Raw genomic sequence first — 57671 nt, 5'->3', positions numbered from 1 at the left:
ACCGGTAAAAGTAGATTCATTAAAGTCCAGCCAAGTGAATTTAGGATTCTTACCTTTTACGTTGCTGGTAATAGAGCTACGATTTTTGCTGGATTCTTTTAATGTAATCACGTCTCCTGGTTTCAGCAAATAGCTAGGGATATTAACCACCTCGCCATTTACCTCAATGTGTTTATGGCTTACTAACTGACGTGCAGCCGGACGGCTGGGAGCAAGACCTAAACGGAAAACAGTGTTGTCCAAACGAGATTCAAGTAACTTGATAAGGTTTTCACCGGTAACACCTTTACGACGGTTAGCTTCTTCGTAAGTTTTGCGGAATTGCTTTTCCAATACACCGTATGTGTATTTTGCTTTTTGCTTTTCACGCAATTGCAAAGCGTATTCACCTAAAGTCTTGCGTTTACGCTTTTCACCATGTTGACCGGGAGGGTTGCTGTTTTTACCCAACCACTTACCATTACCTAAAATAGGCTCTCCGAAAATGCGGGAGATTTTGGTCTTAGGACCTGTGTAACGTGCCATAATTATACTTTCATTTAGGCTTTTTTAGAAACCGGTACAGCAATCATTAAAAAGCCTTGGAAAAAATTAATTGTGTACCCTTTTTTAAAATGAAATGCAATTGGCTTAAAAATATAAACAATGGTTGCTGACACAAAGGCGTACAATAACCATTGTCTGCTATAGTTTAAACTCTTCTTTTCTTGGGAGGACGACATCCGTTGTGTGGCAGCGGAGTTACGTCTTTAATCATCACAATTTCCAGTCCGGCCTGAGCTAAAGAACGAATCGCACTTTCTCTACCCGAACCAGGACCTTTCACATATACATCCACTCTTTTCAGTCCTGCATCTACTGCTACTTTAGCCGCATCGGCAGCTGCAGTTTGAGCAGCATATGGAGTATTTTTCTTAGAACCACGGAAACCCATTTTACCGGCACTACTCCATGAAATTACCTGACCGCTTTTATTGGTAAGGCTGATAATAATGTTGTTGAAAGTTGCAGCAATGTGGGCATCACCGTAGGCGTCCACTTTAACGACTCTTTTCTTTGCTGCTGCTTTTGCGCTTAATTGTGCTTTTGCCATTTTCTTAATTAGGTAATCTTTAAAAAATAAATAATTCCGCTCTTAGCGGAACCCAAATCAACCCTAGTCCTGCACCTAGCTTCCGTAATTGATTTGGTGATTATATGGTGCAATAGAAAAAGCCTTGAAGTAAGGACACTCCAGGCTTTCGCTAAATTATTTCTTAGCAGCTTTCTTCTTACCGGCAACTGTTTTACGTTTACCCTTACGTGTGCGGCTGTTGGTTTTAGTACGCTGCCCACGAACCGGCAAACCTTTTCTGTGACGAAGACCACGATAGCAAGCGATATCCAGCAAACGCTTGATATTCATTTGCACCTCGCTACGCAACTGACCTTCCACTTTCAGTTCTTCAGTGATAGTAGTACGAATGGCGTTCAGATCGTCATCGTCCCACTCACTTACTTTCTTGTTACGGTCTATGTTATTCTTGTCCAGAATATACCTCGCCGTAGAAAGGCCGATTCCATAAATATAGGTCAGGCCTATTTCACCTCTTTTGTTTTTTGGTAAGTCTACACCGGCAATACGCGCCATATTGATTTTTAATTTAGAATTTTTATGTTCTTAATTATCCCTGTCTTTGTTTGAAACGGGGATTCTTTTTGTTAATCACGTACAGTTTCCCTTTACGGCGTACAATTTTGCAGTCCGCGCTACGTTTCTTTATGGATGCTCTTACTCTCATCTTTTTTGTTTTAAGATTTGAAGCTTTTAATTTTTATACCTAAAATTGATGCGCCCGCGGGTTAAATCGTATGGCGACATCTCTAATCCAACTTTATCGCCAGGTAATATGCGGATGTAGTGCATCCTCATTTTACCGGAAATTGTGGCGAGTATTTCATGCCCATTTTCCAGTTTTACCCTGAACATAGCGTTGGACAAGGCCTCTAAAATAACACCGTCTTGTTTTATTAAGGGTTGTTTAGCCATAAATTTAGGGCTGCAAAGATAGGGATAAAATGTTAAAAACAAAAAACCCGCCCTAAAATTATCAGAGCAGGTATTATAAGCACAAAAATAATTAGACTAAAATTATCCTTGAAATATTATTGATTGAAAAATTATTTAATTCATATCATCAATCCTTTCAATATCTTATACTTAATTTGCCTGCAATTGTACCTTGGTCATATCTAGGTAAATATTTTGTAGATGATGTACCATAATGGGATGATCAAAATATCTTTTATCCTCCCGATACCATGCCTCAACCTTAGAGAAATCATCAGGTGCCGGCACTACCACTCTAAAAGGCCCTTTTCCATACTTGGCACCGCCCTCATAGGGCATTCTTTCAAAACCCAATTTTAGAAGTTGCTCCTCGGACAACGGTACAGGACTGATGTTTTCAATTTCATACCAAAATTCCTGTATACCGTTGTGTACCAACACTTTATTGTCTTCTTTGCTAACTTCTATAACAGTACCTTCTCTTTCTACGCCTTCGTCATTCAATAATACCCAGTCTCCGGGCTTTAATTCAGATAGTTTCATAACTCAAGGTTTTAGGTTATTTCAAATGGCTTAACAAGGTTATCAGTATTAAATTTAAACTAAAGAACTGGATTGGGCAAATTTAAAAGACAGATAAAGCCTATGAGATCTTACTCCAGATGGTTTTTCCTTTCTGCGACTGCAAATAAAGTTTTAGAGGCTCATTTTCGGGCTTCATAAGGTCGGGATCATCGGTTAATAAGTCCTCGCAGACTTTTTTTGCTGCATCTACCATGCTTCTGTCATTGACGATATTCGCCAGTTTAAAGTTTAGCATACCACTTTGGCGGGTACCTTCGATATCGCCGGGCCCTCGTAGTTCTAGGTCTTTTTCGGCAATCTCAAAACCGTTGGTAGTAGCTGTCATAATCTTCATGCGCTCACGGGCATCATTGCTCAATTTGCGACTTGTCAGCAAGATACAATAGCTTTTTTCAGAGCCGCGCCCCACTCTCCCCCGCAGCTGATGCAACTGGGATAAACCGAATTTTTCAGCACTTTCTATAACCATTACGGTGGCATTAGGCACATTTACACCTACTTCTATCACCGTAGTAGATACCATGATTTGTGTGTCATGCACTACAAACCGTCGCATGTTTTCTTCTTTCTGAGCTGCAGGTTGCTTGCCATGCACCACACTTATCCAGTATTGCGGTTCGGGAAAATAAGTTTTGATTTCTTCATAACCACGCATCAAGTTTTCGTAATCCAGCTTGGAGCTTTCCTCAATGAGCGGGAAAATAATGTACACCTGACGGCCTTTGGCTATCTCCGCTTTTAAGAAATCCATCACCAAGCTACGTTCATGATCGTACCGATGTATGGTATGCACCGGCTGTCGCCCCGGAGGCAGCTCATCGATGACGCTATAATCTAAATCGCCGTAAGCTGTCATAGCTAACGTTCGCGGTATTGGGGTAGCCGTCATTACCAATACATGAGGTGGAATTTCGTTTTTCTCCCACAAACGCGCCCGTTGAGCCACCCCAAAGCGATGTTGCTCATCAATAATCACCAAACCTAGGTTTTTAAACTGTACAGCATCTTCAATCACTGCATGGGTACCGATAAGTAGTTGAATACTCCCATCCGAAACACCTTGCAGGATGCTCTTACGTTCCTTACCTTTTACCGAACCCGTAAGCAACGCTACCCTAATATCCATATCTTTCAGCAGATCTGCAATTCCTTGAAAGTGTTGTCGGGCGAGAATTTCAGTAGGTGCCATCATTACCGACTGATAGTTATTGTCGGCAGCCAAAAGCATACTCAACAAGGCTACAATGGTTTTACCACTACCCACATCGCCCTGCAACAAACGGTTCATCTGTCGCCCGCGAGCTGTATCGTTTCGAATCTCTCTCAATACACGTTTCTGGGCTCCGGTAAGTTCAAAAGGCAGATGATTTTTGTAAAAAGTATTGAAATAATGTCCTACGATTTCAAACACCACCCCCTTTGAAAAACGATGACGTTGCGAGCGCAATAAATTCAGCCGCATCTGAGCCATAAAAATTTCTTCAAACTTGAGGCGCCGTAGGGCAGCCAAATAGTGCTGCTGAGAAGGAGGAAAATGAATATACTGATAGGCCTCGAATCGAGAAATGAGTTTCAGGTTGTTGATGACATTCGCAGGAAGATTTTCGGGAAGATCATTGGGAGTAAGCTGAGGCAAGAGTGCCTGTATAAGATTTCCAATTTGCTTGCCTCCCAGATTTTTGGCTTTTAGTTTTTCGGTAGATGGATAAATAGGCTCCAAATAACTTTTACCGGCCAGTTTTTCTGGTGCCCATAACTCCATTTCGGGATGTACGATCTGTACTTTATTTTGAAATGAACTTAACCTCCCATAGGCAATATAAGGTGTACCAGGACGCAAAATCTTCTGAATAAGATGAATGGCACTAAACCATACAAGCTCTATGGTTCCCGTCTTATCTTTAAGGTAAGATACCAGTCTACGCGCTCTTTTCTCTCCTATCACTTCAAAAGGCCCCAATACACCTACAAATTGAGCATAGGCATCTTGCTTGCCTCCGGAATGTAGCATAAACTCCGCTTCGGCGACAGTAGTAATCTTGGTCTTATCCACATGCCTATACGGAAAATGATGCAATAAGTCATTAAAAGTAAAGATATTGAGCTCTTTTTGCAAAAGCTCGGCACGCTGAGGCCCTACCCCCTTGAGGTAGACAATGGGACTGGATAATATGTTATTACTCGGCGCGATGATGAATACCCTATTAAGAACTGCGAATTTAATTGGTATACATCATAAAAAGGCTCTGAGCATTGCCTTTCCGCACACAAATTTGTTGTAGCAATTAATAAAAAATCCCGCACAGGGGCGGGATAGAATATCTTAATATCGATTGATTTGTTCTTTCAGTAGCTTACGGGCAAAGTGAATGCGACTTTTAATCGTACCCAGAGGTTCATCCAAATACTCCGCAATTTCCTGATACTTATAACCTTCATAATACAAACGAAAAGGTACCTTAAAGGTTTCCGGCAGATTCTCGATGGCAGCTTCAATCTCCTTTAACCTTAACGTGCTTTCTGCAGAGTTGGAGACAGATACCTGACGCATGTTAATGAGATAATCTTCCGGAGTATTATCAAATACGGTTTTACGCTTTGCATTACGTCGGTAGTCATTGATAAAGATATTTCGCATGATTGTAAATAACCATGCTTTAATATTGGTACCAGAATTGTATTTTTCCTTGTTTGCCAGGGCTTTGTAGAGGGTTTCCTGGTACAGATCGTTGGCTGTTTCGTTATTCTTCGTAAGATTAATAGCGAAAGGTTTTAAAAAACCGGCATTGTCAACCAACAACTCACTGAATTCCTTTTCTTTTTCCATGCTGCCTGTTTAAGGGGTGAAGAATGAGGGCCAAAATTACTGTTTAAATACCAAGTAAATCTCGACCGCGAAAAATATTACAAAAACTTTACCGATTGGGGAGATATGCCATTACTGCATAAAACAGGCGAAACCGCCTCTCAACTATGCCAAAATAAACCCTCATACATGACAATAAGTACACACTGCCACCAATCAGGAATTACATGTGATCTGGAAAAGATGTCAACCGGCCTCTTTTCTTTACTCCTGACGAGATTGAAATTCTTTTGGTTGCTTATACCATTCTTCGGGAGGAAGGGATTTAAAATATTCGTAGGTTTTTCGTAGTCCTTCGGCTCGGCTTACCGTGGGTTCCCAGTTTAAGATGGTTCTGGCCTTAGTAATATCCGGCTTTCTTTGCTTGGGATCTTCGGGAGGTAAGGGTTTAAATACAATTTTTACGGTGTTGCCTGTAAGTTTCAGAATTTCTTCGGCAAAATCCTTCAATGTAATTTCATCGGGATTACCAATATTGATAGGATACACATAATCGCTTAGGAGCAGCCGGTAAATGCCTTCAACCAAATCGCTGACATAACAAAAACTTCTAGTTTGGGAACCATCGCCGAATACCGTAATGTTCTCTCCACGGAGCGCCTGTCCAATAAAGGTGGGCAGCGCCCTGCCATCATTGAGCCGCATACGTGGGCCATATGTATTAAATATGCGCACGATACGCGTATCCACCTTGTGAAAAGAATGATACGCCATGGTGATGGACTCCAGATATCGTTTAGCCTCGTCGTACACACCCCTTGGACCAACCGGATTGACATTCCCCCAGTACTCTTCGGACTGCGGATGCACCAGCGGATCGCCATACACTTCGCTGGTGGAAGCAACGAGAATGCGGGCCCCTTTTGCTTTTGCCAGTCCCAAACAATTGTGCGTGCCCATCGCCCCTACTTTGAGGGTTTGAATAGGAATGCGCATATAATCAATAGGACTAGCCGGTGAAGCAAAATGTAGGATATAATCCAGTCTACCAGATATATGAATATACTTGGTTACATCGTGATGATAAAACTCAAAGTCGGGATGCGGAAACAAGTGCTCTAGATTTTTAAGATCCCCCGTAATAAGATTATCCATCCCTATGACAGAATACCCCTCCTGGATGAATCTGTCACACAAATGTGATCCCAAAAAACCGGCGGCTCCGGTAATTAACACCCGCTTTTTCATGCTCATTGTTTACCGTGGATAGTTCTTCTACCAATGCTGTTATAATAAAATCCCAGCTCCTCCATCTTCTCTAGGCTATAAACATTTCTGCCATCGAATATAACTTTCGATTTCAAATATTTTACCATACGCTCATAATCAGGATTTCTGAATTCGCTCCATTCCGTAACAATCACCAATGCATCGGCATTTTTTAATCCCTCATATTGATTTTTTTGGTATTTAACTTTACTACCGAAAACTTTTTTGACATTCCCCATCGCCACAGGATCATAAACAGATACTTTAGCCTCGGCATCCAACAAGTCCTGTATCAGTTCTAGAGAGGGGGCTTCTCGGATATCATCTGTCTCAGGCTTAAAAGACAGCCCCCAAATGGCAAACTGCTTGCCTTTCAAGTCATTTTTATAGTATTTTTTTATTTTCTGAAAAAGAATTTTCTTCTGCTGGGCATTAACCTGCATAACAGTGTCCAGCAATTTGAAGTTATACTTATTGGCTTTAGCGGTATAATGCAACGCCTTTACATCTTTGGGGAAACAACTACCGCCATATCCGATTCCTGGAAAAAGAAAACGCTTACCAATTCTGCTGTCGCTGCCAATGCCAATTCTTACAAGATCCACATTAGCACCCGTACGTTCACAAAGATTAGCCACTTCGTTCATAAATGAAATACGCATAGCCAGATAAGAGTTGGCAACGTATTTAGTCATCTCGGCGCTACGTTCATCCATGAAGTATATAGGATTGCCTTGCCTCACGAACGGCTGATACAGCTCATGCATGATAGTTTTTGCCCTTTCGGAAGTAGTACCAATAACTACACGGTCAGGCTTTAAGAAATCATCCACTGCAATTCCTTCCCGTAAAAACTCAGGATTGGATACTACATCAAACAGTTCCCGCGGCAACTTCTCTGCCAGTATCGCAGTTACTTTGTCAGCAGTTCCTACTGGGACCGTGCTTTTATTAACAATTATCTTATACTTGGTAATTATCGTAGCTAGTTTTTGTGCTACTTCTAAAATGTATTTTAGATCGGCGGAGCCATCCTCGCCTGGGGGTGTAGGAAGTGCGAGAAAGATGATATCGGATTTATCAACTGCCAGCTTTAAATCCGTGGTAAAAACAATACGATTTTCTTTAATGTTTCTATGTAATAATACATCTAATCCCGGCTCATAAATAGGACAAATACCTTTTTTTAGCTTACTAACTTTCTCCTTATCAACATCGACACAATGAACAATGTTTCCTGTTTCTGCAAAACACGTTCCGGTGACCAAACCTACATATCCGGTTCCTACTACAGCTATTTTCATAATTAAATTGAATATTGTTTAATGAAACTAAATGAATATAAAAACAGTTATTTATTCAGATTCTTTAAATAGGCACCATATCCACTTTTAATAAGTTCGTCACCCAAAGCATTGAGTTGTTCTTTAGTGATAAACCCATTACGCCAGGCAATTTCTTCTATACATCCTATCTTATAACCCTGACGTTTCTCAATAACGCGCACAAACTCCGACGCATCGGTGAGTGAATCGAAAGTTCCGGTGTCCAGCCAGGCAGTACCTCTATCTAATACAGCCACGTGTAATTTCCCTTGTTCTAAGTAAATTTTATTGACATCGGTAATTTCATATTCCCCCCTCGCAGACGGCCTTAGTTGACGAGCAATATCCACTACGGAATTATCATAAAAATATAAGCCCGGTACCGCATAATTAGATTTGGGGTACTGCGGTTTTTCCTCAATAGACACTGCCACCATATTCTCATCAAACTCTACCACGCCATAGCGTTGAGGATCACTTACGGGATAAGCAAATACATATCCCCCGTCAATATCAGTAAGCTTTTTTAGTTGTGTGCCTAAGCCAGTACCATAAAAAATATTATCACCTAGTATGAGGGCAACCTTATCATTGCCTATAAAATCGGCGCCAATTACAAACGCCTGAGCTAGACCATTGGGGACTTCCTGCACAGCATAACTAAAGCTACATCCCACTCTCGACCCATCACCCAGTAGCCGCTGAAACCCTGCCTGATCCTCTGGTGTAGTAATAATTAGTATTTCACGAATTCCGGCCATCATCAACACCGATAATGGGTAATAAATCATAGGCTTGTCGTATATCGGCATTAACTGCTTGCTGATTGCTTTTGTAATAGGATAAAGTCTAGTGCCAGAGCCTCCGGCGAGTATAATTCCTTTCATTTCGATATACTTTAAATTTTAAAAGCCTGTTATTAGATATTACCACTACAGGCTAAAATTATACCACAATATCCTGCAAACCCACACATTTTTTATACTACCATACTACAGTAGACATTATTTTGGTGCATCCAAATTGTACTGTTTCTTATAGTACTGCTGATATTCTCCACTAGTTACATGATTCAACCACTCCTGATTATTAAGAAACCAATCTATAGTCTGTGACAATCCTTCCTCAAAAGTTACCGAGGGAGACCAGCCCAGTTCTTTGTGAATTTTTGTAGCATCAATAGCATAACGCAAATCGTGCCCCGGGCGATCTTTAACAAAAGTAATCAACTGCTCACTGGTACCGGCGGGGCGGCCCAGTTTCTCATCCATTAGTTTGCACAACAGCTTTACTAGATCTATATTTTTCCACTCATTAAAACCTCCTACATTATATTTCTCCCCATTACGTCCTTTATGAAACACAAGATCGATAGCTCTTGCATGATCAATTACGTATAACCAGTCGCGCGTATTTTTCCCATCACCATATACGGGGAGCGGTTTATTATGAATGATATTATGAATCATTAACGGAATAAGCTTTTCCGGAAAATGATTAGGTCCATAATTATTAGAGCAGTTAGTAATCACTATTGGCAAGCCATAAGTATCGGCATAAGCTTTTACAAAATGGTCCGAAGCCGCTTTGGATGCTGAATAGGGTGAATGGGGGTCATAAGGTGTTGCTTCAGTAAAGAAACCCGTTTCGCCTAATGAGCCATACACCTCATCCGTGGATACATGATGAAACCGTGCTTGCTCCCAAGTTCCTCCCGAAGGGTGCGTTGTACCCAACCACAAATCCTTTGCTGCATTGAGCAGATTTACGGTTCCGATGACGTTGGTGTATACAAAATCCAGAGGAGAATGGATGGAGCGGTCCACATGACTTTCTGCAGCCAGATGAATTACTCCGTCCGGCTGATACTTTTTAAATAATTCATTAACGGCAACCGCATCCACAATATCTATCTTCTCAAACACATAATTCGGCTTATCTTCAACATCCTTCAAATTCTCCAGATTACCTGCATAGGTCAAAGCATCCAAATTGACAATTTTATAATTCGGATACTTATTCACAAATAACCTCACTACATGAGAGCCTATAAAGCCCGCACCTCCTGTAATAAATACGGTTCTTTGATACATTTAGTTCACACTTTAAATGACAAAGATAGTTGTATGTTATTGTTCGGGGAAATTAATAGTCCTATAGCAATTTTTACTATGGCTCAATAAAGTTATGTAATTTTAAAACCGACATCCCTTAATTTATAATAGCTGAAGCCTTCGTTTCATGAAAGTACGTTATCAATCTCTTGATATCTTCAGAGGAGCCACAGTATGCTTAATGATATTAGTAAATAATCCCGGCAGTTGGTCCCATATTTATCCTCCATTAAAGCACGCCGCATGGCATGGCCTCACTCCTACTGATCTAGTATTTCCGTTCTTTTTATTTGCAGTGGGTAATGCCATGGCTTTTGTAATGCCGAGGTTACAAGAGGGTGGTGATGCGGCCTTTTGGAGAAAGGTGATCAAAAGAACATTAATGATTTTCGGTATTGGGCTATTTCTAAATTGGTATCCTTTTGTAAGATGGCACGAAGGCGTATTGGAGCCCATTGGCTGGGTCAGTCAGAGCAACCCTGAACGTGGTGTGCGCATTTTAGGCGTACTGCAACGCATCGCACTTTGTTATTTTTTTGCTTCGGTTATCGTTTATTATCTAAAACCCAAAGCCGCCTTCCTTACCGGACTTTTATTATTGCTGGGTTATTGGTGCATTTGTTTGATAGCGAACCCTGCCGACCCCTACAGTCTGGAAGGGTGGTGGGGCACACAGGTTGATAAAGCTATTCTACACGTACCCCACATGTACAAAGGCGAAGGTGTACCTTTCGACCCGGAGGGTATTTTAAGTACATTATCGGCAATTGTAGAGGTAATTCTCGGCTATTTTACGGGTATCTATATCAGAAATAATGCTTCCAGTACCGAACCGAATGCCATTTATAAAACACTTACCGGTTTATTCATCGCCGGCGTGGCGCTCTTAGTAACCGGTTTTTGCTGGGACATGCTTTTCCCCATCAACAAAAAAATATGGACCAGCTCTTTTACCGTGTACACTTCAGGGCTGGCGATGATTACACTGGCCACTATGATTTACTTCGTAGAAGTAAAGCAGTACAAAGGTTTCCCTACGCGTTTTTTTGAAGTATTTGGCAAAAATCCTTTATTCATTTTTGCGCTGAGCGCCTTCTTACCCAAAACTGCATCGCTTTTTAAAGCGCAAGACGGTACCACTTTCTGGAATTTTCTTTACAAGAAAGTTTGGATGCATCTTCCCGGTGATCCACGCCTAGGCTCGCTAATGTATGCCGTGTGCATCATCATCTTTATGTGGTTTATTTGCTGGTGGCTAGACAAAAAGAAGATCTATATCAAGGTTTGACACTTCTTTCTAATATTTTCACATTCATGGCTGTGGTAAAATCCTCCATTTCCGCAGCACGGGGCTAATTTTGCATACGTTAAAAAAACTCTAAAACTAGCCTATCCGTTCCACTACACTTATTTTTGCAGAACACATGAATGATATGAACACATTTAATAATGACCCCAGCTTTAGTAATTCTATGAAACGTAATTGCGACGCTCCGTTCAGCAACAGTACTACTATTAAACACAAAAAGCACTCGTCTTTGATCATTTGTATGCTTGCAGTAATTGCAGTAGTGAGTTTGCTATCTTCCTGCAAGCTCAACAATGTGAAAGAAGATGAAGGATTGAAGAAATATTTTGATGAACACAACCTTTATGGATGTTTCGCTCTTTATAATAACGGCACTGGACAATTCACTGTTTACAATCTGAAACGTTATCGCGATAGTACCTATCTGCCTGCATCTACCTTTAAAATTATTAATTCACTCATCGGCTTGCAAACCGGCGTCATCTCCAGTGATAGTATGGTGATTCCCTGGGATGGTGTACAAAGGTCTATTGACGAGTGGAACAAAGACCTCCCTATGTACGAGGCCTTCCGCGTATCATCTGTTCCTTACTATCAAGAAGTAGCACGCCGTATTGGGAAAGATACAATGCAGTTTTGGCTGGATAGTTTACAGTATGGAGCAGACAAAAACAAAAAGCTTTATAAGATTACACAAATTGATACTTTTTGGTTGGATAATTCACTCAAAATTACACCCGACCAAAATTTGGGTGTTGTCAAAAAACTCTACTTCAACGAATTGCCTTTCTTCAAAATCAACCAAGAAAAGGTTAAAAATGCGATGTTATTTGAAAACAACGCAAACTACCGATTGGCCTACAAAACCGGATGGGCGCGTACCAATGAAAATCACGCACTCGGCTGGATTGTTGGATGGATTGAAGAAAATAAACACCCATATTTCTTCGTTCTGAATGTGGAATCGCCCGACCCGAATTATGATATGAGCACCGTACGATTGAAAATACTAAAAGACATCTTGAAGGAATACGGCTTTTTCGAGGGTAAAATGTAATAACCCTTAAACAATGTAAAAAAATCATGAGCGAACTGCAATTTCAATATCCTTATTTTGTATGGGCTGCTACAGCCCTGGTGATCTTGCTGTTGCTGTTTGCCTATGTTTTAAAATGGAAAAAGCGCGTTACCAAAAGAATCGGTCAGCCACAATTGGTACGTGCCATGATGCGGCATTATAGTCCCCGACGTTTTGTGTTTAAGTTTATAATATTATGCTTAGCCTTTCTTGCAGGCGTAATAGCAGTAATGAATCTGCGTAAACCCGGTGGCAATGATGGTATTCAGCGAGAGGGGATTGATTTGGTATTTGCATTGGATGTGAGTAAAAGTATGTTGGCGCAAGATATTCAACCCTCCCGATTAGAAAGAGCTAAGCAGTTTATCGGCCGCATGATGGATGCTATGCCCGATAGTCGTATAGGGTTGATATGGTTTGCCGGAAAAGCTTATGTACAAATGCCGTTAAGTACCGATCATGGCGCTGCTCAAATGTTTGTGCAGGAAGCTTCGCCCGATGCCGTACCTATGAAAGGTACCGTGATCAGTGATGCATTAAAGGAAAGCCTAAATGCCTTTGGGGAAAGAGATACAAAATATCGGGCCGTAATACTGATATCGGACGGAGAAGACCATGATGAAGAAGCGCTGGACATATCCAAAGAACTAGCTTCTCGCGGATTAATGGTGAATACAGTAGGTATTGGTTCACCTATGGGAAGTTTTATTCCAGACGACAGTGTAAGCGGCGGCCGAAAGATCGATGTGGAAACAGGCATGGAAATTATATCGCGGCTGAACGAACAAGAACTGCAGCAGATAGCAAAAAACACAAAGGGCGTATATGTACGTCTGGAAAATATTGACCATGCTGTTGAAACAATTCGTGATAACTTATCGCAAATCGCCACACGTGTAACCGGTGATACCAAACTCATGAGCTTTACTTATTATTTCTGGATATTCGTGGGGCTTATGTTGGTACTACTTATTGTGGAACAATTATTGCCGGACGGGAAAATACGGCGAAGTTCATAACATCCATCATATAAAGATGCTTCCAGATTAAATGAAGCCAATAATTATCATATTATCTTTTGGGATGCTCCCCCTCATCTCCCTTGCTCAGAAACAGGAAACTCATATCAAAGAAGGAAATGAGTTTTTCAAAAAAGGTATGCTGTTGGAAGCAATAGCCGAATATGATAAGGTAACGGATGAACGTCTCCGTTACACAGCTTTACTCAATAAAGGCACTGCATTGTATAAATTAAGAAAATATGATGAGGCCTTAAAAGTATATCAGCAGGTGAGCACCGCACCTGATGCTGCTCCTGAACTTCGTTCCGGCGCTTATTACAATACGGGGGTAGTATACAGTAATCAGGAAAAAATTGAAGAAAGCATCGAAGCTTATAAAAATGCCTTACGTCTTAATGCGCAAGACCATAATGCCCGGGAGAACCTGCAGAAAGCACTATCGCAACGAAACAAAAGCGGTGGTGGCAGTAACAACGACAGACCTCAGCCTTCTTCCTCCAAGCTCAATAAGAACCAGGCTCAACAACAGTTAGAAAGACTGGAACAAAAAGAAAAAAACACACAGAGTAAGCTCTCTTCTCAAAAAAGGCAAAATATGGGTAGTGCAGGAAAGGACTGGTAACTTAATGAGCTGGTTTTACCGCTTGCCTAGCCAATAACACCCAGCCGGCGTCTTGCTTTTGCCATACCGTCATTACTTTTAAAGTTACGTGCCCGGGTTTATTGTTATCGTTGGTATCTGCATCCAAAAGATGACGCACAATAGCGGTAGTTCCTGATACATCAATAGTTTGATCAGTAATATTGATTTTTACAAAATCCGTAGCTCCAGATTTAAAAGTTTGCAAAAACTCCTGTTTAGTTTCCACTTTGCCGCTCGAATGTCCGTAGGTAAGTTTAGGTGATGTCATCCTGCTCAGTGTTTTGATATCACTGTCTTCCATCGCTTTGGTAAATCTAGCTACAGCTTTCTCCACCTGCTCCACATAACTACGTTGTGCATATATCAAAGAAGAACTGATCAGCATAGTGAGCAAAAACAGGTATTTCATGTATATAATTTTTTTAAGGTTCATTAAATAAGGTAAACTTCGTATTAGGCAAGAAAGTAATTACCAGTGGGCCAGTACAGTCACACCTCCTTTAGTAATATCACCAATTTTCACCTGCACTTTGGCATCCAAAGGCAATAATACATCTACACGTGAACCAAACTTAATAAAGCCCATTTCGTCAGCCTGTTGTACATTGGCACCTACCGGTAGATAATTTACAATACGCTTAGCCAGTGCTCCGGCAATCTGTTTTGTCAATACCTCTTTACCGTTTTTAGTGCGATATACGTTGGTGTGACGTTCGTTTTCGGTAGAAGACTTAGGATGCCAGGCTACCAAATATTTTCCTTTATGATACTGACTGTACACCACTTCTCCACTCACCGGATTACGATTCACGTGTACGTTCAGCGGGCTCATAAATATAGATATCTGTAGCCTTCTGTCGGAAAAATATTCATCTGGTTGCACCTCTTCAATTACTACCACTTTTCCATCGCAGGGAGCAATCACCGCATTTTCATTAATCGTATAATTTCTGGCAGGCACACGAAAAAAAGAAACCACCAATACCAGCAACGCGAAAGTTATTGCTAACAACAAATAAAAAATAAATGTATGATTAGGCAGTAGAAATTTACAAGCAATACTGTTAATCAATAGAAATAAAATTACGGCTATAATAATGGAGCCTTTCCCTTCGCGATGTAATGTCATGTGCTAATACTTTGTTTGTGCAGCGAAATTAAAGCTTCTTGGGCATCGGTGCAATAGTTGGATAATTATGTTATTACACGGATAAACCTACTGCTTGTATATCCTTCCAATACCTGCTATAAAGGCTATCAGATGATATTAGTTCGTTATGATGGCCAGATGATGTTACCCATCTTCAAGCAAATATATCCTATCACAAAATAATTTTAAAACGTGCAGACGGTGAGTAATGAAAATTATAGCCATTTGCTTTTTTAAACTATTCCATAGTTGTAAAACAAACTGTTCACTATTTCTATCCATGCCTGAGGTAGCTTCATCTAAAATTAACAATTAGGGTTTTCTATACAATGCCCTCCGGATCAATTAAGAAGATAGGGTATGCAAAAACGTTGAAAAGCCACCGATTTAGAAACACCAAACTGCAAAGCATACTAGGTCGTACCCTCCCAGCAAAACAACAACTCCCATATATTTAATGTTTGCAAAAAATATACCGCCCATTTGGGCAACTCGCTCAGGCTGTACAAATTGGCCAGCGACCCCGGCAAAAAGCCTAAATCTTCCAGTGTATTTACCTCCTTAAAAAGCCTAACACCAAAAACTTTACAAACAGCATAACAATAAAAACATACTCGGCTTTAAGGCTTACATTAAAATTGCTTTTGAAACAGACTTTTGACTCGCTTAACAAAGAACCCGTGACAACAACGCAGGTATTGTACAGTACTTTTATATAAAACAGAAGTGGTAAGAACAAATAACCGAGCCAATTATATTTTTTGCTGGCTGGCAAAAATTTCCTGCATTTTCTCAAAAGCTAACTGGCTGGAATAGGTATTGTAAAAAACTGTTTCGTTATAAAAAGCGTAATTGGTAAAGTAGGGTAATACAATAATAAACCCAATTATTACCGAAAAAATACCAGCTTGCGAATGTAGAGTAATTCTGTATTAAGAGGTTTCATTTAGCTGTATAAAATAGAGATTAGAACACAACCACGCATTAGTATCAAAACCACTTATTGCTCTGTTTAATTTGTAGTAGCAGCAGGTAAGCTCCGCCACCAATAATCATTAACGAATCCTCACTAACGTTTATGAAATTCCTATGGCTCACAATACCCATTTAATTTCTATATCTATACAAACCACCTAAACCTTTAAGGTGCTACGAGATTGTATCGCTTAATCCTACCGCACACGTGTAGCTTGCAAGTGCTATTGTAGCAATAAAATCTATAAAGAAATGGAAAGAATCTTTAAAGAAAAGCACACCGGCTTATCGCCCAATAAAACCATTGAAATACTTAAATCAATCTATACGGTTCAAACAAAACTACCCATATCCAACCCAAATGCAGCAATTATTATCGTCAACAACGAACAACAAGAAGCCGTTTTAAAAACCTTTAATACCCCTTACTCATTTTGGAATATCCATTGCAGAAAACAGGACGTAATCGGCAGATATTCCAAATTCTCCATTGGTGTCATATCAATTCTGATTGAAAATTTTTTACGCGTTATTGCAAAACCTCTTTGGTGGCGGCTCACAGCCTGCGCATTATCCATCTGTGCCATCTTGTTGTATTTACTTATTAGAAACCCACATGAAAAAATTCCATAAAAAAATCCCCACAAAAATTTGCGGGGATAATATCACGATAATCGTAATTTTTATTTTTTCAGCCAGCTATTGTTGGAACGATCCCAATCCGGAAGTGTTTTATCCGGATCCAGCGTTACTTCTGTAATCTCGCTGGTAGTACCCACAGGGAAAGTATATATACTACCCCGCTGCCAGATTTCAACCGGTAATTTCAGATTGTGCGTTTTTCCGTTCGATTCTTTTATCAGTACAGTTACAGGCATGGGCATTTTTTCAAGATTTTCGATAGTAATCAAGCCTCCATTGGCAGGAACATTGTCTCTATACTTTACATCTTTAACAGCTTGATCTATTTTCCAATTATTAAATACCCATCCTCTCCAGAACCAAGCCAGATCCTCACCTGCTACATTTTCTATAGTACGGAAGAAGTCCCACGGAGATGGATGTTTGTATGCCCAACGCTGAATATACTCTTTCAGTGCTCTGTCAAATCTTTCAGCTCCTAACACATTATTTCTTAAAGCATGCAACATTTGTGAGGGTTTAAAATAAGCGGATACTCCCAAGCTGCGTTGCTGTATCACATCGGGCGTATTGAATAACTCATCTATATTATCTCCAAACTGTGCCTTTTTTGCATTCTCAGGCACAATAGCTTGATCCTTGAATTCACCGTTATTAAAGGCTTCTGTAGACAAATCATTAATGAAGGTATTGAAGCCCTCATCCATCCATGCATATTTTCTTTCATTACTGCCCACAATCATGGGGAACCAGATGTGGCCGAACTCATGATCTGTTACACCCCACAGGCTAGCACCTTTGGCTCTGTAGCTACAGAACACAATACCCGGGTACTCCATACCACCTACAATACCGGCTACGTTTACAGCAGCAGGATATGGATATTCATACCATTTTTGAGAATAATATTCTATTGAAGCTTTGGTAAATTCTGTACTGCGTCGCCAAGCATCAGGAGTATCCGATTCTACCGGATATGCACTCAGAGCTAAGGCCTTTTTACCACTAGGCAAATTGATTTTAGCTCCATCCAAAATAAAAGCTTTCGAAGCAGCCCAAGCCGCATCACGGGTATTCTGGATTTTGAACTTCCAAGTATTGGTAGCTTTCGAAGGTTTAATACCCTTATTTACTTCATCGGCACTGCGAATAATAACCGTTTTATCGCTGTTTTTGGCTTCGGCATATCTTTTAGCTTCGGTTGCAGTAAAACATTCTTGCGGATTCAACAATTCTCCGGAACCTACTACAATCATATCTGCCGGTGCAGTAACGGTAAATTCGATATCACCATACTCTAAATAAAACTCACCCTGACCTAAATAAGGTAATACATTCCATCCCTGTAGATCATCGTACACACACATGCGTGGATACCATTGAGCAATTTCGTATACCCATCCGTTTTTGGTTTGCAGACGTCCCATGCGATCGGTTCCGTATGTGGGCACGGTGAATGCAAATTCAATATGCAATTTCACCTTAGTACCGCTCTTCAACGCTTCCTGTAACCATACCTGCATACGGGTGTCGGTAATCTGATACTGAGGCTTATATTTCTTACCGTTTGCTTCTACGGTAATAGACTTGATAACATGTCCATCCGTAAAATTTCGATTCGCCCAACGCCCACCAGATGCTGTAGTAGTTGCCGTTCCTCTTGAATCTTCCTTATAAATGTTTTGATCTAGTTGTAACCAAAGGAATTTTAGCTGATCAGGACTGTTATTGGTATAAGTAAGCTCTTGTTTACCACGAATTTCATGCTGGACAGTATCGATGGTACATTCAATTTTATAATCGGCCCGGTTCTGCCAATACTTCGGTCCCGGCTCACCGGATGCACTACGATACTCAGTTCCCGGGTAAGGATAAAAATGTGGATTAAATGCTTCCTTAGCATTATACTTCGAGCTCTGGGCCAATAGTGATACAGACAGCGTAAACAACAATGCCGTTAGGATAAACTTGTTTTTCATGTATAAAAACTTTTACTGTTTACAACAAAGAACTAAATTATATACTTACTGTATATGTATTATTAAAAATTTTATGATTGGTAGGTTGCATCAATTTCCGGTAAAGGATATTATAGCCTTTTTCTCAGGATAAACCAATTTGGTACTGATCCGTTTTTTATTGTAAATAAAATGAATAATATTCACTTGATCATCAAACAAATCATATAGCACGCTTTTTTCTACAATTATTTGTGCTGGATCAAAAGTAGGTGCATCGGCTGTCAGGTATACATATACGGCTTCATGATCAATTTCCCATCCAAATAATTTTAAGGACAGCTGCCGGTTGTTGTTTTTAATGCTAAGATGTGTAACTATATAATGTGTAATAAGCTTGGTCATCTGAGGCTTCCAATCCTCACGCGTTAGATCTACTTTCTGTTTGTAAGTTTTGGAGAGAATATGCTCAAAATCGTCCGTAAATATTTTCGTACTGATTTCTAAACGCTTATGCTGAGGCTCATACTCCAACTCTGTAGCACTTACATGATAAGGATGCATACTATTCCCCAAAAAATACAAGCTTAATAGCAACTTATGTACGAAAAATACCACTGACATAATTTAATCACAGATTATTGAGCCTCTATACCGCTCACGTAATTCACGCTACTAAATTAGCTGAAAAATCAGGCGGATTATTAAAAAAACAGCATATTTGTATTGCAAGGGTGAGTGGAAAGCGTCATATGCTAACAATTCTACCGGTCATTTTTTGCATTAAACAAAATACAATATATCCCATAACCTGCTTTTATGACGGATTTCAGTTTTTACTTTACTGAGGGCTGGAAACATATTGTCAGTACAGATGCTCTGGACCATCAGCTTTTCATTCTGGCATTGGCTGTTGTTTATACATTTTCAGACTGGAAGAAAGTGCTCGTACTGGTAACTGCTTTTACCATTGGGCATTCACTCACACTGGCTCTTAGTGTGCTGGATATTATCAGGCTGCCTTCTTCCTGGGTGGAATTTTTGATTCCTATTACCATTGTACTAACATCACTATGGAATATTATCAATGGGAAACCCGTAAAAAACGTCAATACCAATTATTTTCTGGCTTTGTTCTTTGGACTGATACATGGCTTGGGGTTTGCCAATTCGATAAGAATGATGTTGGCCAGTGATCAGTCTCTAGGATGGGGCTTATTTGGATTCAATGTAGGTCTTGAAGTGGGCCAAATTGTAGTTGTACTCATCATACTGCTGATTGGCAAATTATTGCTAGATATCATCAAAATTCCTCAAAGAATTTATATTTTCGTAATCTCAGCCGTCGTGCTGGTCTTTGCTGCAAAAATGGCAATAGAACGAATACCGTCTTTTGGATAAAATATTTTATTACCGTGCTCCTTGTAAAGGCTGTCATAAAATATTTTCCTATAACAATATGAACAGCTATAAAGAAATATAAATACATGAAACACCTTTCATTATTGGCCATTGCCTGTACCCTGTTTGTGACCGCATGGTCGCAGGACATTCGCAATAATCCGCACAGCAACCATGGTAATAAATTCGAACAGCTAGGAACGATTTTACCCACACCCAATGAATACCGTACGGCTAGCGGAGCTCCTGGTCCCAAGTACTGGCAACAACGCGCAGATTATGACATTCAGTGCGAATTGGACGAAAATAATAATGTGCTAACAGGTAGCGAAACGGTAACCTACTTCAACAATTCGCCCGATGTGCTTACCTATATATGGTTTCAGCTGGACGAAAACGAACACAGCAATATCAATAACGCCAATTACCAAAACGCTTCTACCATGCCACAAGCTATGACCGATGAAATGCTGGCATCCATGATAGAAGCCACCGGTAAGGTAGATAATGGCTATGGTGTAAGAATAAAAAAATTAACCGATGCAACAGGCAATCCTTTACAATATACTATCAATAAAACCATGATGCGTGTGGACCTTCCCACACCACTCAAACCAGGACAACGTTATGTGATAAAGATCGACTGGTCTTATCGAATCACCGATCGCATGAAATACGGTGGACGCGGGGGTTATGAACATTTTCCTGAAGATGGCAATAACTTGTATACCATGGCTCAATGGTATCCTCGTGTTTGCGTATACAGCGATTTTCAGGGTTGGCAGCATCATCAGTATACCGGTCGCGGAGAATTTGCACTCACATTCGGAAATTTCAATGTACAAATGACGGTGCCTGCCGATCACATCGTAGCTGCCACAGGTGAATGTCAGAACTATCCGCAAGTACTAACACCGCAACAATTGGCCCGTTACAAAACGGCCACTAATGCTAAAGAACCTGTAGAAATCGTAACCTTGGATGAAGCCATCGCAGCTGAAAAATCCAAAAGCACTAAAAAGAAAACCTGGATATTTAAAGCTGAAAACGTCAGAGATTTTGCATGGACCTCTTCCCGAAAATTCATTTGGGATGGTATGCCTCAAATGATTAACGGAAAGAAAGTGATGTGCATGAGCTTTTATGGCAAAGAAGCTTATGGCTTATATAGAAAATTCTCTACACGTGTAGTAGCTCATACTATCAAGACATATTCCGATTTCACCTTCCCTTATCCTTATCCTGTAGCACAAAGCGTGGAAGCTGAAAACGGCATGGAGTATCCCATGATCTGTTTTAACTATGGCCGTACTGAAAAAGATGGCACTTATAGCGAAAACATTAAGAACGGAATGATCGGCGTTATTATTCACGAAGTGGGACACAACTTCTTCCCTATGATTGTAAACAGTGATGAGCGCCAATGGAGTTGGATGGATGAAGGGCTGAATAGCTTTGTAGAATATCTGACAGAAGAGCTTTGGGATAATAAATTTCCTACCAAAAAAGGATGGGCTGGCGCAATTGTAGATTATATGAAGCTGCCCAAAGATCAACTGGAACCCATCATGACCAATTCTGAAAATATCGTTCGCTTTGGTCCGAATGCGTATACAAAACCAGCTACGGCATTAAATATTTTACGCGAAACCATCATGGGACGCGAACTATTCGACTTTGCCTTTAAAGAGTATGCTCGTCGCTGGGCCTTTAAACACCCCACCCCTGCAGATTTCTTCCGCACTATGGAAGATGCTAGTGGTGAAGACTTAGACTGGTTCTGGAGAGGCTGGTTCTACGGTATTGACCCTGTAGATATTTCGTTGGATACCGTAAAATATGCTAAAGCGGAGCTGAATAGTGAAGTGCCAAAACCCTACACTATACAAAGAAAAGTAGATCCTCCGGCTACTAACCCTTATGACGATATCTCTAAAATTCGCAACCGCGAGGATAAGAATATCAAATTTTACACCGATATAGATACCGCCGCCCGTGATTTCTACTGGCGTTATGCAAGAGGACTGGAAAAAATAGACACCTCGCACACATTCCCCGTAGAAATCCCTATGACCATTACCGCACTCACACCAGAAGCAAAAGAGAAGTTTGCTAACAGTTATTTCTACGAACTTAGTTTTAGCAATAAAGGCGGACTGGTTATGCCTATTATTATAGAGTGGACATTTAAAGATGGAACTAAAGAAATTGACCGTATTCCAGCTCAAATCTGGCGCTTAAATGAAGAAAAGGTGAAGAAATTCTTCGTTAAGAATAAGGAGGTAGTATCTATACAACTCGATCCTTATCAGGAAACCGCCGACATTGATGTCACCAATAACTCATGGCGTACCATGCCAGCACCTACCAGATTTAAGGCTTACTCACAAGAAGTAGAAGCTCCTGGCCGCCGCCGTAGTAAAAACACCGGCAAAAATCCGATGCAATTAGCCCAATAATATAACACTAACGACGCCAAACAAAAGGTTGATAAGTTAGCTTATCAACCTTTTTGTTTTATTACAATTTGTAAATCCTCATTCGTTAAACATACTTTCCGCAATAGGCACACTCTCCGGCTTTCCCACATCAATCCAACGATCATCATGATGCTCAAAGCCCATAATTTTATGATGGGGTGCTAAATCCAAGTATAAATCAATCAACGAAAATTTTCCTGTAAAACGAATATAATCAAACACCCCGTATTCAAAAACGGCCACACAGTCATAGGCTTTAGGGAATAATTGTTCACCCGAAACCGCAATTCTTTCTTCTCCGGTACTATTATTACGCCATCCGCATAAAATATTATTCTCGTCGAACAACAGGTTTCGCGATGTCTTTCTATCGCTTATCGCAAAAGATATCAATGGGGCCTGCTGCTCATGAAATGTTAGCAATTGATCCATTTTCAAGTCCGTCAAAATATCGGCGTTGCAGGTTATAAACCTCTCTCCCCGTCGAAATAAATGCTTAGCATGAAGTAATCCGCCTCCAGTTTCGAGTACTTCGGACCGCTCATCACTAATCACAATATTAGCCCCCCAACCGTTGTATTGTTTTACCGCAGCCTCTATCTGATCGGCAAAATGATGTACATTAACAATAATATCCTTAATACCATATTGCAGCAAATACTCCACATTACGTTGCAACAAGGATTTACCATTAATAATAGCAAGGGCTTTCGGATGTTGATCCGTCCAGGGTTTAAAGCGAGTGCCCAGCCCTGCACAAAATATCATTGCCTGAGATACTCCAAAAGTTGAAGAAATATTTGTCATAACTATTGCTTATGCCTCTACACCTTATTCGTTAATCCAGTTTTTCTCTTCCTGTACGTAATGATTCAATTGTACTTTTACTTTAAACTTGTTGCGAAGATGACGTACTAGCGCATCGGCGGCATATACACTGCGGTGTTGTCCACCAGTACATCCAAAACTTACATGTAGACTAGTAAATCCACGTTTTATAAAATCCTCTACAGTAATATCCACTACATCAAACACACTATGTAAGAACTCCGGCATTTTGGTCTGCTGCTCCAAAAACTGTATCACTTCTTTATCACGACCTGTGAGTTTTTTCATGCTTTCAATGCGACCGGGGTTTAATATACCGCGGCAGTCAAATACAAATCCTCCGCCATTTTCTTCATCTTTTACAGGTAATCCTTTTTTATAAGAAAAGCTGCAAACCTTCACCACCAAGGGTGTTTCGGGTGTAGCTTGTACCGGAGTAAACTGCTGGATAATCTCATCATCCACACATATCTGCAATACTTTTTCAAACTCCAGCAATGCAATACTCATAGGATAGGTTTGCAAAAAAGCTTTTAAATTCTTTAATGCCAGAGGAATGCTGGTAAGGAAATGGGCTTTTCTTTCAAAAAGTCCTCTGAAACCATAAGCCCCTAATACCTGCAGCAATCTTATTAATACATAACCATAGTACTGACTTACGAAGGTAAGCTTATTCAAAGGCTTGTTTAATAAGGGCTCAAGCGCATTCATATAGTCCTGCAGCAGATTATGCTTCCAATCTTCGGGTAATGCGGCACGTGCCTGCCACAGCAAAGATGCTACATCGTACTGAGGTGCACCTTTCATGCCTCCTTGATAATCTATGAAATGCACAGAATTATCAGGCATCACCTGAATATTGCGACTTTGAAAATCCCGAAACATAAAAAATTTATGATCGGTATGTGTGAGATAATTACTCAGCGCTTCAAAATCGTCGATCAACTTCTGTTTATCATAAGGCTTGCGCAATGCATCCAGAAAATAATATTTAAAATATAGCAAATCGGCCATAATAGCCTGTTTGCCAAATTCCTTATTAGTAAGGCATTTATTATAATCCAGTCCCTGATCTCCCGTCACCTGTAACCGTGCGAGTTCCTCTAGGCTGCGTTTGAACAAATTATATACTTCTGGTGTATATCCTTCAGATTCGAGACGACTGATTAAAGAAACATCTCCGAAATCCTCTTGCAAATAGTATTGTCTGTCTTCACTTACCGCATAAATATTGGCTACGGGTAGATGCTTTTTCTGAAAGTGCTCGGAGAAATAAAAAAATGTCTCATTCTCCGGGATATTAGCTCCGTAGGTACCGATAACGGAATCATTTGCATCACTCCAAATTCGGAAATAACGGCGCTCGCTACCCGCCTGAGGCAATATATCAATGTTTCGGGGTTCTTTATGGTAAGTTTTGCTATATAAATCTTTAATGTGGTTTACTCTTTCCTGCATGAAGTAAAATGTAAATATTGATAAATTGATTTTGTATGCTTTTTCGAATATATTAACTATTGCCAAATATATACCTAATGGAAAAAAATATCGTTAATTTGAAAAGTTAAATTCGTGTATTTATGCCAGTAATACTACCTGTGGAAGGAAAAGCACCCGTTTGGGGAAAAGATTGTTTTATTGCGCCTAATGCAACAATAGTGGGTGATGTAATCATGGGCGAGCAGTGTAGCGTTTGGTTTAATGCGGTAGTACGTGGTGATGTAAACTTTATTAAAATCGGAAACAAAGTAAATATTCAGGACGGCGCCTGTATTCACTGTACTTATCAAAAAGCCGGTACTACTATAGGCAATAATGTTTCCATAGGCCACAATGCTATCGTACATGGTTGTACCGTACATGATAATGTATTGATAGGAATGGGCGCTATTATTATGGACAACGCCGTTGTACATAGTAACACAATTATTGCTGCGGGAGCCGTAGTACTCGAGAATACTATTTGCGAACCCGGGAGTATTTATGCAGGCGTTCCTGCCAAAAAAATAAAAGATATTTCAGAAGAATTGATTAACGGCGAAATCAATCGTATTGCCAATAATTATATCAAATACGCTGGATGGTTTAAAGAGAGCGACAATCAGTAATTCTTAGTGTTGATACTTTCCAGAATAGTAAGATAACTCACATATCTGTCGGGGTGAATGTGCCCGTTATTAACAGCTTCCTTAATGGCACAATCAGGTTCATTGATATGTATACAGTTATTGTAGCGACAATCGTGCAGACGTTCGCGCATTTCTGGAAAATAATGAGAGAGTTCTTCTCTTTCCAGTCCTGTAACGGCCAGCTCCCGAATACCGGGGGTATCTATTATTCTCCCTCCTTCCGGCAAATCGTACATGGTGGCAAAAGTAGTAGTATGCAGCCCTTTTCCGCTCCACTTACTCACGGTTTGGGTTTTAATTTGCTGATCAGGTAGTAGATAATTAATAAATGTAGATTTTCCCACACCACTATGACCACTAACCAGTGTGGTTCGATCTTTTAGTAAAGCCTCTAAAGTGTCAAGACCGCTTTTATGCTCTACACTCACAGGAAAGACTTTATATCCCAGAGCAGCATACATCTCCTGCAACTCTTTTAGTTTCTCCTGTTCTTTATCGCGATAGATATCAATTTTATTAAAAACAATAACGGCAGGTACGTGATACATCTCGCAAACCACCAAAAAACGATCGATAAATCCTTGCGAGGTGCGGGGATCTTTCAAAGTGGCTATAAGCAATGACTGATCCAAATTAGCAGCAATAATATGCTGCTGATGCTTTACCCGTGGCGACTGACGGTTGATGTAATTTTTTCGAGGAAGGATATCAGTGATAATGGCTGTACCCTCCGTTACATTTTCCGGTTCTATTGTTACTTCATCACCTACAGCAATAGGGTTTGTGCTCGTAATGTCATCGTCAATCTTAAATACACCCTTGATACGAGCATTATAAAATTGACCTTTTTCGTCCTTAACAGTATACCAACTGCCGGTTGACCTATATACGAGCGCTTTCAATAAACAATAAATTAAGATTAAAAAATAAGCGTATAGCAAAATTATCTCTTTGCTATACGCTGTATATTTTATTAAACCGCTACGTTGAAATCACGCAAAGCGTCGTTGAGGCTAGTTTTTAAATCAGTGCTGGCTCTACGTTTCCCAATAATCAGCGCACAGGGTACTTGATATTCTCCTGCTGGGAATTTTTTAGTATAGGTTCCGGGGATTACCACACTACGAGCAGGAATACGTCCCTTTGTCTCTATAGGCACTTCCTTACTTACGTCGATAATACGCGTACTTTTGGTAAGCACCACATTAGCACCCAATACCGCTTCTTTTTCTACGATTACTCCTTCTACCACAATACAGCGGCTACCCAGGAAACATCCGTCTTCTATAATTACCGGACTGGCTTGTAAGGGTTCCAACACTCCTCCGATACCCACACCTCCACTCAGATGCACGTTTTTGCCAATTTGCGCACAGCTTCCTACTGTAGCCCATGTATCCACCATAGTGCCTTCATCTACATAGGCACCAATGTTTACATAAGAAGGCATCAATACTACGTTTTTAGCCAGATAGGAACCATAGCGTGCCGTTGCCGGTGGTACAGCCCTAACGCCCAGCTTCTCATAATCCTTCTTCAACAACATTTTATCGTAATACTCAAAGGGATCTACATCCCAAGTTTGCATGGGCTGTATGGCAAAATACATCAGGATAGCCTGTTTTACCCACTCATTCACTTTCCATTTATCTCCGTTTTTTTCGGCAACACGCAAAGCGCCTTTGTCTAATCCTTCAATTACTTCACGTACAGCATCGCTGTATTTCTTGTCTTTTAGCAATTCTCGGTTTGCCCAAGCTTCTAATATTAGATCCTGCATAGTAAAAATTTGTATTCTAGCAAAGATAATGTTGAATAGCGAATGGTCAATAGTCAATAGCTATATTTGTCTTTATGAACATAGGTTTTGATGCAAAACGGGCTTATCATAATGATACAGGACTGGGATTTTTCAGCCGGGTACTCGTAGAATTATTGGCATCGTATCATCCCGAGCATCGATACTTCCTATTCAATCCCAAACCGGGAAGTATGTTTCGCCCTCAAGCCAGCCATATACAAGAAGTGCAACCTTCGGCACCACTGCATAAAATACTGAGAGGAGCTTGGCGAAGCAAATGGATATGTAAAGATCTAAAAAGATTGCAAATAGATCTGTATCACGGACTTAGCCAGGAAATCCCAAGCGGTATACATACAACAGGTATTCCATCAGTAGTAACCATACACGATCTTTTTGCCGAGCTATACCCCTCAGACTTCAGCTTTATCAGCACCAAAATATATCGCAGCAAAATGCGCTATGCATGTAAGTACGCCAACAGAATTATGGCCATCAGTGAGGAAACAAAACGCCATATCACCAACACCTATCATATCGATCCTTCAAAGATTGATGTGGCCTACCAAAGCTGTGATCCTATCTTCAGCAATATTGTAAGCGAGGAAAAAAAAGAACGAATACGGGCTAAATACAATTTGCCGCGAGAGTTTTTTCTGCATGTAGGAACTATCATTGAAAGAAAAAATCTGCTGAACATCTGTAAAGCTTTGCAGCTGGTGCAACAGGAGATCCCCTTGCCATTGGTAGTAGTGGGTAAAGGCGGGGCCTATAAGAAGAAAGTAAAACAATATCTTGCCGACAATCGGCTACAAGATAAAGTGATTTTTCTGACCGATGCGCTGGCCGCTGCGGGTAAAAAACCTTTTGTAGAAACGGAAGATTTCCCGGCACTGTATCAAATGGCGACGGCGATGATTTATCCATCCTTCTATGAAGGATTTGGGCTACCTATTATCGAAGCAATGTCCGGAGGAGTTCCGGTTATCACGTCTTCCACTTCTTGCATGCCCGAAATCGGTGGCGATGCGGCCTTCTATGTCCACCCCGAAAAGCCCGAAGAAATGGCAGAAGGATTTAGAAAATTTTATGGCGATGCTCTTTATCGCCAACAAGCCATAGCAAAAGGTTTTATCAATGTACAACGCTTCGCACCGGAAGTGTATGTACAATCAGTAATAAATATCTATCAAGCAGCACTGAATAATAAATAAACTTTGTATCGGATTATAAGCGAATACATATGGTTTTTGAAGCAGATATCAAAAAATGTATTGAAGTATTGCAATCAGGTGGCACCATCTTATACCCTACCGATACCGTATGGGGTATTGGATGTGATGCTACCAATCCCGAGGCAGTTTCAAAAGTATATGCATTAAAAAAACGCGACGATAGTAAAGCGCTCATTGTATTAGTTGCTTCCGAGCGCGATATCCTACACCACACCGCCTCGGTAGATTTAGGGCTTTTCGATTATCTCGATACCGTCAGCAAACCCACCACTGTTATTTATGAACACGGATTGGGTTTTGCCGACAACCTGCTTGCCGAAGACGGCAGTATTGCCATCAGAATTTGTAAGGACGAATTCTGTAGAGCACTCATCAAGCGTTTTGGAAAACCGATTGTTTCAACCTCGGCCAATATTTCTGGAGAACCTACACCCTCGCAATTTGCGGCTATTAATGAGCCTATTAAAAACGGAGTGGATTATGTGGTACAATATCGCCAGGATGATAACAGTCCAGCACAGCCTTCATCCATCATACGCTGGAACGATGGTACCCCAGAAATTATTCGAAAATAAAATATATCAAATAACAGTTAAGCGTATACAGGTCTTTTGATAAGTTTTACCCTATATCACATGTAAACTCCATAAGCTAACATTATCTTTGTTGCGCATGGATATTGAATTAAACGACCAGGAAAAAATCATCATCGATAAAATAGCTGATGCAGCACAGGAGTTACATCTGGAAAGCTATCTGGTAGGAGGATTTGTACGCGATAAATTGCTGGGCCGGCCTACCAAAGATGCGGATGTAGTATGTGTAGGTGATGGCATTGCACTGGCTAAAGCAGTAGCTGCAAGATTCTTACCTGTGCCCAAAGTGAACATATTTAAGAACTTTGGTACTGCACAAATAAAGACTACCCTACGCACACCACAAGGCAAAGACATCACCTTTGAAATTGAATTTGTAGGTGCCCGTAAAGAAAGCTACCAACGCCATAGCCGCAAACCACAAGTACAACCCGGCACATTAGAGGATGATCAGAAAAGAAGAGATTTCACTATCAATGCACTGGCTATCAGCCTCAATAAAAACAATTTCGGAAAGCTAATCGACCCATTCGGCGGTCTAAAACATCTTGAAGACAAAACCATTATTACGCCGCTCGACCCGGAACAGACTTTCAGTGATGACCCGTTGCGCATGATGCGCGCCATTCGCTTTGCTACACAATTGAATTTTACCATCGCTAGCGAAACACTGTTGGCAATCACCGATCAAGCAGAACGAATTAAAATCATATCACAGGAAAGAATTACAGACGAACTCAATAAAATTATTCTAGCACCTAAGCCTTCAGTGGGTTTTGACCTGCTGTATAAAACCGGACTGCTCGCACTTATCTTCCCCAAGATGGCTGCGTTGGCGGGTGCGGAATATATCGATGGCCACGGCCACAAAGACAATTTCTATCACACCCTACAGGTACTGGATAATGTTGCCCAAAAAAGCAATGACCTATGGTTGAGATGGGCAGCTATATTGCACGATATAGGTAAACCCGCCACCAAAAAGTTTGAAGAAGGTCACGGCTGGACCTTTCACGGGCATGAAGTAGTAGGCGGAAAAATGGTGCCTAAAATCTTCAACGAGCTGAAGCTACCCCTCAACGAAAAAATGCGTTTTGTGAAAAAGCTGGTAATGCTTCACTTGCGCCCTATCAGCCTTACAAAAGAAAATATTACCGACTCCGCCATACGCCGGTTACTATTCGATGCCGGCGATGACTTCGAGGCACTTATGACCTTGTGCGAAGCCGATATTACCAGTAAAAACAAACAAAAAGTGCGGCGCTACCTCGACAACTTTAAGCTGGTACGTAGGCGCTGCAAGGAAGTGGAAGAAAAAGACCATATCCGCAATTGGCAGCCTCCTATTGATGGCGTAGAAATCATGCAACTGTTCAATCTTCCCCCATCCAAGCCGGTGGGCATTTTAAAAGACAGCTTAAAAGATGCCATTCTAGATGGCGCTGTAGCCAATACCCGCGAAGCGGCACTGGAATTCCTTTATCAAAAAGCAAGGGAAATCGGCGTTTATCAGGAATGAAAATATAAACGCCTAACACGTATCCTATAACGCGCTCGTAAACTGCTTCAGGAAGCGTACATCGTTTTCGCTAAACAGGCGGATATCATTGATGCCGTATTTCAGCATGGCAGGGCGCTCAACTCCCATCCCAAAGGCAAAGCCTGTATACTTTTCGGGGTTGATGCCGCAATTTTGTAATACATTAGGATGCACCATACCGCAGCCCAGTATTTCTACCCATCCGGTTTTCTTACAAATGTTACAACCCTCACCGCCGCAAATAAAACAGCTTACGTCCATTTCGGCACTCGGTTCGGTAAAAGGGAAATAAGAAGGACGGAAGCGAACACGCACGTCCTGCCCGTACATTTCTTTTACGAAGAAGTACAGTGTTTGTTTCAGGTCCGCAAAAGAAACATTCTCATCGATATATAAACCTTCTACCTGATGGAAGAAACAATGGCTTCGTGCACTGATGGTTTCGTTACGATATACACGTCCGGGACAAATCACACGGATAGGCAGTTTGCCCTTTTCCATTTCACGGATCTGCGTATTGCTAGTATGTGTACGTAGCAACCAGTCTACCGCACTGTTTTGACCCGCATCGATATAAAAAGTATCCTGCATATCCCGTGCAGGGTGATGCTCGGGCAAATTCAACGCAGTAAAATTATGCCAGTCATCTTCTATTTCAGGACCCTCAGCCACTGCAAATCCCAGTCGCTGGAAAATAGCAATAATACGGTTACGCATTAAAGCAATTGGGTGTCTACTACCTAGCGGAGTTTCATCTCCGGGTAGGGTCAAATCAAGGGTCGCCCCACTTTGCTCTGATGCTTCCGTAGCTTCCTTTAAGGCATTAAACTTCTCTTCCACAAAATTTTTAAACTCGTTCAGCAACTGACCCGCCTCACGCTTTTGCTCGTTAGGCACGTTTTTCATTTCGCCCATCAGGCTTTTCACCAGCCCCTTTGATCCCAGCCATTTAATGCGAAATTCTTCCACTTGCTTAGTATCCGTTGCATTAAACGAGCTTACTTCTGCTTTATACGCTTCTATTTTCTGTAACAAGTCCTGCATAGCCCGCAAAGATAACCAAGTTTAGGTTAGTACCATTATCTCATCTACAATATGTACTGAAAGCCAAAAGTCTACAAGATTGCTATTTTTTTAGCAATGAACCTTAATTTTGCCCCTTACTAAAAAAAGGCCATGAAGGTAATAGAACACATTAATAGGGCGAAGGAGAAAAACGAAACGCTGATATCTTTTGAAGTACTACCTCCCTTGAAGGGCAAAGGCATCGAAGCGCTTTATGAGCATATGGACCCGTTAATGGAGTTTCATCCTGCCTATATCAACGTTACCTACCATCGCAGCGAGCACGAATTCCGCAAAAATCCCGATGGCAGCTTTAAAAAAGTTACCATCCGCAAAAGACCCGGAACCGAAAGCATATGTGCCGCTATTATGAACAAGTACAACGTAGATACGGTACCTCACCTAATCTGCGGTGGATTCAGTATTACCGAAACCGAAGACGCACTCATCAACCTGCAATACCTCGGAATTGACAATGTGCTGGTATTGCGTGGCGATGCCGCTAAGCACGAAACCGCGTTTATACCGCATCCCGATGGGCATCGATATGCTATCGACTTATTAAAACAGGTAGTCAATCTCAATAATGGCATCTATTTAGAAGAAGAACTCATCAATAGTCGCAAGACATCCTTCTGCATAGGTGTGGCCGGGTATCCCGAAAAGCATTTCGAGGCACCTAATATGGAAACCGATTTGGCTTACCTGAAAGCCAAAGTAGATGCAGGAGCGGATTATATCGTTACCCAGATGTTTTTCGACAACGCCAAATACTACGCCTTTGTGGATGCTTGTCGGGCCAAAGGTATTAATGTACCTATCATTCCAGGTCTCAAGCCCATATCTACCAAGAAACAGTTAACTACCTTGCCCAAAGTTTTCTCCATAGACCTTCCTAGCGAGCTTTGCAATGAAGTATTGAAATGCAAAAACAACGAAGATGTGGAAAAAGTGGGCGAAGAGTGGCTGCTGGAGCAAAGCCGCGACCTAAAGAAGAACGGTGTACCGGTATTACACTATTACACACTGGGCAAACCGCATATCATAGCAAATGCAATTAAACGATTATAATTTTTATGGTACCGACTGTAGTGCACGTATCATCGCATTTGCGTCGCACACTTGTACTGCAGTGCATGAATCCACAGCATGATTATTACACAGCTCATCTATATCAAACCCGGCGCAGAAACGCTTTTCGACCAGTTCGAAGCTATTGCCATCCCATTAATAGCCAAGCACAACGGCAAATTACTCTTGCGCATTCGTCCCGATAAAACCTCGATTTTAGAAAGTAATATTCCGGCGCCTTACGAAGTACACATGGTGGAGTTTCCGTCAGAGCATGATTTTGAGAGCTTCATGCAAGATCCGGAACGACAAAAACATCTATCGCTAAAAGAACAGGCCATTCAATCTGCTGTTCTCATCAAAGGTGCAACACTATAAACCACCTGTAGAATTTTTTACCTGTCCTATATTTGACACCGGCAACCGTAGTTTTGTAAACCAAATAAGTTCACTTTGGCTCGTAGAAATAAAAATATTACACTCGAAAAGGTATTAATAGAAGATTATGCCGCCGAAGGTCGCTCACTAGCGCGTGTGGATGGCAAAGTTGTATTTGTAGAGCAAGTAGTACCCGGCGATGTAGTGGATATACGTCTTACAAAAAATAAAAAAGACTGGGCCGAAGGTTGGCCCGTACATTTTCATCAATATTCTGAAAAAAGGATTACGCCTTTTTGTGAGCACTTTGGCACTTGCGGTGGCTGTCAATGGCAAATGCTACCTTATGATCTGCAATTGCAATACAAGCAGAAACAGGTAGTAGATAACCTTACACGCATAGGCAAAATTCAACTACCGGAGATACAACCCATCATCGGTTCCGAAAAAACAACACATTACCGTAATAAAATAGAATACACCTTCGGCACCGAAGAGTTTCTTCCCAAGGATGCCATAAATACTGTAAGTACACCTCCTAAACCAGGTGTCGCAGGCTTCCATGGTCGCGGTTTCTGGAGTAAAGTAGTAGATATACAAACTTGCTATTTGCAATCCGAACCCACAAACAAAATAAGACTGGCAATAAAAAACTTTGCTATAGAAAAGGGCTGGAGCTTTTATAATCTAAAAGAGCAACACGGTTTTTTACGCACGTTGCAATTGCGCATTTGCGAAACCGGCGAGTGGATGGCCAATGTAGTAGTAGGTGAAGCGGATGAAGAAAAGATTGAACAACTGATGCAGTTTATTCGGCAGCAATTTCCCGATATTACCACCTTGCTATATACCATCAATACTAAGAAAAACGACAGTCTGCATGACCTAGAGCCTATTGTATATCATGGTAAGGGTTACGTAATAGAACAATTGGAAGACTTCAAATTTAAAATAGGACCTAAATCTTTCTTCCAGACCAATACCCGACAAGGCGAGGTTTTATACAAAATCACCCGCGAATTTGCCGAGCTTACCGGCAACGAAACTTTGTATGATTTATACTGTGGTACGGGCAGCATTGGCATTTTTTGCAGCCATAAAGCCGGAAAAATAATTGGAGTGGAGGTGATTGATGCAGCCATTGAAGACGCCAAAGAAAACGCCGCGTTGAATCAGCTGGATAAAACATTCTTTTATGCAGGAGATGTAATTAAAGTATGTGACGATGCCTTTTTCCGCCACCACGGCAAGCCCGATGTGATCATCACCGACCCACCACGCGCAGGCATGCATGAAAAGCTAGTGCAAAAGATTAAAGAAATGGCAGCCCCTACGGTGGTGTATGTAAGCTGTAATCCCGCTACACAAGCGCGCGACCTAGCACTATTGGATGAAAAATACATGGTTACCAAAATCCAACCTGTGGACATGTTCCCACATACATTGCATATTGAAAATGTGGTGCAATTAAAATTGCGCGAGTAAACCGTGCCTATCTTATAATAAGAAAATACAATCACCGCCTCACTATTATTAATTAGTTAATAATAAGTATTTCACAAAACCAATTTGAAACATAGCTTTGGGGGGTTATCTTTGCCCAATGAGTGATTTTTATTACAGACCGGCAGAAAAGTTCCCCCCGGCGATTAAAAACTTGATTGCCATTAATGTAGTAGTATGGTTGGCTCAGGTTCTTTTTGATTCGCGCTTTAATCTTACCGATAGAATTGGGCTGTGGCCTGTAAACTCTCCTTTCTTCCATGCTTGGCAAATCGTTACCCACATGTTTGCCCATGCTGCGTCTGGGCCTTACATGTTTTTTCATATTCTTTTTAATATGTTCACCCTGTGGATGTTCGGACGTGTGCTGGAAAACCTGTGGGGATCTAAAAGATTTCTGATATTTTATCTACTGTGCGGACTAGGCGCTGCAGTCACCCATCTGGCCATGCAATATTTTATGGGCGCGCACGATGTAGCGGTAGGTGCTTCAGGAGCCGTATTTGGTGTTTTAGTGGCTTTCGCCATGACCTTTCCCAACACCGAATTGTACATCATGTTCATTCCTGTACCCATTAAAGCCAAATGGGCTATTTTAGGATTGGTAGCCATAGATTTGTTCGGTGGTATTTCGCAGGTAAGCGGTGATAATATTGCACATTTTGCCCACCTCGGAGGCGCCATTACCGGTTTTATTTTGCTTAAAATTTGGAACAAAACCAATCGTAGGACGTTATATTAGTTTGGAGGGAGCAATGAAAAATATAACCGAAATTCCGGTGTATGCAATACAATATCAATTGTTCATTTATTATCATTGCAAGTAAAGAAATAAAGCTGGAAAACTGTATATAATGGCTATTGCTGATAGAAATTTGAGTTCGCGGCTGTCATATGGAGGCAGAATCAATCCTCTGGTGATGCTAATAGCTGTTACCATGATTGTCTTTGTGGTATTGATGTTTTTCAGGGCGCTCACCTATATACAGCTGCCCGAGAATGCAGATTTAAATACAGTTTACAACCAGAAGGTTCTGAAATGGTTTGCTCTGGCCGGCAGCACAGAACAGACGCTTCCTCGTATATGGACAATCCTCACCTATGGCTTCTCCCATATCAACTTATGGCAGTTGTTCGCCAGCATGTTATGGCTATGGGGATTTGGGTATGTATTCATGGACATGACCGGCAACAAAAGAATCGTTCCTGTTTATCTGTATGGTGTGCTGATTGGGGGCATTGCTTATCTGGCAGCTAATTATTTTCTAGGCACAGCCTCATCTGCTTCTTTTCTGATAGGTAGCAGTTCGGGTATTTTGGCCGTAGCCGCTGCCGCCACTACCATCTGTCCTAATTATAAGATATTACCCATGGTAGGCGGTGGTATTTCCTTATGGATTGTATCGATTATTTATTTGGCCATTGATATGGCTACACTACCTCCCGATAATTTGTCGGTATACGTTTCTCATTTGGCAGGAGCACTTACCGGTTTCCTATTTATTTTTATTCTGCGAAGAGGGTTTGATGCCAGTGAGTGGATGAATAACTTTTATGACTGGCTCGTCAATCTCGTAAATCCTGAAAAACCGTATCAAAGCAGGGAAAAGATAAAGTCTGCGTTTTTCTACAATGCAAAAACAACCCCTTATGTAAAAACACCTAAGATTACGCAGCAAAAACTCGACGAGATTCTGGACAAAATCAGTCAGTACGGCTACGATCAGCTCACCGAAGAAGAAAAATCTTTTCTGGAGCGGGCCAGCAAGGAAGATTTGAAAGGTAGGCAATAATTTGTCCTGATATTAATAATGGCTTAACTTACCCGCTTATTGCACACTGATCATGGGAGTTTTTGCACGAATAAGCAGTCGTGTTTTGTTTTTTATCAACATTATTGTTGTGGCCGCATTTCTGGTGGCCTGCATCAACCCCTATATCAATCCGCAGCTCTGGCCACTGCTTTCTCTCATCAGTCTTGCTTTTCCGTTTCTACTACTCCTAGTATTAGCGTTTTTTGTATGGTGGTGGCTAGTACGCCGCAAATGGGCCTTGCTTTCAGGAGTCGCATTATTTTTGGGAGGTGGTGCCATTACCGATTTTTTTGCATTAAGGCCTTTTTCAACTTCTTTTGAAGAAACTAAAAAAGAAGGTATCATAAGAGTTGCCACCTGGAATGTTGCTCGTTTTATAGAAATGGCGCGCAATAATAACCGCGGTAGTCAGACGCGCTATAAAATGCTGAAACAAATAGAACAGGTTAATGCCGATATACTTTGCTTTCAGGAATTTGCGTCCTCCATCCGTCCTGATATGTATAACAATATTGCAGCCGTCAGCAAAGGTTTGAACTATCCGTACTATTATTTTTCTCACGACGTGGATGGAGATAGCCTGTTCAACGGCAGCGTCATCTTCAGCCGTTACCCTATCGTCGACACCGGTATGGTGCGTTATCCACGTCCTACATTACCCGAATTTCTGGTTTTCGTAGATATTAAAGTAGGGAATGATACCATTAGGGTATATACTACCCATCTGCAGTCTAATCAGTTTCGCAAGGAAGACCTTTCCAAAATAGAAGAACTTAAGGGTGTAAGAGGAAATATTATTAAAAACGCTAGCTATATTCTTTCCAAACTGTCGGTAGCTATCAAACATAGAAGCATTCAGGCCGATATGGTAAAAGATATTGTTCGTAATAGCAGCTTCCCCACCGTTTTCTGTGGCGACCTGAATGATGTTCCAAACTCCTATACCTATAAGAAGGTAAAAGGCCATATGCAGGATGCTTTTCTGAAAAAAGGATTCGGTATCGGCCGAACTTACGCATCCCTTTCTCCTACATTACGTATTGATTATATTTTTACCGATCATCAGTTTTCAGTAGAGCAATGCAAACGAATTACCACGCCTTATTCAGACCATTACATGCTGATAGCCGACATTAAAAAGAAATAAGTAGTTTGTACATAAGCATACCAAAAAGCTTACATCCGCAGCAGCTTTGTTCATTAAATACTGCCAGAAAGCAGCTGGTACGCAAAGAAGGTATATTTTTGCAGTCCTTATAATCAGGCTGAAAATGAGTGAACTTAAGATATATAATTCATTATCAAAGCAAAAAGAAGTATTTATCCCCCTTACCCCGGGGCATGTGGGGATGTATGTATGTGGCCCTACCGTAAGCGGAGAGAGTCACCTAGGCCATGCCAGACCCTACGTTACTTTTGACGTTGTATACCGATATCTTACCTACTTAGGATATAAAGTACGCTACGTAAGAAATATTACAGACGCCGGTCACTTTGAAGAAGAAGGGCGTGAAGCGGAAGATAAAATTTCTAGCAAGGCTGTTTTGGAAAAGCTAGAACCCATGGAGTTGGTACAGAAATACACCAACCTCTTCCATTGGGCTATGCTGCAGTTCAACTGTATTCCACCATCCATAGAACCTACTGCTACAGGACATATCGTAGAGCAGATTGAAATGATTAAAAAACTGATTGCCGACGGTTATGCCTACGAGAAAAACGGATCGGTGTACTTCGATGTAAAAAAATATGCTGCTAACTACGATTACGGTAAGCTCAGTGGAAGAAAAATAGAGGAGTTGCTGGAAAATACCCGTGAATTGGAAGGCCAAGAAGAAAAAAATAATCCCGCCGACTTCGCATTGTGGAAAGCAGCACCACCACAGCATATCATGCGCTGGCAAAGCCCCTGGGGCGAAGGTTTTCCGGGATGGCATATCGAATGTTCGGCCATGTCAACTAAATACCTGGGTAAGCAATTCGACATCCATGGCGGTGGAATGGACTTGATGTTCCCGCACCACGAAAGTGAGATTGCACAAAGTACCATCTGCAACCATGTAGCTCCGGTGCGTTACTGGATGCACAACAACATGATCACCATTAACGGCCGCAAGATGGGTAAAAGCTATAATAATGTTATTAAACTTACCGAACTATTTAGCGGCACCCATCCCTTACTGAGCCAAGCTTTCCATCCCATGGTGGTACGCTTCTTTATTCTGCAGAGCCACTACAGAAGTACGCTCGACTTTAGCAACGAAGCACTTCAGGCATCTGAAAAAGGACTGAAAAGACTGTGGGAAGCATACGAAAACTTGAAACGTATTAAAGAAAGAAGCGGTGAGCTGAACGAAACAGCAGGTGATCAAGAATTGGATGCTAAAGTAAACAAACTGGTAGATGAATTTGCCGAGTTTATGAACGATGACTTTAATACGGCTAAAGTGCTAGCAAACATGTTTGAGCTGGCTCCTGTTATCAACAGCATTAAAGACAGAGTCACCGACATTAAATCCTTATCTACCGCTACCTTCAATAAACTGCAGGAACAGTTCAAGCTTTATATAGAAGATATTTTTGGACTGAAAGCTGTATCGGCTGCGGACAACGATAAGCTCAAAGCCGTTATGCAACTGATTATAGATATTCGTCGCGAAGCCCGCAGCAGAAAAGACTTTGTAACGTCCGACAAAATCAGAAATCAGCTGGCAGCAATAGGCATCATACTGAAAGATGAAAAAGACGGAAGCGTCACCTGGAATATCAACTAAAAAAGAATTTCGGGTAAATTTTTTTGACGTCTCTTCCAATTCTTATGTACAAACTCTGGGCAACCATAATTAAAGACTGGCGCATTCTAATCCGCGATAAAGTGGGGCTGACGCTAATGTTTGTCATGCCCATTGTGCTGGCAGTAGTTATCACCACTGTACAAAACAGCACCTTCGAGCTGGTAAACGATAAGAAAGTGCCGTTACTGCTCTTAAACAAAGATCAAGGTGTTGCAGGCGAAGAGCTGGAAAATACCCTTAACAAAGGGGGAATGTTTATCGTAAAAAAAGTAGCATCTACTACAAATACAGAAGTTCTCCGTCAGAAAATTCAAAATAAAGAAGCGCTGATAGGTCTTATTGTTCCCGAGCAGTATACTACCGATGTATTAACCAAGTCGGAAGATATTGCTGCCCAAGCATTGCAGGTGATAGCCATCACAAATTCCGAAGATACATCGGCATCACAACGTTCGCACACACCAGTAACCCTGCTGTATCATCCTATACTACAGCCTTCCTTCCGCCAAGGTATAGAAGGATCACTCAACAGTTTGTTACAGATCGTTCAAAGTAAATACATTGTACGACACCTGTACAGCGCCATCAATGATTCGGCCCCCATACCGCAAGATCTGGAGCAACAGATCCTAGCCAATCAAACGCCTATCGAACAGCATGCTGTTTCCAAAGACGGCGGTCATGTGATTGCGAACGCCACACAACACAATATTCCTGCATGGACGGTATTTGCGATGTTCTTTATTGTGATTTCGCTGGGGGCAAGTATTGTTAGAGAGAAGAACAGTGGTAGCTTTATGCGCCTGAAAACCCTTCCCACACCTTTAACCCTTGCCATGGTATCCAAACAAATCACTTATGTAATCATCACTGTACTGCAAGCGTTGGTCATTTTTTCTATAGGCAAATGGTTATTCCCCTTAATTGGGTTACCGGGATTGGATTTTCCGCAGGATAAAATCAGCTTATTATTGGTAATTATTTTATGCGGATGGTGTGCTGCCAGCTTTGCCATCATGATTGGTGCTTTCGCCAAAACACAAGAACAAAGCAACGGTATTGGAGCTGTTACCATTGTTCTGTTTGCCGCTATTGGTGGACTTCTGGTGCCGGCATTTGCCATGCCACAATCGATGCAGGGCATCATGCGTATTTCGCCCCTGCACTGGTGTTTGGAAGCCTTTTATGGCCTATTCTTGGAAGGAGGCAATTTCGCTGATATTTTCAAATTGCTGGTACCCACCATTGTCATGATTATCGTATTTCAGTTAATCGCTTATTTTGGCATGAAAAAACAGGGGATTGTCTGAATTTACTGTTTTGCTACAAGAAATAAAAAAAAGTGTACGAATCTTCGCACACTTCATTAGCAATACTATATTCTTGGTGCTATATCGTCCACTGATCGTGCACGATACCTACCAGATAATATTTTCCGTCTTTTTGCTTAAACACTAACCTTACAGATTTCCAGTCCATACCACCGTATTTTTTAGATCCGGAAATATAGCTTTCGGTGAAATCACAGTCGCGATACATACTCTTCAGGTTATTTAAAGCATTTCCGGTTTTTACGAAATTATTGATATCGTATTTCTCCGGATTTACGAAATTTCCATCGTACACAAACTTGCTAAAATATTCCACTGGTGTAAGGTAGATAGGATCGCCGCTACCATCGTAAGTTCCCCAGTTGATTTTTTTATTCTTATCTGTTGTTACCAGTTTATGAAAAGCTTCTTTAGAAAACTGCTTATCATCATCCGATATGGTAGCATAAGGTGAAAAACGAATGCCTTCATCCGGATGTATGAGTGAATCCAACTTGGTATACTCGGCGTTTTTAAAAATCGTAAGCACGGTTTTAGTAAGACTGGTCAGCACCGAGTCCTTACTCAGTTTTTGCAGTCTTTCTGCTTCGGCCTGTTCTTTTAAGCGTAATGAGTCCGGTAGCTCACCCCAATTCAGTGATGTGGAGTCATCGTCCCCTGGCTGGGTGCTTTGTTTTTTACCGCAGCCATTTTTACACCCTACAATGATGACGCTACAGAGAATAAAAGCCGTTAATAGTTTTTTCATTGAGTAAAATTAAAATGCGGTTTGCTTATCTTTTTATAAGAAAGGTTTAAAATCTTTAGAACGGAAGATCATCCTTGATATCATCGTATTGCATATCCGAAGGCATCTCATCAATATAACCGCCATCATCTCCGCTGCTACTCAACGGCTCCACTTTCCAAGCTTTTACATCGGTATACCAGCGTCCGTTAAACTCACGGCTTTCGATATCGAAATAAATCTTAAGCATATTGCCCACCTGTAGTATCTTATCATTAATCCGGTCGCCCCATATGGAGATACATACCTTTTTCGGATACTGACCTTCGGTTTCAACAATAATATCCTGTTTACGCCACTCATTCCCTGTTTTGGCTACTCCAGATTGCAAGGGAAGTACCTGTATTAATTTTCCTGTTAATTCCATAAAGATTGTATTAACCACAAAGATAAGGCCGAAACATCAAGCCACTTCGTTTTCCCTAACAACCTTGTTAAATTTGTATAAAACATATACTATGCGCTTATACTACTGCACACTATTGAGTCTGCTCATTTTGAGTATTTCTCTTTACGCACAGGAAGATATCACTTATCAGCAGCCATCCGAACCCATTTTATCCCTGGCTAATTACGAACCGGCACCCGCTGTATCTATGGATACTAAAAAAAACTACATGCTATTATCCTACCGAAGTGCCTATAAATCGCTGGCCGATTTGAATAACGAAGAGATGCGCCTAGGAGGGTTACGCATTAACCCTGTAACCAATATTTCTTCAACCATTACTTACTACAATAATTTAAAGATCAGAAAAGTGATGGATGTAAAGGCCGAACCTACACAGGTAGCAGGTCTTCCCGAAAACCCGCGTATAGCCAATATTTCCTGGAGTCCCGATGATTCTAAAATTGCATTTACCAACACTACACTTACCGGGGTAGAGCTTTGGGTAATTGATGTAGCCACAGCACAGGCTAAAAAGTTAACCGAGGCCAACCTCAATGCCAATCTAGGCTCACCATATAGCTGGCATAGAGATAGCAAAGGATTATTAGTGCGTGTAATTCCGGCTAATCGGCCACCACTTATCGATCCTAAAAAAGAATTACCCAAGGGACCCATCGTATCGGTTGCCGATGGCAAGGTATCGCAAAACAGAACTTATCAAGATCTTCTGAAGAACAAAATAGATGAAACTAACTTCGAAATACTAGTAACATCAGAGCTATACAACGTATATCTAGACGGCTCCCAGCAACTTTACAAACCGGCCGATATGTATGCGGGACAATCCATCTCACCAGACGGCAATTATATCATGCTTACCATGATTCGAAAACCCTTTTCTTACATCGTCCCCATGAGCCGTTTCCCGCAAGTAAGCATTGTGTACGATAGACAAGGCAATGAAATCAAAACTGTAAACGAAATACCACTGGTAGAAATAATCCCGAAAGGATTTGATGCCGTACGCACCGGTAAACGCTCCATGGGCTGGAGAGCCGATAAACCTGCTACTCTGTATTATGTAGAAGCATTAGACCAAGGTAATCCGCTTACCAGAGTGGCTTACCGCGATGAGCTTTTCGTGTGGGATGCTCCGTTTGATAAAGATCCTGTATCTCTGGCCAAAACTCCGCAACGCTACTCGGGCATTATTTGGGGTGATGACCAACATGCCATTTTATACGACGGTTGGTACGATACACGCAACCGAAAGACTTATCTCATCGATCCTTCGCGGCCAAGTGCCGAACCCAAAATCCTCTTCGACAGAAACGTACAGGACATCTATAACGATCCGGGAAGTTTTGAGACCCGAAAAAATCAATACGGTCGTAACGTACTGGCCATTGAAAACGGCAACGCCTTCCTGATTGGTGCCGGTTACAGCAAAAACGGACAATTCCCTTTCATCGACGAACTGAATCTGAGAACACTGAAAACAAAAAGACTGTATCAGAGTGCTTATACCGATAAAAAAGAAACCATCCACTCTATCGAAGATTTTAAAAATGGTGTAGCGTTGGTGCTCATTCAATCCAAAAACGAATACCCCAATTACTTCCTAAGAAATTATAAAAAAAGAATGGCTCCCATACAGCTTACCTTCAACAAAAATCCTTTTGAGATTTTGGCCAATGTACACAAGGAAGTGATACATTATAAAAGAGCAGACGGAGTGGACCTTTCTGGCACCCTTTATCTGCCGCTTGGGTATGACAAGAATAAAAAAGAAAAACTACCATTGCTCATCTGGGCTTATCCGCAGGAGTATAAGGATAAAAACACCGCCAGCCAGAACGATAAAAACCCAAACGAGTTTACCTTCCCATACTATGGCTCTTTTGTGTATTGGGTGACCAAAGGTTATGTAGTGCTGGACGATGCTTCTTTCCCCATTATTGGCGAAAACGGAAAGGAACCTAATGATAGTTTTATCGAACAACTGGTAGCCAATGGCCGCGCTGCAATTGATGCGGTGGACAAATTGGGTTATATCGACCGCACAAAAGTAGCTGTAGGGGGACATTCTTACGGAGCATTTATGACAGCTAATTTGCTTACCCACTCAGACGATTTTGCCTGCGGCATTGCACGCAGCGGCGCTTATAACAGAACCCTGACACCCTTTGGCTTCCAAAACGAGCAACGCAATTACTGGGATGCCCCTGAAGTTTATAACACCATGTCGCCTTTCATGCATGCCGATAAAATGAAAAAACCGATTCTGCTGATTCATGGTGAAGCAGATAATAATCCGGGTACTTTCACTTTGCAGACAGAGAGATATTTCCAAGCACTTAAAGGGTTGGGCGGACAGGCACGCATGGTGATTCTGCCCAAGGAGAGTCACGGCTATGCAGCCAAAGAAAACATCCTGCACCTGCTATGGGAACAGGAGCAATTTTTGGATAAGCATTTAAAAGGGAAGTAAATAACATAACAAAAACCGCCGGTTATAGAGTTCCGGCGGTTTTTGTTTTATGAATTATACTTTTTCTGCAATAACAAAGTAAGTATGCGCGGAATATTGGATCGGTCGTCATTATCAAAAAACTCATCTATCAGCACCACCTGAAATCCATGTTGTTCTGCGGCGTTGGTAAAATCTGAGATGTGGTGTGTAAAGCAAGTAACGATTTGCAATCCCTCTTCCGTTTCAAAGCGGGCTTTGGAACCGCTGTATTGTTTAAACGGATGTAATTCTCCGATGTACACATGTCCTCCGGGACGCACAACTTGACTCAGTTTTTGAAATATCGGCTCTAGGTGTTCGATATGTTCCAATACTAGACTAAAAGTAGCCAGATCGAATTGCGTACCCTGTGTAAAGTGCCAATCCTTCAAAATGTCCGCCTGAACAAAAGCTACCTTGTTGTTCTGTATTTTGCTTTTGGCAATGGATAGCATGGCTTCGGATAGATCCACCGCAACAATCTGTTGGGCACGTGTTACCAGCCATTGCGTATTCTTACCTGTACCGCAACCAATTTCCAAGCAGTTTGAAAAGCTCAGAGGTTCCAATGTTTTCCTCAAAGCCACAGCTTCCAGATCTCGGGTTTTGTTTTCATTGGTATCGTATTGAACAGACCATTGATTGTATGCGGACTCGACGTTCATAATCTTAGAATTTTAAAAGTTCCAGATACCGGAGATGGGCAAAGATAATGGGAAGATAGATAGTTGATAATCTTATATCTATTATGAAGGTATAGGAATGAAATATAGTTTAGATTTTTAAAAGAAGAAAATTCTTAAATGTTGTGGATACCTAATGCAGGTTTATACTCCCCTTGTATGGCAGATACGGCCCTAGCGATACATAGCCAAAGGGTACGATAGTAGGGCAAGAGTGGGGCTTTTAATCCCTACAAATTTAATAGATTTTTTTTAAAATATTTGTCATCTTCACATTTTTTTTAAAATCCCTTTCTTTTTACAAGTAATCACTAGGCGCTAAGGCTATATACCTTCACCCTTTATCCCGCACCAGTAGATACCAATCACCTTCTAGCGGCAAATAGCCGTAATCATAACAAAAAAAGTAAATATGCCCTTTTTGGGTCTGATAGGTATGCGTATGATATTTAAAATGAAAACCCGCAGTTTGTAGTTTTTCCCGGGGCAATTTTACTTTGTCCATGCCATCGTGCAAGAAATCAGCTAATATGCGACGATTCTTGCGCAGGGCATTATTGATATTGCGAATCATGTTTTCATCTGCCGCCTTGAGTCCGTTATTGTAATTATTGCGGCAGGAGTCATCACAAAACTTTTTGTCCGATCGGCCCTTCACAGGTTTTCCGCAATACAAACATAATTTTTGTTCCGATGCCGGCGTTTTCATAGAGCGTTGATATCGTTGCTCTAATTTACAAAATATCCGACAACAAACGCTTACATCCGTTTACATCCGCAAGTAATTGATTAATAACCGACTAAAGCTTCCCCTTGGTTGCAACTTTGTGTTGCCGCTTCACAAAAGCAGGCTGAAATAAACAAATTCTTTCACCCGCTTACTACGGTGAGCACAAAACTTACAACTATGTACGCATTAAAGAACAAAGTACAGCTAATCGGTAATTTGGGTAATGCCCCAGAAATCAAAACAACCATTAATGGTAAAAAAATGGCGCGCTTTAGTATTGCCACCAACGAAACCTACAAGAACCTCAGTGGTGAGCGTGTTACAGAAACCACCTGGCATCATCTGGTAGCTTGGGGACGACTGGCTGATATTGCCGAAAAATATCTGGAAAAGGGGCGCGAAGTGGCCGTGGAAGGCAAACTAGTAAACCGTCAGTACGAAAGCAAAAACGGTGAAAAACGTTACATCACCGAAATACAGGTGCATGAACTGCTACTACTGTCGGGAAAATAAGATCTTATGGATAGCCGCATTGGGGGAAGAGAACAGCCTAGCTGTTTCCCCCACTACCCTGCGGCAAAACTTCAGTGCGGTAATACCACATCATTCAAATAATTCCATTATTTTGCCGACCTGTAAAAATGAGTACAGCAAATTATTTTGTTACGCCCGAGGGACTGCAAGAGGCTCCACCGCAGCCAACTCCAAATCCCCTGCTAAAAGCAGTGGCAATGGTGGTGTCGTACCTGATGCATCCCATCTTCATACCCATGTATGTACTCACATTGTTACTCTTTGTAGAGCCCTTCCTGTTTCTGGGTGCCACACCTAGAGAGAAAGCCCTTACATTCGGGCGGGCATTTGTAAACTATACCTTTTTTCCGCTAATCAGCATATTGCTGCTGCGTGGCCTGAAGCTGATTCCTTCCATTCATCTCAAAGAGCGGAAGGATCGTATTATTCCATTCATCATCTCCAATATCTGGTATTTCTGGATTTGGTTTGTTTGGCGTGGGCTGAACGGCGTTCCCGAATACCTGATTGTATTTGCATTGAGCATTTTTCTAGCTTCATCCATAGGATTACTGGCTAATATTTATATCAAAATAAGCATGCATGGTATTGCGCTAGGTACTGCAGTCACCTACTTGCTCCTACTCACACTGCTGCCCGATGCACCTAATTTAACCCGCTATCTAGCTATTGCCATATTAGCTGCAGGCATTACAGGCACTGCCCGCTTATTGTTAGGCGCTCATACACCCAAGGAATACTACATTGGGCTAGCCGTGGGAGCGTTGGCAGTGTTAATGGCCGATTTTATCGTTTGATGCACTTAATTAAAAACTTTATCGTATTTCTATAGGAACTTGTAAAAAATCCAAAAAGATTAGTTTTTTAATGCTAAAATTATTAGCTTTGTTGTTAATAATTATTACTAAAACAGACACAGCGAAGTTGTATTTTTGATCATGGCTAAAACAGAAAAAATATCAGAAGACTCGATGAGCGCGAGCATTAATAGCGAAAAGCTAAAGGCACTGAAGCTTACCATGGAAAAGATTGATAAGGACTATGGTAAGGGTAGTGTAATGCTGATGAACGAAAAAGCTGTAGAATCACATGAAGTGATTTCTACAGGTTCGATAGGATTGGATGCAGCATTAGGCATCGGAGGTATGCCCCGTGGAAGGGTAATTGAAATATACGGACCTGAATCTTCAGGTAAAACCACCATTGCTACCCACGTAATTGCAGAAGCACAAAAAAAAGGCGGCATGTGTGCCATTATCGACGCCGAGCACGCCTTTGACAGTGTATATGCTAGAAAGTTGGGTGTGAACGTAGACAATCTACTCATCAGCCAGCCCGATTACGGAGAGCAAGCACTGGAAATTGCCGATAGGCTGATTCTTTCAGGGGCGCTGGATGTGGTGGTAATTGACTCCGTAGCGGCATTGGTACCCAAGAGTGAGTTGGAAGGAGAAATGGGCGACAGTAAAATGGGATTACAGGCCCGCCTGATGAGCCAAGCGCTGCGTAAGCTTACTGCCACCATTTCTAAAACCAATACGGTTTGTATTTTTATCAACCAATTGCGCGAAAAAATCGGTGTGATGTTCGGTAATCCCGAAACCACTACCGGTGGTAACGCCTTAAAGTTCTATGCATCCGTAAGACTGGATATTCGCAGACAAACACAAATCAAAGACGGTGATGAGACTATCGGTAACCGCGTAAAAGTAAAAGTGGTGAAGAATAAAGTAGCCCCTCCTTTCCGCTCTGCCGAGTTCGACATCATCTTTGGGGAAGGAATTTCCAAAACCGGAGAAATTATCGATATCGGCGTAGATTTGGGTATTATCCAAAAAAGCGGTTCTTGGTACAGCTACAATAACGACAAGCTGGGTCAGGGTCGCGATGCAGTAAAGCAACTCTTGACCGATAATCCTGAGTTGGCCGGAGAGTTGGAATCTAAAATCAGAGAAAGAATTGCAGAATTACAAAACAGTTAGGGATATTTATAAAATATTGGGTTAGTATAGCAGCCGCCTTTGCAAAGGCGGCTTTTTTATTCCACAAAAAACCGGTTTAAGCATAATGCTTAAACCGGTAATTCCGTCTCGGTATATTCCTATTTATCGAAGTAATAGTTCACATGGTTTTAGTCCCGTATGTTTTTTAAAAGCCGTACTAAAATGGGAAATGGAAGAATATCCCAATATCATGGCCACCTCGGTAACATTCAATCCTTTTTCGTATAACAGATATTTAGCGTGCTCCATGCGCTGCGTCTGGTAAAACTCGAAAATGGTGGTACCGTACATCTCTTTAAATCCTTTTTTAAGGTAGCACTCATTCATAGCCACTTTACGGCTCAGCTCCTTTATCGTCAGCGGTTGGCCGATGTTCTGGATGAGCAGATCACGCGCCATAGTTATTTTTTCGCGGTCGGCCTCACTGTTTAAAAAACGACAGGAAATGACGGGTTCTTTATCCGTTACCCAATCGATGCTATACAATAACAGCATCTGCAGCTGGGCATTTACATAAATGTTTTCCAGACTGCCGGTGTATTTATGATTCACCAGAGATTCGATAACACCACGTGTCTTACAACAAAGCGGTATGGATTTCTGAAAAGACTCTTTTCTATTGAACCGTAGCAGCACATCGCTATCGGAATTAGCCGATTTGGCATTGATAAAAGCTGTCAGCTGTGCCGCCGTATAATCTACGGCTACCACATCAAAACTGGGAACACTGTTTTCGCAACTTTTAATGTTGCCTGCAGTACATTTCTGACAATTTTCTGCAGCACAATACATATTCCCCGCCACGCAGAAACGCAGTTTGATGTTATTCTCCTCGCAACTTTCGCCTTTATACTCGTATTGAACAATGCCCACATCCTCCACCACATCATTTTCATTGCGATAAAAGCGCCGGATGGAATAATTAATCGCCCCAGGAATCTTTCGCTCTTTGCTTACGATTTCGGGCAGATTATTTATTGCCTGCAGCCATTTATCTCTGAATTCTTGCATTGTTCTGCTCAATTAGCCTGTGCAAAAATAGCATAGTCTGCCGTTTTTATCAACTAATATGCTTGGCGTATGTTGTACTATTAAAATAACCGCTTATGTATCAGCGGTAAACGCTTATCACATTCATTAATATGCGAATGAAAAAAATCCTGTAAGTTTGACCTCTTTGATTATTTTCAAACTAAATCATTCAAATAATTAAATTTGCACACCGCCAAATAATATTACGACATCTCAATGATACATTTTAACTCATACATACATCCTGATGCAAAAGTGGCCACTAACGTTAAGATTGACCCCTTTACGGTGATTCATCAGGATGTAGAAATCGGAGAAGGTACTTGGATTGGCTCTAACGTAACCATACTCGAAGGAACCAAAATCGGTAAGAACTGTAAAATTTTCCCTGGTTGTGTTATCGGGTCAGAACCGCAAGATAAAAAATATGCCGGGGAAAAAACGACCGTTGAAATAGGTGATGATTGCGTAATTCGTGAGTTTGTTACCATCCACCGAGGTACTAGCGACCGATGGAAAACCGTTGTAGGCAAAGGTTGCTGGATACTCGCTTACAGCCATATCGGTCACGATTGTATTATCGGAAACTATTGTACATTGAGTAATAGTACCCAGATTGCCGGTCACGTAGTGTTGGGCGATTATGTGGGCTTTGGGGGTGTATGTGCTGTACATCAGTTTGTAAAAGTAGGTTCACATTCTTTCATCAGTGGTGGTTCGCTAGTAAGCAAAGATGTGCCTCCCTACATTAAAGCTGCGCGTCAGCCATTAAGCTATGCCGGAGTCAACTCTATAGGTTTGAAAAGAAGAGGTTACTCCGTTGAAAAAATCAATCACATCTTAGATATTTATCGCATCATTTATAACAGAGGCCTCAACGTAAGTCAGGCTGTTCAGTTGTTGGAAGAAGAGTTTCCGGTAACCGATGAGCGCGATGAGATTCTTACTTTTATTCAAGAAAGTACACGCGGTATCATAAAAAGGTACACCAAAGGGGCCTCGGCCGATGAAGATACAATTGAATAATGTTGGCAAACGCTATAATAGGGATTGGATTTTCCGGAATTTCTCCTACACCTTCCTTCCCGGGAATAGTTATGCCATAATAGGGCCTAACGGAAGCGGTAAAAGCACTTTGTTACAGATCCTAAGTGGTGCAGCAAGCATTAACGAAGGACAATGCACCTTTTTCATTAACGAACAACCCCTTGCCCTCGAAAAAGTATATACCCATATCGCTTATTGCGCTCCTTATCTGGAACTGGTAGAAGAATTTACATTGATGGAACTGCTGCAGTTTCATCAATCTTTTAAACCTTTTCTTAAAGGTGTGAGCGCCGACGAAATTGCCGCACGCGTAGAACTTGCCCATGTTAAACACAAAAAAATTAGCGAATACAGCAGCGGTATGAAGCAGCGAGCCAAACTGGCTCAATCTATTTTTTCCGACACGCCGGCAGTGTTGCTGGACGAGCCCTGCACCAATCTTGACAAAGCAGGCATTGATCTCTATCATAGTCTAATCGACCAGTATTGCAAAAATCGGCTGATTTTGATCAGTAGTAATGATAAAACCGAATATAGCTTCTGCAGTCAAATCATTGATATCACTCAGTATAAACATTAGGATTTTTCCGAAAACATGATTCTTGTCATAACTCGGTAAAATATCTATTAGCTCCGTTATAACTTCCGTACCTTTGTGACCCAATTTTTCAGAGTACATGAATAGAAAACAGGAAGTTCTAAAGGATGTAGTAATAAAATTTGCAGGGGACAGTGGGGATGGTATGCAACTAACGGGTACTCAGTTTACCAATAATACCGCTCTTTTAGGAGCCGACCTCTCGACTTTTCCTGATTATCCGGCCGAAATACGGGCACCCCAAGGTACCATTCCGGGTGTAAGCGGATTCCAGTTAAGATTTTCATCCCACCATATACATACACCGGGCGACGAGTGCGATGTACTGGTTGCTATGAATGCTGCTGCCCTGAAAGCTAACCTCAAAAGCCTAAAAAAAGGCGGCAAAATTATCGCTAATACCGATGGCTTTGACAGCAAAAATCTTCGTCTGGCAAATTATCCTGATGGTGCCAACCCGCTCGAAGACAATAGTCTTGATGGCTACGAAGTCATCAAAATTGACGTCACCAAGCTTACCCGAGAGGCTCTTAAGGATTATCAACTGGGAACAAAAGAAAAAGATCGTGCGAAAAACATGTTCATCCTTGGATTTCTATACTGGATGTACAACCGCAACATGGATAGCACGATTAATTTCCTGAAGGAAAAATTTGCCAATAAAAAAGATATTCTTGAAAGCAATATAGCAGCCCTCAAAGCGGGTTATCACTATGGTGATACTACAGAAACCTTTACCACTACCTATAGAGTAGAAAAAGCGCGCATCGAACCCGGAACCTATCGTTCCATCATGGGCAACCAGGCGCTGGCATTGGGACTGATTTCTGCCTCGGTGAAAAGCGGTCTTCCCATGTTTTTGGGTACATATCCAATTACCCCGGCCAGTGATATTCTACATGAATTGAGCCGTCATAAGAACTTTGGGGTACGCACCTTTCAGGCCGAAGATGAAATAGCGGCTATTACGGCCGCCATTGGTGCTTCCTACGGCGGATCGCTAGGAGTAACCACTACCTCAGGTCCCGGCATGGCTTTGAAAACCGAAGCTATGGGATTAGCGGTAATGCTGGAGTTGCCACTGGTGGTCATCAATGTACAACGAGGCGGTCCCTCAACCGGTCTGCCTACTAAAACAGAACAATCGGACCTGTTACAGGCCTATTATGGCAGAAATGGGGAATGCCCCATGCCTGTAATTGCCGCCAGCTCACCTGCCGATTGTTTTGATGCCGTATACGAAGCGGTAAGAATCAGTATTCAACATATGACGCCGGTAATCTTCCTCAGCGATGGCTATATCGCTAATGGAGCCGAACCGTGGCGTTTCCCCACCGAAGAAACCCTACCGCCGATTCACGTAAAATTCAAAAAAGAATTGTGGGATGGAGAAGAGAAGTTTCAACCTTATCTGAGAGATGAAAACTTGGTGCGCCCTTGGGCTGTTCCGGGCACACCGGGGTTGGAACACCGCATCGGAGGTTTGGAAAAACAAAATATTACAGGTAATATCAGCTACGATCCGGAAAATCACCAGCTCATGGTGAAAATCCGCCAAGAAAAAGTTGATAAAATTGCCAACTTCATTCCCGAACAAAAAATTGACAGCGGTCCTGAAAAAGGTAAACTGCTGGTGATTGGTTGGGGCTCTACCTATGGTGTGATTAAATCGGCCGTGGAAGAATTGCAAGCGCAGGGTAAGAGTGTAAGTCATGTGCATCTACGACATCTTCGCCCATTCCCCAAAAATCTGGGCGATATTATTCGCAATTTTGAGCATGTACTCATCCCAGAAATCAACAACGGACAACTGATCAAAATCATTCGCGATCAGTTTTTGGTAGACGCAAAGGGATACAACAAAATCATGGGTATCCCCATCACGAAACACGAACTCGTAGAAGTCTTAAATACTTACTTCGTGGAAGAGCAAGTGGTATAAATCTTATACCACTTTTTTTATGTGTTTTGTTGAAGGTTCCGGTTTTTCCTTTCTTTGATGATTTCCTCAAAAGTGTCGATAGAAACGGCATTCTCTACCCTGAATGTACCGATGCGTGTACGACGTAAACTACTAAGATAAGCACCACAGCCCAATGCCAACCCGAAATCATGGGCCAAACTACGGATATAGGTTCCGGTAGAACATACTACTCTAAAACCCACCTCAGGCAATTGTGAAGCATCTACTTCAAACTCTTTAATGATAATCTTACGGGGTTCCAGTTTTACATCCATTCCTTTGCGGGCCAGCTCGTACACACGTTTGCCATCTTTTTTAATTGCCGAATGAATGGGGGGCACCTGATCGATCTCTCCTAAGAAAGCCTGCACTGCATTTTGAATATCAGCTTCGCTTAAATAGTCGTAAGGCTTGAAATTTTCGGGCTGACTTTCTAAATCATAAGTAGGCGTAGTGGCTCCCAAAGTAAATGTACCAGTGTACTCCTTTTCCTGAGCCATGTATTCATTAATCTTCTTAGTATATTTTCCGGTGCAAACGATCAACAATCCGGTAGCAAGCGGATCCAATGTTCCGGCATGACCCACTTTTTTTATCTTGATCAGATTGCGGATTTTTCTGATTACATCAAAGGATGTCCAGTCTAGCGGTTTATCAATCAGCAATACAGCGCCTTCCTCAAAATTGATCGTATTCAAATCGGCTACATTCATATTCGAAAATCACAAATCGGTTAAAATAAGGTTTAGTTCTGATTTTGCTGTTCGCGAGCCAGCTCATTCATAATACTCGCTAGGCGTGCATTAAGCGTATCCAAAGGAGTGTAACCCTCTGCCACCAGATAGAACTTAGTATCGGCAGTTTGCAATAACAACTTTGGGAAACCGGTTACCTGTAGTTGACGGCATAATGCAAACTCATACCGGGCTTTTTCTTCATAAGCCGGGTCGGTCAGTTTCTCGTAAAAATCAGTATCCGGAATTTGATACTTTATCAGTAAATGTCGATAAGCCTCTCCATCGCTTAAATCACGGCCTTCTTCGAATAATGCCTTCTGAAAATCTGCGGCTACTTCCACCTGCCGTTGTGGAAGATATTCCTTAAAAATACAAAGTGCAATAGCAGGTGTTAAAGATTCGGGAAACCAATCGCTATCATCAGGGTGTTGAATATGCCATAGATAATCTGCACCAAATTTTGCTCCCGTCAATTCCTCGACCCTTTTATACGCATCATTGATAAAAGAGGCCATTACTTTAATAGGACGGGCAGATTCTTTAGGAATCATGCCACCGCTCAATACTTCAAAGTGAAAACGGTCTTTATGCTGCTGCGCAAAAGTGCTGATAGTTTTACTGAATCCAAAGCACCAGCCGCAATGCGCATCGTAACAGTAATAGAATGTCATTGGGCAAAAATAGCCTTTATGTGCTTAATACAGCATTCAGCACAATTGCTTATTACAATAAAGCATATAAATGGATACCAATCAGCGCTCCAATTTCTTATTAATCAGTTCTACCAGTTTTTTAAACTCCTTGGGGGAATATCCTATGGACTGATAGATGATGGTGCCATTTTCATCAACCAGAATATTACGTGGAATGGACTGTGTAGCAAACTTACTGAACACTCCTCGATGAGGATCCGGGAGAATTGGAAAAGTAAATTTCTGCTCTGCCTTGAAAGGAGCCACTACATCCCAGTCTTCTTCTCGGCCGAAAACAAGCACAGCAAACTTATCGTTTTTACCATGCTTATCCCAAATTTTGGCCTGCAATTCCGGCAATTCATGTCGGCACGGTGGACACCAAGTAGCGAATAGATTTATCAATACCAGCTTGCCTTTATAATCGGATATGCTGACGGTTTTTCCTTCTTCAATTTCAAAACTGAATTCGGGTACCTTATCTCCTACTTTGGTAAGTGTAGCCGCAGCATCTTCATCTGCCTGAGCGAGGCAACTGAGGGTACATATCAGGCCTAAAGCCCATATAAAAAACTTCTTTACATTCATAGGTTTTATCGCTTATAAAATCTAATGCGAAAATAATCGAAAAATAGGTGCATACACTACTTATCCCATCCCAATAAAAGGTCAATATAACAGGTAACCGTTATTTTTGAAGCATGAATGTATTAGCCGGTATAGAAGAGACTATTGTAGCCATTGCTACTCCACCCGGTGTGGGTGCCATAGGCGTCATTCGCCTGAGTGGGAAAGATGCCATTGCCATTGCCGATAAAATTTTCAAAGGCAAAAAGCTGGCCGCACAGCCCTCGCATACGCTACATTTCGGACGCATTGTGGCACCTGATACCGGAGAGGTAATCGATGAGGTAGTGATATCGCTATTTCGCGGCCCCAAAAGTTATACCGGCGAGGATGTAATTGAAATCAGTGGGCATGGTTCGCCATACATTCTACAAATCATTTTGGAAGCCTGTACAAAAGCAGGAGCACGCATGGCACTTCCGGGAGAGTTTACCCAGAGAGCCTTTTTGAACGGCAAACTGGACTTGGCCCAAGCGGAAGCCGTGGCAGACTTAATTGCGGCAAATAGTAAAGCGGCTCAAAAAGCTGCATTGAATCAGTTACGGGGTGGCTTTTCGGGCGATCTTAAACAATTGCGCGACCAGCTTATCAATTTTGCCGCATTGATAGAATTGGAACTGGATTTTTCAGATGAAGATGTGGAATTTGCCGACAGAAAACAGTTTCAAGAGTTGATAGCCCAATTGAAAACGCAGACCAGACGCCTGCTAGAATCGTTCCAACTGGGTAATGTGATTAAAAACGGAATAAGTGTAGCTATCATTGGTAAACCTAACGCCGGCAAAAGTACCCTATTGAACGCTCTGCTCAATGAAGAACGTGCAATTGTATCAGATATTGCCGGTACTACACGTGATACCATTGAAGAAACGTTGAACATAAAAGGCGTGCTATTCCGTCTGATTGACACAGCCGGTATTCGCGAACATACCAGCGATCAGATCGAAAGCATTGGTATTGCGCGTAGTAAGCAAAACGCCGAAAAAGCACACATCATTCTACATGTTGTAGACGCTACCACTCCGGAGCAGGCGGAGATGGATTGGCTGGCTCCTTTTGCTACAAAAACCATAGAAGTATGGAATAAAATAGACCGAGTACCGCATCTGCGCCTTCCAGAAGGTGCTATGGGTATCGCAGCCAAACAAAATCTCGGCATTGACGCGCTAAAAGAACGCATGTATACGCAAGCGGTAGGCACTGCTATTGATACCGAAGATACCATCGTTACGAATGCGCGCCACTTTGACGCGCTCAACAAAATGATGGAAAGCCTCGAGGCCATAGAAGCGGGAATGGCCGCCAATCTCAGCGGCGATCTGCTGACGATTGATATCCGCCGAGCTTTGCATTATCTAGGTGAAATTACCGGACAGGTAGAAGTAGACCGCGATATATTGGGAACAATATTCGGGAAGTTTTGTATTGGGAAATAAAGATCAAAAGGATTAAATAATAAATAGTATTTAATATGGATTATTCCACTTTTTGATTCGTAATGTATTACTTTATCTAAAATTCAAATAATAAAACTCCCCAATTGTAAATTTCAATTTTTCCACCTAACCTACACTATGAACTGTTGTGAGTAATAAAATAATTTCTATTCGAACACAAACCATTTATATTTAATCAGCCTTCAATACTCTACTAAGCACAGCAGAAGTTTCTTACAATGCTTACAAAATTTTTTAGCAATGTGGATATATACTTCAAAATCACAATCAATATAACACTCTATATTTTTTTTATATAATCAATCTATTATTTATATTGCACAAGTATAGTTTATATATATTATTTCAAATATTAAAAATTCACTATACCATGAGAAAAATATTATGTGGGATACTCGTCTTTTCAACAATCTTGTTGCAAAGTTGTGGGGTAATGTTTGGAGGAAGTAGATATATTGGATACATCCAAGTAGAAGATAACCCAAACGCAGAAATTTATGTAGATGGAAATAAATTAGGAGTTGGATCAGCCAAAGGTATATTCCCAAGAAACAGACAATTAATAGTAGAAGTAAGACAAGAAGGATGTGAGAAAAGAACTCAAACTTTTGACAAAACATTCAGAGCCGGAAACTTTATTTTAAGCTTTTTATGCTGGGGTATTCTCGGAATAGGACTTGATTTTGGTACAGGGGCGGCGTTTAAGCCTGCTCATAATACAAATCCCAACATCAAAAAGCTGAATACTAAAAACTATAACTTTACTATATCCTATTCAGAATGTAAAATAGAATAAATAATCTCTTCAGTAAGCCCTAATGCACAAATCACGATTTGTTATTTACCATCAAACTATTATAATTTAAGTTGCCAGTTATGTTAATTTCTCAAAAGTATATGCGATAACAAATAAAGCGACTTTAATCAGAAAGCCATTTTTTGTTACAGCATGCACTTTTCTGAGCATTTTTTCTTTAATCATACT

57 protein-coding genes (1 of these 57 running past the window's edge) are annotated in these 57671 nt (G+C 41.3%); 28 read left to right on the top strand and 29 right to left on the bottom strand.

The genetic code is table 11. From position 1 onward, the window contains the following. From rpsD to rfbB, 12 genes are all read right to left on the bottom strand, one after another. Nucleotides 1-525 carry the 5' portion of a 30S ribosomal protein S4 gene (rpsD, locus tag V2H41_RS00285; protein ID WP_330973106.1) on the bottom strand. It extends 81 nt beyond the left edge of the window, so only the first 525 of its 606 coding nucleotides appear in the window; it begins with the start codon at nt 523-525; its stop codon lies off the left edge, out of view. 166 nt (nt 526-691) lie between these two features. Next, on the bottom strand, nt 692-1093 hold the full coding sequence (rpsK, locus tag V2H41_RS00280; protein WP_330973105.1) for a 30S ribosomal protein S11: 402 nt from the start codon (nt 1091-1093) through the stop codon (nt 692-694). A gap of 156 nt (nt 1094-1249) precedes the next feature. Next, entirely contained in the window at nt 1250-1630 is a 381-nt protein-coding gene (rpsM, locus tag V2H41_RS00275) for a 30S ribosomal protein S13 (protein WP_330973104.1), read from the bottom strand. 34 nt (nt 1631-1664) lie between these two features. Next, nucleotides 1665-1781 carry a type B 50S ribosomal protein L36 gene (gene ykgO, locus V2H41_RS00270; RefSeq protein WP_071597075.1) on the bottom strand — a complete coding sequence of 39 codons (117 nt, stop codon included), beginning with the start codon at nt 1779-1781 and terminating at the stop codon, nt 1665-1667. 26 nt (nt 1782-1807) lie between these two features. Further along, nucleotides 1808-2029 carry a translation initiation factor IF-1 gene (gene infA / locus V2H41_RS00265; RefSeq protein ID WP_330973103.1) on the bottom strand — a complete coding sequence of 74 codons (222 nt, stop codon included), beginning with the start codon at nt 2027-2029 and terminating at the stop codon, nt 1808-1810. Nucleotides 2030-2200: 171 nt separating this feature from the next. Beyond that, nucleotides 2201-2593: a hypothetical protein gene (locus tag V2H41_RS00260; RefSeq protein WP_330973102.1), complete on the bottom strand. Its 393-nt coding sequence runs from the start codon at nt 2591-2593 to the stop codon at nt 2201-2203. Nucleotides 2594-2693: 100 nt separating this feature from the next. Further along, nucleotides 2694-4808 (bottom strand): ATP-dependent DNA helicase RecG, encoded by a 2115-nt coding sequence (recG, locus tag V2H41_RS00255; RefSeq protein WP_330973576.1) that lies wholly within the window; start codon nt 4806-4808, stop codon nt 2694-2696. A 150-nt stretch (nt 4809-4958) separates the two neighbouring features. Then, complete coding sequence (locus V2H41_RS00250) at nt 4959-5462, bottom strand: RNA polymerase sigma factor (RefSeq protein ID WP_330973101.1); 504 nt, start codon at nt 5460-5462, stop codon at nt 4959-4961. Nucleotides 5463-5705: 243 nt separating this feature from the next. Beyond that, nucleotides 5706-6689 (bottom strand): UDP-glucuronic acid decarboxylase family protein, encoded by a 984-nt coding sequence (locus V2H41_RS00245; protein WP_330973100.1) that lies wholly within the window; start codon nt 6687-6689, stop codon nt 5706-5708. Nucleotides 6690-6691: 2 nt separating this feature from the next. Further along, nucleotides 6692-8014, bottom strand: coding sequence for a UDP-glucose dehydrogenase family protein (locus tag V2H41_RS00240; protein WP_330973099.1), 1323 nt, complete (start codon nt 8012-8014; stop codon nt 6692-6694). Nucleotides 8015-8061: 47 nt separating this feature from the next. After that, nucleotides 8062-8922, bottom strand: coding sequence for a glucose-1-phosphate thymidylyltransferase RfbA (rfbA, locus tag V2H41_RS00235; protein ID WP_330973098.1), 861 nt, complete (start codon nt 8920-8922; stop codon nt 8062-8064). Nucleotides 8923-9039: 117 nt separating this feature from the next. Then, nucleotides 9040-10128 (bottom strand): dTDP-glucose 4,6-dehydratase, encoded by a 1089-nt coding sequence (gene rfbB / locus V2H41_RS00230; protein WP_330973097.1) that lies wholly within the window; start codon nt 10126-10128, stop codon nt 9040-9042. Nucleotides 10129-10276: 148 nt separating this feature from the next. Here rfbB and V2H41_RS00225 point away from each other — a divergent pair, with 148 nt between their 5' ends. The 4 genes from V2H41_RS00225 (at nt 10277) to V2H41_RS00210 (ending at nt 14180) form a co-directional block, all read left to right on the top strand. Then, nucleotides 10277-11437 (top strand): acyltransferase family protein, encoded by a 1161-nt coding sequence (locus tag V2H41_RS00225; protein WP_330973096.1) that lies wholly within the window; start codon nt 10277-10279, stop codon nt 11435-11437. Between the two features lie 145 nt (nt 11438-11582). Beyond that, nucleotides 11583-12515, top strand: a complete 933-nt coding sequence (locus tag V2H41_RS00220; protein WP_330973095.1) for a penicillin-binding transpeptidase domain-containing protein — start codon at nt 11583-11585, stop codon at nt 12513-12515. A gap of 26 nt (nt 12516-12541) precedes the next feature. Further along, nucleotides 12542-13555, top strand: coding sequence for a VWA domain-containing protein (locus tag V2H41_RS00215; protein ID WP_330973094.1), 1014 nt, complete (start codon nt 12542-12544; stop codon nt 13553-13555). A 31-nt stretch (nt 13556-13586) separates the two neighbouring features. Next, entirely contained in the window at nt 13587-14180 is a 594-nt protein-coding gene (locus V2H41_RS00210) for a tetratricopeptide repeat protein (protein WP_330973093.1), read from the top strand. A 1-nt stretch (nt 14181) separates the two neighbouring features. On the opposite strand, the gene V2H41_RS00205 is transcribed toward V2H41_RS00210, so the two are convergent. Continuing rightward, on the bottom strand, nt 14182-14610 hold the full coding sequence (locus V2H41_RS00205) for a nuclear transport factor 2 family protein (RefSeq protein ID WP_330973092.1): 429 nt from the start codon (nt 14608-14610) through the stop codon (nt 14182-14184). Nucleotides 14611-14670: 60 nt separating this feature from the next. Further along, nucleotides 14671-15330: a phosphatidylserine decarboxylase family protein gene (locus V2H41_RS00200; protein ID WP_330973091.1), complete on the bottom strand. Its 660-nt coding sequence runs from the start codon at nt 15328-15330 to the stop codon at nt 14671-14673. Nucleotides 15331-16578: 1248 nt separating this feature from the next. Between V2H41_RS00200 and V2H41_RS00195 the strand changes: the two genes are divergently transcribed. Continuing rightward, nucleotides 16579-16959, top strand: a complete 381-nt coding sequence (locus tag V2H41_RS00195) for a hypothetical protein (protein ID WP_330973090.1) — start codon at nt 16579-16581, stop codon at nt 16957-16959. A gap of 50 nt (nt 16960-17009) precedes the next feature. Here V2H41_RS00195 and V2H41_RS00190 read toward each other — a convergent pair whose 3' ends face one another. Both V2H41_RS00190 and V2H41_RS00185 read right to left on the bottom strand, forming a co-directional pair. Beyond that, nucleotides 17010-18947, bottom strand: a complete 1938-nt coding sequence (locus V2H41_RS00190; RefSeq protein ID WP_330973089.1) for a M1 family metallopeptidase — start codon at nt 18945-18947, stop codon at nt 17010-17012. A 90-nt stretch (nt 18948-19037) separates the two neighbouring features. Next, entirely contained in the window at nt 19038-19550 is a 513-nt protein-coding gene (locus V2H41_RS00185) for a DUF6702 family protein (protein WP_330973088.1), read from the bottom strand. A gap of 195 nt (nt 19551-19745) precedes the next feature. Between V2H41_RS00185 and V2H41_RS00180 the strand changes: the two genes are divergently transcribed. Together V2H41_RS00180 and V2H41_RS00175 are read left to right on the top strand one after the other, a co-directional pair. Further along, nucleotides 19746-20327 carry a HupE/UreJ family protein gene (locus V2H41_RS00180; protein ID WP_330973087.1) on the top strand — a complete coding sequence of 194 codons (582 nt, stop codon included), beginning with the start codon at nt 19746-19748 and terminating at the stop codon, nt 20325-20327. Between the two features lie 86 nt (nt 20328-20413). Then, a complete protein-coding gene (locus V2H41_RS00175; RefSeq protein ID WP_330973086.1) occupies nt 20414-22786 on the top strand; it encodes a M1 family metallopeptidase in 2373 nt (790 codons plus the stop codon). Between the two features lie 78 nt (nt 22787-22864). Here the strand turns inward: V2H41_RS00175 and V2H41_RS00170 are convergent, their stop codons facing one another. Further along, nucleotides 22865-23614 carry a nucleotidyltransferase family protein gene (locus V2H41_RS00170; protein ID WP_330973085.1) on the bottom strand — a complete coding sequence of 250 codons (750 nt, stop codon included), beginning with the start codon at nt 23612-23614 and terminating at the stop codon, nt 22865-22867. 24 nt (nt 23615-23638) lie between these two features. Beyond that, entirely contained in the window at nt 23639-25093 is a 1455-nt protein-coding gene (locus V2H41_RS00165; RefSeq protein WP_330973084.1) for a RapZ C-terminal domain-containing protein, read from the bottom strand. Between the two features lie 122 nt (nt 25094-25215). Here V2H41_RS00165 and V2H41_RS00160 point away from each other — a divergent pair, with 122 nt between their 5' ends. After that, the gene (locus V2H41_RS00160; RefSeq protein ID WP_330973083.1) at nt 25216-25743 is read left to right on the top strand and encodes a gamma carbonic anhydrase family protein; all 528 of its coding nucleotides are present in this window, start codon (nt 25216-25218) and stop codon (nt 25741-25743) included. On the opposite strand, the gene rsgA is transcribed toward V2H41_RS00160, so the two are convergent. Together rsgA and V2H41_RS00150 are read right to left on the bottom strand one after the other, a co-directional pair. Beyond that, nucleotides 25737-26666 (bottom strand): ribosome small subunit-dependent GTPase A, encoded by a 930-nt coding sequence (rsgA, locus tag V2H41_RS00155; RefSeq protein WP_330973082.1) that lies wholly within the window; start codon nt 26664-26666, stop codon nt 25737-25739. The two genes, V2H41_RS00160 and rsgA, sit on opposite strands and share 7 nt — an antisense overlap. Before the next feature lie 71 nt (nt 26667-26737). Then, nucleotides 26738-27544, bottom strand: coding sequence for a 2,3,4,5-tetrahydropyridine-2,6-dicarboxylate N-succinyltransferase (locus V2H41_RS00150; RefSeq protein ID WP_330973081.1), 807 nt, complete (start codon nt 27542-27544; stop codon nt 26738-26740). A gap of 74 nt (nt 27545-27618) precedes the next feature. Between V2H41_RS00150 and V2H41_RS00145 the strand changes: the two genes are divergently transcribed. The 3 genes from V2H41_RS00145 (at nt 27619) to V2H41_RS00135 (ending at nt 30915) form a co-directional block, all read left to right on the top strand. Further along, nucleotides 27619-28779 carry a glycosyltransferase family 4 protein gene (locus tag V2H41_RS00145; protein WP_330973080.1) on the top strand — a complete coding sequence of 387 codons (1161 nt, stop codon included), beginning with the start codon at nt 27619-27621 and terminating at the stop codon, nt 28777-28779. Between the two features lie 29 nt (nt 28780-28808). Beyond that, a complete protein-coding gene (locus V2H41_RS00140; RefSeq protein ID WP_330973079.1) occupies nt 28809-29375 on the top strand; it encodes an L-threonylcarbamoyladenylate synthase in 567 nt (188 codons plus the stop codon). 97 nt (nt 29376-29472) lie between these two features. Further along, the gene (locus V2H41_RS00135) at nt 29473-30915 is read left to right on the top strand and encodes a CCA tRNA nucleotidyltransferase (protein WP_330973078.1); all 1443 of its coding nucleotides are present in this window, start codon (nt 29473-29475) and stop codon (nt 30913-30915) included. Nucleotides 30916-30939: 24 nt separating this feature from the next. On the opposite strand, the gene pheS is transcribed toward V2H41_RS00135, so the two are convergent. Next, the gene (gene pheS / locus V2H41_RS00130) at nt 30940-31980 is read right to left on the bottom strand and encodes a phenylalanine--tRNA ligase subunit alpha (protein ID WP_330973077.1); all 1041 of its coding nucleotides are present in this window, start codon (nt 31978-31980) and stop codon (nt 30940-30942) included. A 132-nt stretch (nt 31981-32112) separates the two neighbouring features. Here pheS and metF point away from each other — a divergent pair, with 132 nt between their 5' ends. From metF to V2H41_RS00090, 8 genes are all read left to right on the top strand, one after another. Further along, complete coding sequence (gene metF / locus V2H41_RS00125) at nt 32113-33072, top strand: methylenetetrahydrofolate reductase [NAD(P)H] (protein ID WP_330973076.1); 960 nt, start codon at nt 32113-32115, stop codon at nt 33070-33072. A gap of 78 nt (nt 33073-33150) precedes the next feature. Beyond that, a complete protein-coding gene (locus tag V2H41_RS00120; protein WP_330973075.1) occupies nt 33151-33450 on the top strand; it encodes a DUF1330 domain-containing protein in 300 nt (99 codons plus the stop codon). A 75-nt stretch (nt 33451-33525) separates the two neighbouring features. Beyond that, nucleotides 33526-34935: a 23S rRNA (uracil(1939)-C(5))-methyltransferase RlmD gene (rlmD, locus tag V2H41_RS00115; protein WP_330973074.1), complete on the top strand. Its 1410-nt coding sequence runs from the start codon at nt 33526-33528 to the stop codon at nt 34933-34935. Nucleotides 34936-35053: 118 nt separating this feature from the next. Beyond that, entirely contained in the window at nt 35054-35695 is a 642-nt protein-coding gene (locus V2H41_RS00110; RefSeq protein ID WP_330973073.1) for a rhomboid family intramembrane serine protease, read from the top strand. Between the two features lie 112 nt (nt 35696-35807). Next, nucleotides 35808-36746, top strand: a complete 939-nt coding sequence (locus V2H41_RS00105; RefSeq protein ID WP_330973072.1) for a rhomboid family intramembrane serine protease — start codon at nt 35808-35810, stop codon at nt 36744-36746. 52 nt (nt 36747-36798) lie between these two features. Next, nucleotides 36799-37914, top strand: coding sequence for an endonuclease/exonuclease/phosphatase family protein (locus V2H41_RS00100; protein ID WP_330973071.1), 1116 nt, complete (start codon nt 36799-36801; stop codon nt 37912-37914). 124 nt (nt 37915-38038) lie between these two features. Continuing rightward, on the top strand, nt 38039-39541 hold the full coding sequence (gene cysS / locus V2H41_RS00095) for a cysteine--tRNA ligase (RefSeq protein WP_330973070.1): 1503 nt from the start codon (nt 38039-38041) through the stop codon (nt 39539-39541). A 44-nt stretch (nt 39542-39585) separates the two neighbouring features. Then, nucleotides 39586-40872, top strand: coding sequence for an ABC transporter permease (locus V2H41_RS00090; RefSeq protein WP_330973069.1), 1287 nt, complete (start codon nt 39586-39588; stop codon nt 40870-40872). A 79-nt stretch (nt 40873-40951) separates the two neighbouring features. On the opposite strand, the gene V2H41_RS00085 is transcribed toward V2H41_RS00090, so the two are convergent. Further along, complete coding sequence (locus tag V2H41_RS00085; RefSeq protein ID WP_330973068.1) at nt 40952-41641, bottom strand: hypothetical protein; 690 nt, start codon at nt 41639-41641, stop codon at nt 40952-40954. A gap of 55 nt (nt 41642-41696) precedes the next feature. Beyond that, complete coding sequence (locus tag V2H41_RS00080; RefSeq protein WP_330973067.1) at nt 41697-42047, bottom strand: DUF3127 domain-containing protein; 351 nt, start codon at nt 42045-42047, stop codon at nt 41697-41699. Nucleotides 42048-42138: 91 nt separating this feature from the next. On the opposite strand from V2H41_RS00080, the gene V2H41_RS00075 reads away from it, so the two are divergent. After that, a complete protein-coding gene (locus tag V2H41_RS00075) occupies nt 42139-44562 on the top strand; it encodes an alpha/beta hydrolase family protein (RefSeq protein WP_330973066.1) in 2424 nt (807 codons plus the stop codon). A gap of 47 nt (nt 44563-44609) precedes the next feature. Here the strand turns inward: V2H41_RS00075 and V2H41_RS00070 are convergent, their stop codons facing one another. Both V2H41_RS00070 and V2H41_RS00065 read right to left on the bottom strand, forming a co-directional pair. Next, nucleotides 44610-45248 (bottom strand): class I SAM-dependent DNA methyltransferase, encoded by a 639-nt coding sequence (locus V2H41_RS00070; protein WP_330973065.1) that lies wholly within the window; start codon nt 45246-45248, stop codon nt 44610-44612. A 352-nt stretch (nt 45249-45600) separates the two neighbouring features. Beyond that, the gene (locus tag V2H41_RS00065; protein ID WP_330973064.1) at nt 45601-45924 is read right to left on the bottom strand and encodes a hypothetical protein; all 324 of its coding nucleotides are present in this window, start codon (nt 45922-45924) and stop codon (nt 45601-45603) included. A gap of 249 nt (nt 45925-46173) precedes the next feature. On the opposite strand from V2H41_RS00065, the gene V2H41_RS00060 reads away from it, so the two are divergent. From V2H41_RS00060 to recA, 3 genes are all read left to right on the top strand, one after another. Further along, nucleotides 46174-46509 (top strand): single-stranded DNA-binding protein, encoded by a 336-nt coding sequence (locus tag V2H41_RS00060; RefSeq protein ID WP_330973063.1) that lies wholly within the window; start codon nt 46174-46176, stop codon nt 46507-46509. Between the two features lie 128 nt (nt 46510-46637). Then, nucleotides 46638-47327, top strand: coding sequence for a hypothetical protein (locus V2H41_RS00055; protein WP_330973062.1), 690 nt, complete (start codon nt 46638-46640; stop codon nt 47325-47327). A gap of 141 nt (nt 47328-47468) precedes the next feature. Continuing rightward, entirely contained in the window at nt 47469-48512 is a 1044-nt protein-coding gene (gene recA / locus V2H41_RS00050; RefSeq protein WP_330973061.1) for a recombinase RecA, read from the top strand. Between the two features lie 123 nt (nt 48513-48635). Here the strand turns inward: recA and V2H41_RS00045 are convergent, their stop codons facing one another. Continuing rightward, the gene (locus V2H41_RS00045) at nt 48636-49544 is read right to left on the bottom strand and encodes a helix-turn-helix domain-containing protein (RefSeq protein ID WP_330973060.1); all 909 of its coding nucleotides are present in this window, start codon (nt 49542-49544) and stop codon (nt 48636-48638) included. Between the two features lie 237 nt (nt 49545-49781). On the opposite strand from V2H41_RS00045, the gene lpxA reads away from it, so the two are divergent. The 3 genes from lpxA (at nt 49782) to V2H41_RS00030 (ending at nt 53152) form a co-directional block, all read left to right on the top strand. Next, nucleotides 49782-50591, top strand: a complete 810-nt coding sequence (lpxA, locus tag V2H41_RS00040; protein ID WP_330973059.1) for an acyl-ACP--UDP-N-acetylglucosamine O-acyltransferase — start codon at nt 49782-49784, stop codon at nt 50589-50591. Then, on the top strand, nt 50572-51192 hold the full coding sequence (locus V2H41_RS00035) for an ABC transporter ATP-binding protein (RefSeq protein WP_330973058.1): 621 nt from the start codon (nt 50572-50574) through the stop codon (nt 51190-51192). The genes lpxA and V2H41_RS00035 overlap by 20 nt, the downstream gene beginning before the upstream one ends. Before the next feature lie 97 nt (nt 51193-51289). Continuing rightward, entirely contained in the window at nt 51290-53152 is a 1863-nt protein-coding gene (locus tag V2H41_RS00030; RefSeq protein ID WP_330973057.1) for a 2-oxoacid:acceptor oxidoreductase subunit alpha, read from the top strand. Between the two features lie 17 nt (nt 53153-53169). Here V2H41_RS00030 and truB read toward each other — a convergent pair whose 3' ends face one another. From truB to V2H41_RS00015, 3 genes are all read right to left on the bottom strand, one after another. Next, nucleotides 53170-53871, bottom strand: a complete 702-nt coding sequence (gene truB / locus V2H41_RS00025) for a tRNA pseudouridine(55) synthase TruB (RefSeq protein ID WP_330973056.1) — start codon at nt 53869-53871, stop codon at nt 53170-53172. Between the two features lie 47 nt (nt 53872-53918). Then, nucleotides 53919-54581, bottom strand: coding sequence for a DsbA family protein (locus V2H41_RS00020; RefSeq protein WP_330973055.1), 663 nt, complete (start codon nt 54579-54581; stop codon nt 53919-53921). Between the two features lie 81 nt (nt 54582-54662). Next, complete coding sequence (locus V2H41_RS00015; protein WP_330973054.1) at nt 54663-55190, bottom strand: TlpA family protein disulfide reductase; 528 nt, start codon at nt 55188-55190, stop codon at nt 54663-54665. Between the two features lie 113 nt (nt 55191-55303). Here V2H41_RS00015 and mnmE point away from each other — a divergent pair, with 113 nt between their 5' ends. After that, a complete protein-coding gene (gene mnmE, locus V2H41_RS00010) occupies nt 55304-56665 on the top strand; it encodes a tRNA uridine-5-carboxymethylaminomethyl(34) synthesis GTPase MnmE (protein WP_330973053.1) in 1362 nt (453 codons plus the stop codon). 391 nt (nt 56666-57056) lie between these two features. Beyond that, complete coding sequence (locus V2H41_RS00005; protein WP_330973052.1) at nt 57057-57482, top strand: hypothetical protein; 426 nt, start codon at nt 57057-57059, stop codon at nt 57480-57482. Nucleotides 57483-57671 lie beyond the last annotated feature (189 nt).

Source organism: Niabella digestorum (assembly GCF_036409055.1).
In the GTDB taxonomy this organism is placed as follows: domain Bacteria; phylum Bacteroidota; class Bacteroidia; order Chitinophagales; family Chitinophagaceae; genus Niabella; species Niabella composti.
The sequence above is the reverse complement of the archived record's forward strand: the minus strand, read 5'-3'. Positions and strand labels throughout refer to the sequence as shown.

Coding starts and splice junctions, on each gene's coding strand:
- V2H41_RS00055 (WP_330973062.1), top strand. CDS start 46,638: ATGAGTACAGCAAATTATTTTGTTACGCCCGAGGGACTGCAAGAGGCT.
- V2H41_RS00005 (WP_330973052.1), top strand. CDS start 57,057: ATGAGAAAAATATTATGTGGGATACTCGTCTTTTCAACAATCTTGTTG.
- rfbA (WP_330973098.1), bottom strand. CDS start 8,922: ATGAAAGGAATTATACTCGCCGGAGGCTCTGGCACTAGACTTTATCCT.
- V2H41_RS00120 (WP_330973075.1), top strand. CDS start 33,151: ATGATTATTACACAGCTCATCTATATCAAACCCGGCGCAGAAACGCTT.
- rpsK (WP_330973105.1), bottom strand. CDS start 1,093: ATGGCAAAAGCACAATTAAGCGCAAAAGCAGCAGCAAAGAAAAGAGTC.
- V2H41_RS00165 (WP_330973084.1), bottom strand. CDS start 25,093: ATGCAGGAAAGAGTAAACCACATTAAAGATTTATATAGCAAAACTTAC.
- V2H41_RS00185 (WP_330973088.1), bottom strand. CDS start 19,550: ATGTCAGTGGTATTTTTCGTACATAAGTTGCTATTAAGCTTGTATTTT.
- V2H41_RS00035 (WP_330973058.1), top strand. CDS start 50,572: ATGAAGATACAATTGAATAATGTTGGCAAACGCTATAATAGGGATTGG.
- V2H41_RS00030 (WP_330973057.1), top strand. CDS start 51,290: ATGAATAGAAAACAGGAAGTTCTAAAGGATGTAGTAATAAAATTTGCA.
- rfbB (WP_330973097.1), bottom strand. CDS start 10,128: ATGTATCAAAGAACCGTATTTATTACAGGAGGTGCGGGCTTTATAGGC.
- V2H41_RS00240 (WP_330973099.1), bottom strand. CDS start 8,014: ATGAAAATAGCTGTAGTAGGAACCGGATATGTAGGTTTGGTCACCGGA.
- V2H41_RS00145 (WP_330973080.1), top strand. CDS start 27,619: ATGAACATAGGTTTTGATGCAAAACGGGCTTATCATAATGATACAGGA.
- V2H41_RS00210 (WP_330973093.1), top strand. CDS start 13,587: ATGAAGCCAATAATTATCATATTATCTTTTGGGATGCTCCCCCTCATC.
- V2H41_RS00105 (WP_330973072.1), top strand. CDS start 35,808: ATGGCTATTGCTGATAGAAATTTGAGTTCGCGGCTGTCATATGGAGGC.
- V2H41_RS00075 (WP_330973066.1), top strand. CDS start 42,139: ATGCGCTTATACTACTGCACACTATTGAGTCTGCTCATTTTGAGTATT.
- V2H41_RS00020 (WP_330973055.1), bottom strand. CDS start 54,581: ATGACATTCTATTACTGTTACGATGCGCATTGCGGCTGGTGCTTTGGA.
- V2H41_RS00085 (WP_330973068.1), bottom strand. CDS start 41,641: ATGAAAAAACTATTAACGGCTTTTATTCTCTGTAGCGTCATCATTGTA.
- infA (WP_330973103.1), bottom strand. CDS start 2,029: ATGGCTAAACAACCCTTAATAAAACAAGACGGTGTTATTTTAGAGGCC.
- V2H41_RS00100 (WP_330973071.1), top strand. CDS start 36,799: ATGGGAGTTTTTGCACGAATAAGCAGTCGTGTTTTGTTTTTTATCAAC.
- V2H41_RS00220 (WP_330973095.1), top strand. CDS start 11,583: ATGAACACATTTAATAATGACCCCAGCTTTAGTAATTCTATGAAACGT.
- V2H41_RS00195 (WP_330973090.1), top strand. CDS start 16,579: ATGGAAAGAATCTTTAAAGAAAAGCACACCGGCTTATCGCCCAATAAA.
- pheS (WP_330973077.1), bottom strand. CDS start 31,980: ATGCAGGACTTGTTACAGAAAATAGAAGCGTATAAAGCAGAAGTAAGC.
- V2H41_RS00225 (WP_330973096.1), top strand. CDS start 10,277: ATGAAAGTACGTTATCAATCTCTTGATATCTTCAGAGGAGCCACAGTA.
- V2H41_RS00190 (WP_330973089.1), bottom strand. CDS start 18,947: ATGAAAAACAAGTTTATCCTAACGGCATTGTTGTTTACGCTGTCTGTA.
- V2H41_RS00015 (WP_330973054.1), bottom strand. CDS start 55,190: ATGAATGTAAAGAAGTTTTTTATATGGGCTTTAGGCCTGATATGTACC.
- V2H41_RS00260 (WP_330973102.1), bottom strand. CDS start 2,593: ATGAAACTATCTGAATTAAAGCCCGGAGACTGGGTATTATTGAATGAC.
- V2H41_RS00135 (WP_330973078.1), top strand. CDS start 29,473: ATGGATATTGAATTAAACGACCAGGAAAAAATCATCATCGATAAAATA.
- V2H41_RS00170 (WP_330973085.1), bottom strand. CDS start 23,614: ATGACAAATATTTCTTCAACTTTTGGAGTATCTCAGGCAATGATATTT.
- V2H41_RS00180 (WP_330973087.1), top strand. CDS start 19,746: ATGACGGATTTCAGTTTTTACTTTACTGAGGGCTGGAAACATATTGTC.
- rpsM (WP_330973104.1), bottom strand. CDS start 1,630: ATGGCGCGTATTGCCGGTGTAGACTTACCAAAAAACAAAAGAGGTGAA.
- V2H41_RS00140 (WP_330973079.1), top strand. CDS start 28,809: ATGGTTTTTGAAGCAGATATCAAAAAATGTATTGAAGTATTGCAATCA.
- V2H41_RS00080 (WP_330973067.1), bottom strand. CDS start 42,047: ATGGAATTAACAGGAAAATTAATACAGGTACTTCCCTTGCAATCTGGA.
- V2H41_RS00245 (WP_330973100.1), bottom strand. CDS start 6,689: ATGAAAAAGCGGGTGTTAATTACCGGAGCCGCCGGTTTTTTGGGATCA.
- recA (WP_330973061.1), top strand. CDS start 47,469: ATGGCTAAAACAGAAAAAATATCAGAAGACTCGATGAGCGCGAGCATT.
- V2H41_RS00215 (WP_330973094.1), top strand. CDS start 12,542: ATGAGCGAACTGCAATTTCAATATCCTTATTTTGTATGGGCTGCTACA.
- V2H41_RS00090 (WP_330973069.1), top strand. CDS start 39,586: ATGTACAAACTCTGGGCAACCATAATTAAAGACTGGCGCATTCTAATC.
- lpxA (WP_330973059.1), top strand. CDS start 49,782: ATGATACATTTTAACTCATACATACATCCTGATGCAAAAGTGGCCACT.
- V2H41_RS00160 (WP_330973083.1), top strand. CDS start 25,216: ATGCCAGTAATACTACCTGTGGAAGGAAAAGCACCCGTTTGGGGAAAA.
- V2H41_RS00200 (WP_330973091.1), bottom strand. CDS start 15,330: ATGACATTACATCGCGAAGGGAAAGGCTCCATTATTATAGCCGTAATT.
- V2H41_RS00205 (WP_330973092.1), bottom strand. CDS start 14,610: ATGAAATACCTGTTTTTGCTCACTATGCTGATCAGTTCTTCTTTGATA.
- V2H41_RS00175 (WP_330973086.1), top strand. CDS start 20,414: ATGAAACACCTTTCATTATTGGCCATTGCCTGTACCCTGTTTGTGACC.
- V2H41_RS00110 (WP_330973073.1), top strand. CDS start 35,054: ATGAGTGATTTTTATTACAGACCGGCAGAAAAGTTCCCCCCGGCGATT.
- metF (WP_330973076.1), top strand. CDS start 32,113: ATGAAGGTAATAGAACACATTAATAGGGCGAAGGAGAAAAACGAAACG.
- ykgO (WP_071597075.1), bottom strand. CDS start 1,781: ATGAGAGTAAGAGCATCCATAAAGAAACGTAGCGCGGACTGCAAAATT.
- V2H41_RS00250 (WP_330973101.1), bottom strand. CDS start 5,462: ATGGAAAAAGAAAAGGAATTCAGTGAGTTGTTGGTTGACAATGCCGGT.
- V2H41_RS00150 (WP_330973081.1), bottom strand. CDS start 27,544: ATGCAGGATCTAATATTAGAAGCTTGGGCAAACCGAGAATTGCTAAAA.
- cysS (WP_330973070.1), top strand. CDS start 38,039: ATGAGTGAACTTAAGATATATAATTCATTATCAAAGCAAAAAGAAGTA.
- V2H41_RS00060 (WP_330973063.1), top strand. CDS start 46,174: ATGTACGCATTAAAGAACAAAGTACAGCTAATCGGTAATTTGGGTAAT.
- V2H41_RS00070 (WP_330973065.1), bottom strand. CDS start 45,248: ATGAACGTCGAGTCCGCATACAATCAATGGTCTGTTCAATACGATACC.
- mnmE (WP_330973053.1), top strand. CDS start 55,304: ATGAATGTATTAGCCGGTATAGAAGAGACTATTGTAGCCATTGCTACT.
- V2H41_RS00045 (WP_330973060.1), bottom strand. CDS start 49,544: ATGCAAGAATTCAGAGATAAATGGCTGCAGGCAATAAATAATCTGCCC.